This is a genomic window from Nitratidesulfovibrio sp. SRB-5 (genome assembly GCF_019931275.1).
Classification (GTDB): Bacteria; Desulfobacterota; Desulfovibrionia; order Desulfovibrionales; family Desulfovibrionaceae; genus Cupidesulfovibrio.
On sequence record NZ_JAIOTY010000001.1, the window covers coordinates 1,622,655 to 1,680,325 of the forward strand.

Sequence of the window (57,671 nt, forward strand, 5' to 3'; positions counted from 1 at the left end):
CACAACCTGGCCACCTACCTGCCGCAGTTCAAGAACCGCAAGGTGGGCGTGGTGGTGAAGGGGTGCGACAGCCGCTCGGTCATCGAGCTGTTGCAGGAAAAGCTGGTGGAGCCCGACAACGTGCGGGTGTTCGGCATGGCCTGCGAGGGCGTGGTGGACATGGCCCGCGTGCAGAAAACGCTGGACGCGGGTAACGCGGATGGCGCGATGTGCGCAGACGTGGCGCCTGCGGCGGTGGCGGCGGAAGGCGACGGCCTGACCGTTGAGGGAGAAGCCCCCGCGCGTCTGAAGCTGGCCGACGTGGTGGCGGAAAAGTGCCGCACCTGCGACACGCCGGTGCCCCTGCTGGGCGACGTGGTGGAGGGCAACGCCTCCGCCCCGGCGGGCCCCGCGCCCGACGCGCCGCCCAGTCTTGAAGTGCTGGACGCCATGACCCCGGAACAGCGGCGCGGCTTCTGGCGCGCCCAGATGGACCGCTGCCTGCGCTGCTACGCCTGCCGCAACGCGTGCCCCATGTGCGTGTGCCGCGACCACTGCATTGCCGAAAGCCGCGACCCGCACTGGACCACCCAGGAAGGCAACGTGCGCGAGAAGTTGCAGTTCCAGGTCATCCATGCCCTGCACCTGGCCGGGCGCTGCACCGAATGCGGTGAATGCCAGCGGGCCTGCCCGGTGAACATCCCGGTGCTGTCCCTCAAGCAGTGGATGAACCGTTCGGTGCGCACCCTGTTCGACTACCGCGCGGGCGTTGACGTGAATGCGGTGCCGCCGCTGCTGGCCTTTGCCGTGGAAGAAAAGAACATCAAGGAGCATGGGCTGTGATGAGCTTCGCACGATACATCGCGCGCGGCGAACTTGCCCGCGCCCTCGACGACATGGCTCGGGGCCGCGTGACCTACGCACCCCGCCGCGAAGGCGACGCCGTGGTCTTCCGCCCCCGCGCGGAAGGCGAGGAACCGCTGCTGGCCCGCGCCACGGTGCCGCCCAAGGGCGTCATCTTTCCGCAGAGCGAGCGGCTGTTCGCCTTCATCCGCGAAAAGGACCCCAACGACCCCGGCCACACCACCGTGCGGCTGGATTCCACCGTGGACATCGAACCGGCGCTGATCTTCGGCGGTCGCCCGTGCGACGCGCGCGGCTTCCACATCTTCGACCGGGTCTACCTGAACGGCCCCCACCGCGACCCGTACTACGCGGCCCGGCGCGAGGCCACCGTGGTGGTCACCCTGGCCTGCAACAAGGCCGGGTCCACCTGCTTCTGCCACTGGACCGGCTGCGGCCCGGCGGACACCACCGGCTCGGACATCCTGCTGACCCCCGTGGGCGAGGGCGCTGACGCCGGTTTCGTGGCCGTGGCCGTCACCGAGCGCGGCGGCGCCGTGCTGGAAGCCGCCAACCTGCCCGAGGCCGACGCCGCCCGTTCGGACGCCGCCCAGGCCGTGCATGCGGCCACCCAGGCGGCGCTGGACGCGCAAAGCCCGGCCCGGGACCTGTCCGCCACGCCGGCGCGGCTGCTGGAACGCTTCAGCGACAGCGACTTCTGGCGCGACATGTCGGACAAGTGCCTGTCCTGCGGGGCGTGCACCTACCTGTGCCCCACCTGCTACTGCTTCAACATCACCGACGAGAACGACGGCGGCGACGGCATGCGCGGCAGGCGGCTGCGCAGTTGGGACAACTGCATGTCCTCGTTGTTCACCCGCGAGGCCAGCGGCCACAACCCGCGCATGGGCAAGGCCCTGCGCCTGCGCAACCGCGTGGGCCACAAGTTCTCGTACTATCCGCAACTGCACGAGGGCGTGGTGTCGTGCAACGGCTGCGGCCGCTGCATCACCGGCTGCCCGGTATCCGTGGACATCCGCGAGATGGTGGTGCGCGCCACCGAAGCCAATGAGGAGACCCCCAATGCCTGACGCCATCACCCCGCAAGCGGGCGCGCACGCCACCACCCTGGGCACGGGGTTCACCGACAACCCCTACCTGCCCGACGTGGCCACCGTGCTGGAAACCGTGCAGGAAACCCCGACCATCAAGACCCTGCGCGTGCGCATCGACGACCCGGCGCGCATGGAGTCCTTCCGCTTCAACCCCGGCCAGGTGGGCCAGCTTTCGCTGTTCGGCGTGGGCGAATCCACCTTCGTCATCAACTCGCCGCCCACCCGCATGGACTACCTGCAATTCAGCATCATGCGCGCGGGTGAGGTGACCGCCGCCCTGCACGGGCTGAAGCCCGGCGACAAGGTGGGCGTGCGCGCCCCGCTGGGCAACTGGTTTCCGTTCGAGGACATGCGCGGCAAGGACATAGTGTTCGTGGGCGGGGGCATCGGCATGGCCCCGCTGCGCACGCTGCTGCTGTACATGCTGGACAACCGGGCCGACTACGGCAACATCACGCTGCTGTACGGCGCGCGTACGCCGAGCGACATGGCCTTCCGCGACGACGTGCAGGAATGGCTGGGCCGCTCCGACATGCAGACCACGCTGACCGTGGACCAGGCCCCGGAAGACTGGCCGCACCGTGCGGGGCTGATTCCCCACGTGCTGCTGGACCTGGCCCCGTCCAATGCCAACAGTGTTGCCGTGCTGTGCGGCCCGCCCATCATGATCAAGTTCACGGTGGAAGCGCTGAAGAAACTGCACTTCGCCGACGAGCAGATCATCACCACGCTGGAACGGCGCATGAAGTGCGGCATCGGCATCTGCGGGCGCTGCAACATCGGCACGAAATACGTGTGCATGGACGGGCCGGTGTTTACGTATGCGGAGTTGCGCGACTTGCCCAACGAACTCTAACCGCAAGTTGGCTTTTGCCCGCTGGCTGCGTCAACCGGCGCCCGCCATGCGGTCGAATACGAGAAGAGTATGCTCCCGCCTGGCGGGCTTGGTTTCCTTGCCAGCGAACAAAATCCTGCCTTGCGGGCGGGAGCGCGGGCAGACGGGATAACTGCTCCCCGCCAGCACTGAGAGTACTTTCGGAAAGTCCACAAGCCCCTGGCGCGGAAGTGCCGCGCGGGGACCTACGGAGAGCATATGGCCGAGTTCTTCAACGCCGCAGACGTCACCGCCGCCGCCATCCGCATCGAGCAGCGCGGCCAGGACGTGTACAATCAGGCCGTGGCCATGGCCACCAAGCCGGAAGTCAGGGCGCTGTTCCAGCATCTTGCCGCCGAAGAGGCCAGGCACGAGGCAACCTTCCGCGCCATGGCCGACCGCGTCGGCCCCGTGGAACTGCCCGCGTGGAGCATTGCCGCCGAGTACGTGGAATATCTGCACGCGCTGCTTGATTCGCACGCGCTGTTCACCCAGGCCGGTACCCTGACCGCGCTCAAGGGGGCCGCCGACGACCACGCCGCCGCCTTGCGCATGGCCATCCAGTTCGAGAAGGACACCCTGCTGTTCTTCACCGAAATGCGCGAACTGGTGCCCGCCGGGGAAAAGGCGGCGGTGGATGCCTGCATTGCGGAAGAACGCGCCCATCTGCGCGCCCTTACCGCCATGCTGGCGCAAGTGAACGCATAGCCCTTTGCGCACTGGCGGCCGCCAGTGCATGCATGTTCCGCGCGCAACGACTGACGCAACGGCGCGCGCGGGGCCGGTCCGCACCGGGTGTGGCCCGGCGCAATGGAGGGGCGGACGGCCGGAAAGAGGCACCCGGCCGTCCGTCATCTCCATGGTCAGCGTCGCATGTCCGCCCCGCGCAGCCTCCCGCGGGCGGTGGTTACAGTCTGGCAGTGTGCACGGCGCGTTGTCGCCCGTGCCGCCCAGCCAGCACGGGAGGCCTTGGTGCTGCAATCGTCCCCCTTCGATTCGTCCTCCCTGGGCGATCCGGACATGGCCCCGGCGGCCTCCGGCTTTCGTCCGGCAACGTCCGGCGGTGTTCCCGCGTGGAGCATTGCCGACGAGCGCGTCTTTCTGGACCATATCCCCTCGCTGTTCCTGGCATCCGACCTGTTCGCCGCCGCCTACCTGCGCGCCGGGCGCCATTGCCTGCGTCCCGTGACGCCGCTGGCGCTTTCCGCCGCCGTCACCTGCGAGGGGCCGTGGCTGGACCAGGGCGATCTGGACGTCTATCTGGCCTGCCTGCTGCTGGCCCTGCGCCAGGGCGGGCGTGCCCCCCGGCTGCGTTGCCCGGCGGACGAAGCCGCCCGGCAGGCCGGGCTGGGGGGCAGGGCAGGGGCGGCACGCTTTGCCGCGCGGCTGCACCGCCTGCACGAGGCCCGCATGGCCTGCGGCGATGGCCGGTTTGCGGCGCGGATGCAGCTTGTGTCCGCCGTGGTGCGCGACGAGGCCTCCGGTACCCTGCGCATCGAGTTCGGCCCCGAGCCGTTCGAGGCCCTGCGCGAAGCGCCGGGTGCTGTACGCTTCATCGCGGACCGGGCCGCGCTGGGCCGCGACGGTCTGGGCAAGTGGCTGCTGGGCGTGGCCTGGACCCTGCGCGAAACCTGCCTGATCGATCCGCAACGCCTGCGGGCCATGGTGCCGGGCGGAAAGAACCGGGATATCCTGCCGCTGTTGCAGGAATTCGCCCGGCGTGGTTATATCCGCGATATGGTCACCCGTTCCGACGGGCTCGTGATCGTCCAGCCGGGCCATCGCCCCGGCGGGCCGCATGCTGCGGCGCATGGGAGCGGCAACGGGAACATGCCGCAACTGTGCAGGTTGCTGACATAGCGGGATGAATGGGTGGCATCGCCGTCAGGCCGTCGTGGGGCGGATGGGCGGCAACCCCGCGCGCGACGTTGTGGGACGTTGCGTGCGGCGATGCGGATCGGCGCGGGCTTGCCCGTGCATGGTCCGCTACCGGAGCACCGGTGCAGGCCCTTCTGGTGCCCCGTCGGGCGAACCCGGCGGGCATGCCAGCCCGGTGAACCGGTACGGCAAGACACGACATGCAGGGCAGGCGACGCCCCGCCGCACGGCGCGGGCCTCGGGAGCAGGGAGCACATGCGGATTACCAAATTCGCCATTCCGGAGATCATCTTCGGACATGGCAGCCTTGACCATCTTGCGCCGTGCGCCCGCAGGCTGGGCGCCTCGCGCGTGCTGCTGGTCAGCGACAAGGGCCTGGAGTCCAGCGGCTGGGTGGAACGGGTCATGGACATCCTGAGCGGCAACGGCCTTGAATGGGTGTACTTTGCCGATTGCAGTTCCAACCCGCGCGACCATCAGGTGCACGAGGGCGCGCAGATCTACCGCGAGGAACGCGCCGACGTGGTCATCGCCCTTGGCGGCGGAAGCCCCATGGACACGGCCAAGGGCATCGGCACCATCGTGGGCAACGGCGGGCGCATCAGCGACTACGAGGGCGCCAACAAGATCATGCGGCCCCTGCCGCCCATGATCTTTCTGCCCACCACGGCGGGCAGCGGGTCGGACATCTCGCAGTTCTGCATCATCACCGACGTGGAGCGCCGCCTGAAGATGTCCATCATCAGCCGCTCGCTGGTGCCCAACGTGTCCATCATCGACCCGCAGGTGCTGCTGACCAAGAGCGAGGAACTGATCATCGCCTCGGCCATCGACGCCTTTGCCCACGCCGTGGAATCGTACCTGTCCCTGCTGGCCTCTCCGTTCACCGACCATCAGGCCCTGCGCGCCATGGAACTGATCATGGCCAACCTGATGCCGGCAGTGGAACGGCGCGACCCGCATGCGCTGGAGCAGCTCAGCATCGCCAGCACGGCGGCGGGCATGTCGTTCAGCAACGCGGGGCTCGGCATTGGCCATTCGCTGGCCCATTCGCTGGGGGGCATGTTCGACGTGCTGCACGGGCTGGTGCACCCGGTGCTGCTGCCGCACGTGATGCGCTACAACCTGCCGGTGAGCGTGGACCGGCTGGCGGCCATCGGGCGCATCGTGGTGGGGCCGCGAGTGGCCAGCGCGGAAAGCATTGCCCGCGCGGGCATAGAGCGGCTGGGCGAGTTCTTTGCCGGGCTGGGCGTGCCGGTGCGGCTGGGGCAACTGCTGCCCGACAGGTCCGCGCTGGAAACCATCGCCCGCACGGCGGTGCACGACGCCTGCACCCTGACCAACCCGCGCGCGGTCACCTGGCAGGACTTGCTGACCATCTGCGAAGAGGCGTGGTGACATGACCCAGGGAACCAGCCTTGACGACCTTATCGGCATAGAACACAGCAAGCTGGGCTTCTTTCAGGAACTGCGTCAGACCATCGAGCAGTTGAAGGCGGCGCACCGCGATTCGGAGCGCAACCGCCTGGAGATAGAAGCCATCCTGGATGGCATCACCGACCTGATGATGGTGCTTTCCAAGGACTTGCGCATCATCGCCGTGAATCATGTGTTCTACGACATCCTGGGCGTGCGCGACCCGGAAGGGCGCTACTGCTACGAAATCTTTCGCCATCAGGACCACCCCTGCCCGGAATGCCCGGCGCACCGTTCGTTCGTCACCGACGAGGTGTGCCGCGAAACGTCCATCTTCCGTATCAATGGCCGCAAGTTGCAGTTCGAGATGGTGGCCTCGCCCATCAAGGATCCGGCCACGCAGGACCGCCAGATCCTCATCTTCAAGCGCGACGTGACCCTGGAAAAGGAATTCCAGGCCAAGTTCCATCAGGCCGAGAAAATGGCCACCGTGGGCATGCTGGCCGCCGGGGTGGCGCACGAGGTGAACAACCCGCTCACGGCCATCCACGGCTTTGCGGAGGGCATCCTGCGCCGGGTGGAGCGGCTGCGCGGCATCGTGGACCCGGAGATGCACGCCGACCTCGCGGACTACGCCGGAACCATCCTTGGCGAATGCGGTCGCTGCCAGGAGATCGTGCATTCGCTGCTGACCTTCAGCAGGCCGCATTCCTCGGAATTTTCGCCCGTCAACCTGAACGTGGTGGTGGGCGATACCCTGAAGCTGCTGCACAACCACCTGAAGCAACCCAAGTACCGACGTGTGCGCATCGACGCCCGGCTGTGCCCCACGGCACCGGTGGTGCTGGCGTGCGAGGCGCAGTTGAAGCAGGTGATGCTGAACCTGCTGGTGAACGCGCTGGATGCCTTTGACGGCTCTGCCGGACCCGAGGGCAAGGGACAGGCTGGTCCCCCCAAAGGAGACACTGGCAGCGTTGACGGCGACGCGCCAGACGGTGTCGAATATCTCCCCACCGTGAACGGGGGGAGGGGGCGCAACGGGGTCGAGGCGGTCATCACCGTCACCCCGTTCCGGGACGGACGCCACGCCGGGTTCGTGGTGCGCGACACGGGCAGCGGCATTCCGCCGGAACACCTCGATTCGCTGTTCGAGCCGTTCTTCACCACCAAGCCGGTGGGGCGGGGCATCGGCATCGGGCTGTCCACCTGCTATACCATCGTCACGGAACATGGCGGCGACATCCGCGTGGAAAGCCGGGTCGGCGAAGGGTCCACGTTCACCGTCACGCTGCCGCTTCCGCCGGAGTAACCGACGTGCGCACCACCTACACCGTGCTGGCCGTGGACGACGAACCTTCCATCGGCAAGCTGCTGGAAAAGGAGCTTTCCACCCCCACCCGCACCGTGCACGTGGCCACCAGCGCCCGGCAGGCGCGCGAACGGCTGCGCCGCGCCACTTACGAGGTGGTGGTGCTGGACATCCGCCTGCCGGATGCCGACGGCATCGAATTCATGGTGGAACTGCGGCAGCGCTACCCGGATACCGAGGTCATCCTGATCACCGGGCACGGCAACATCGACAATGCCGTGGAGGCCATGAAGCTGGGCGCCTACGACTACATCACCAAGCCGTTCAACCTGACGGAACTGGAAGTGGTGGTGGAACGCGCCTACCAGCGGGCCTTTCTGCGCAACGAAAACCGCGCCCTGCGCCACGCGCGCGACGGTGCGCGCCCGGCGGTGACCCTGATAGGCAATTCGCAAGGCATCAAGGGGGTGCGCTACCTGATCGAAAAGGTGGCCCCCACCGACGTGCCGGTGCTGATCACGGGTGACAGCGGGGCAGGCAAGGAAGTGGCCGCCCACGCCATCCAGTCGCTGGGTACCCGGGCGGACAAGCCGTTCATCATCAAGAACTGCGCGACGTTGCAGAAGGAGCTGGCCCGCAGCGAGCTGTTCGGCCATGTGCGCGGATCGTTTACCGGCGCGCTGGAAAACCGCGACGGGCTGATGGCCTTTGCCAACAAGGGCACGCTGTTTCTGGACGAGATAGGCGAACTGCCTGTGGAAGTGCAGGCCTCGCTGCTGCGCGTGCTGGAAAACAAGACCTACCGCCGCGTGGGCGAGAAGGACCACCGCAGCTGCGACATCCGGCTCATCTTTGCCACCAACCGCTCACTGGCAGGCGAGGTGGAGGCCGGGCGCTTTCACGAGGCGCTGTACCACCGCATCAACGTGTTCAACATCGAAATGCCCCCCCTGCGCGACCGCAAGGAGGACATTCCCCTGCTGGCCGAATTCTTTCTGGCCCGCCTGGGCAACGGGCGCGACGACCTGCGCATCTCGGACCGGGCCATGGCCTGCCTGATGCAGTATGGCTGGCCAGGCAACGTGCGTGAACTGCGCAACGTGCTGGAACGCAGCATCATCCTGGCCGAAAACAACCTGATTACCGAACACGCCCTGCCGCGTGAACTGGCCGGGCTTGCGGGGGGAGTTGGCGGCGCGGGCGGCGGAATGGGAGGAGGGGCGGCGGGCAGCGCAGCGGGGCAGCATGGCGCAGGCGGCGAATCGCAGGGGCCGCTGACGCTGGAGGCCATGGAGCGCGAACACATCGCCCGCATTCTGGAATTCTACGACAACAACCGTTCGCTGGCCGCCACGGCGCTGGGCATCAGCCGCAAGACGCTGTACCGGAAGATGCGGGAATATGACATCGGATAGGGGGAGCGGCGGGGGGAGAGGCGGTCTGGCAGGCTGGTGAGCGGGGGGCATTACGCCCCCCGCTTTTTTTCGTCCCCTGTGTATCCTGAGCGTCATCAGTGCCCTCAGCGTCCAGCTTCGATGAAGTATCCTGCTCGTCTGGCTATTCTGGCTCTACGGGATCGTCCGGCTCCACTGGTCCATCCATTCCATGTGGAGAGTTCTCAATGCGTCCCAGTGTCGTCTGGCATCGGGCCTCGATGAACCGGACAATGCGGCGCACAAGCGGGGACGCTCCGTACTGTTCACAGAATACGTCCGCCACGTCGGTTGCATTGTTTCTCAGAAACAACGCCATGTGCCGGACCGTTGCAATGACCTCGTCGGGGGCGATGCCTGCCGGTTCGGCAAGGCGTTCCCAGTGCCGCCGCATGACGAAATTGGGGTCGTATTGACCACCGATGCGCATGGAAATCCGGGGTGCCAGTCCGGGATACACGGCAGTGCACAGAATGTCGTAGAACGGAGCAAGGCGCGGCGTTGACGGTTCGTCGTACAGCAGAGAAATGTTCTTGGCGTGGGCATCGGCATTTCCGATCAGGAACATGAAGACGACCCAGCGCAGCAGTTGCATTCTGTCCGCTGCTGGTGCCTTGCACTGGCCGAGCACCGTGAAGCAGGCACCAAGGCCCGGTCCGCCTTCATTCTCGTACTTCAGTTCGGGCGGAACACCGAGGGCCTGACAGAAATCTTCCTGGTGCAGCCGGACGATTCTTCCTTCGCGCACCGTGCGGTCATATCGTGCGACCAGATAGGCGCGCGGCAGTCTGCCCACAAGCTCCACGGCAGGAACGGGCAGCCCGGCGGCACGGGCCAGGATCATGCAGAAAGCTTCATTTTCCACGGTTTCCGGCAGGCCGGGAATGGGGGGCTTCAGGATATGCGTGCTGGGCGCGCCTTCAAGCGGCAGGTACACGTTTTTTCCTTGCAGCAGCAGGGGCAGCTTGGCCTGGGCGCCCGCCAGCGACAGGCGAATGCCGTCCACCCCGGCAAGCAGGGGGCGTTCAGGCAGGGCCGTGATGAGTTGGTCCAGTTCATTGGCCGGGACGTGCTGGTATCGTGGCTGGTGGTTTGTGGCTTGCGGTGCCGTACCTTCCGGCAGAATGGCAAGCGCACCCGCGCATTCCGCCCCCTGTGCGCGCAACAGGCCGTATACGTTGCGGGAAGAGACATGTAGCGCCTTCTCCGTAAGTTCGCGAGCGTGCTGTTCCGGCAACAGGTTGTCAAAAAACGCCCTGGTGGCGTCATGCGGGTATGGTTCTTTGCGCAACGGCAAGCTGCATGAAATGGTAAACGCACCGGGGCGTGACAACCACTCCGGTGCGTAGCAGAACGTCAGACGGGCGTTGCCCTTGCGGGAAATGACGCCGACAAGATTGTCTTCAAGCCACACGCACAGTTTGCCCTGCATGGCTATGACCGCAGAGAGACGGAAAGTTGCAGGTTCAGCGCATCCAGGACCTGGAGAATCTTGGCGACTTCAGCGGTGGCCTTGCCGTTTTCGACTTCCGTGATGAAGCGGGCACCGACACCGCTTTTCGTGGCAAGCTGTTCCTGCGTAAGGCGCATATCCTGCCTGCGCTGGCGGATGGTGGCGCCCAGGGCGGTAGTGTTCTCCAGCTTTTGCGAAGAAAACCGCTGCTTGTCGTCAGTTGTCTTGCCCAGCAGATGCGCAAGCAGCATCACGCCGCCCACGCCAAGGGCTACGTTCAACAGCGTTTCACCATGAGATTTTTCAGATGCGCCTTGCTTGACCATGTCCCGCAGGGCGTCCTTGCTCACGGTGGTGGGCAGGGTATCCGGTTTGATGATGGGCATGACAATCCTCCCGTACGGTAAGATTACGTGTTGGGTGAGGAAAGTCAACACGTCTTCCCGTACGGGATGAATCGGTGGCGTTGTCTGAGCGGGAAGGGGGCGCCATATCGTCTTGCATCCTGTTACCTTGTGCGTGCCGTTGGACTTCGCTGAAAATATGCCGTTTCCTGCTGTGTTTTCGCCCTGTTTGTGCCATATTTGGATTTGCACCGTTCCGTTTGCGGTCTGAGCTGATGGATACTGCGCGTGCCAGATAATACGGAACCAGCATCTGGAGGATTATTCCATGGCAGAAAACCGCATGCATGACCGCGCCGCCGGGGCGCTGATGGGCGCGTGGATTGGTGACGGGTTGGGCCTTGGCCCGCACTGGTACTACGACCTTGCCGAACTGCGGCGGGACTACGGCCCGTGGATAAGCGGGTACACCGACCCGAAGCCGGGCCGCTACCACGACGGCATGAAGGCCGGTCAGCTGTCGCAGGCGGGGTTCATCCTGAAGCTGACGGTGCGCTCGCTGGTGGAGCGCGGCGACTACGACCAGGCGGATTTCTGTCGCCGCATGGACGAGGAACTGTTTCCGCTGCTCAACGGGCAGCCTGTGAGCGGGCCGGGCAACTACACCAGCCAGTCCATCCGCGAGGCATGGCGGCGTAGGGTGGAGCAGGGGCTGCCGTGGGGGCAGACCGCAGGCCATGCGGACACCACCGAGGCCATCGAGCGAACTCTGGCAATCGCGGTGCGCCATGCCACCCGGCCAGACCGGCTGGCCACCGCCGTCAGCGCCAACGCGGCGCTGACCCAGTGCGACGACGTGGTGCTGTCACTCACGGTGGCATACGGCGCGGTGCTGGCCCTGCTGGTGCAAGGGCACCGGCTGACCCCGGAAATTTCCGAAACGTTAATGCATCAGGTTAAGGATGGAGTGTTGCCGTTTCATGCGGTAACCCGTGACGGCTTGCAGGCCCCGCGCCCCGGCGACCCCGATCCGCCACGCGCCGGGCGGTTTGCCTCGCCCGATGCGCTGCTGTCGCCCGGCTACATGGCGGCGGCAGCGGCGGACCCGGACATCCGCATCGAACCGGCGTGGAAGGTTTCGCTGGTCTACGGCATGCCGTGCGCCATCTACCACATGCTTCCGGCGGCCTACTACCTTGCGGCGCGCTTTCATGACGACTTCGAGTCCGCCGTGCTGCACGCGGTGAACGGCGGCGGGCAAAACCAGGTGCGCGCCATTCTTGCCGGGGCGCTGGTGGGGGCGCAGGTGGGGTTGTCCGGCATTCCGCAGCGGTTCATCGACGGACTGGAAGAGGGCGAAGAACTGCGCGCGCTGGCCGTGCAACTGGCCGGGCAGGTTGATGGCGGGAATGCCGGACGCAGTGGCGAGCCGGTTGAATCGGAATGAGCGACAGCCTTCCAGGCTGCAGGCCGCAGGTTGGGTTTTTGTCGCGGAATTCCGGAGTGACAGGCGGGTGCGCGGCGTCTGCTGTTGTTTCTTGAGGGTGAATGCCGTGCGGAGGGATTTTGGTTGCCCATGGGGAGCCCAGCGCCCTTCCGGCCATGATCCAAGGATGCGTTCCAGCTTGCACGAAGCCGCGTACCGCCGATGTTGACCTTGACAATGCGCTGCGGCATCGTCTAGACACCTTCGATTCCTGCGCCCGTAGCTCAGTCGGATAGAGCGATAGCCTCCTAAGCTGTAGGCCACAGGTTCGATTCCTGTCGGGCGCACCAGAGAGCAAGAGGATACGAGATGACCGTCTCGTATCCTCTTTGTCGTTTCGGGGCAGTGGGTGTTGGACGTTTGTTTGTTGTTTGATTGTTGTTTTTGATATTGTGCTAATACAGCAGGGCTTTTCTTTGAATTTCTTTGGTGTTTGTCCTGCTGGCGGACATCCCGTTGCCCCATCCTTGACATTCCCGGCGGAAGGTGATGCCGGTACGGGCATGTCGTTTCAGGATTCCTTCACCATGCCGCTCGGCTGCCGCCCTCCATCCGCAGCGTCCGCAAGCAGTTCCCGTGGGCAGTTCGTCGCAACGCCGGACCGGTCCCGACCCGTGCGCGGACGCCTGGCCCCCAGCCCCACGGGGCATATCCATCTTGGCAATGCCGCGTCCTTCCTGATGGCGTGGCTGTGTGCCCGCGCCGCCGGTGGGCAGATGGTGCTGCGCATGGAAGACATCGACCCGGACCGGTCACGCCCGGAATTCGCGGCGGACATGGTCCGCGACCTGCTGTGGCTGGGGCTGGACTGGGACGAGGGGCCCGAGTTTCCCGCTATGCTGCCTGATCCGCAGCCTGATCCGCGACCAGATGGGGCGTCCGCCCCTGTGTCCACGCCACCACTTGGCCTGTGTGCCGTGCCGGATCACGCCCGCATGCCGGGGCGCGGCGGCCCCCACGGACCGTATTCCCAGAGCGAGCGCCTTGCCCTGTATGCCGATGCGCTGGCGCGGCTGGAACGGGAAGGACACGTCTATCCCTGCTTCTGCACCCGCAAGGAACTGCGCTCACTGGCGTCGGCCCCCCATGCGGGAGAATGCGGCCCCGCCTATCCCGGCACTTGCCGCAACCTTGGCCCCGAAGACCGGGCCCGGCGTCTGGCCGAAGGGCGCCGCCCGGCCATGCGGGTGCGTTGTGACGACACGGCGATTGCCTTTACCGATCATATCGCCGGGCCGCAGCGCATGTCGCTGGCCGAGTGCGGGGGCGACTTCGCGGTGCGCCGTTCCGACGGGGTGTTCGCGTACCAGTTGGCGGTGGTGGTGGACGACATTGCCATGGGCATCACCCAGGTGGTGCGCGGTGACGACATCCTGGCCAGCACGCCGCGCCAGATCTGGCTGTACCGTCTGCTGGGCGCGCCGGTGCCGGAATACGTGCATGTGCCGCTGCTGCTGGACCATGAAGGCGAACGGCTGGCCAAGCGGCACGGTTCGCTGGCCGTGGCCGCCCTGAGGTCGGCGGGGGTGTCGCCGTGGGCCATCGTGGGATATCTGGCCTGGCGTTTGGGGCTGCGCGATGCGCCGGGGTTGGTCACCCCGCGCGAACTGGCCGGGACATTGGACCTTGCCCGGGTGGTCCGCCAGCCTGTGATGTTGCCAGAGGATGTCGCCGATGTGCTGCGACGGATGGGGCAGGGCGCGACAGCGCGGTGACTGGCGGTGACTGGCGGTGACAGGATGTGACAGGGGGAAACAGGGGGTGACGGAGAGAGGCAGGGGAGCACAATGGGAAGAGCCTGCGGAAGTGCCGGGGAGCAGGGCAGGGGCTTGTGACCGTGGAGGGGCTGTTTCGTTTCTCACCGCCTTGGCCCCGTTGCTTCCCCTGTAAGGGGGTTGCCTCTCCGCCCCGCGCGTGCTAGCCAGTTGTCCGCGAACTCCGGTAATGGCAAGGGATTCCGCCCTCCAGGCCCTGCTGCCGGGAGCGTTTTCGACTTCTTGAGCGACGTGCTTCCATCCACTCCGGAAGGCACGTCCGCTCCAACGGAATACAGGTTCAGCACCGCCAGCCACTGCCGCGAAAAGGGAGAACAGCGATGCCCACCACCAGCAGCGAACGCATCTTCACCCCCCAACGGCTTGCCGCCATGTTTCCGCCAGAGCGGGCGGACGCCTTTTTCGACGCCCTGTATGGCGATGCGGAAGACGGCGCCTACGACATCACCCTGGCCTTCGAAGGTGAACACGCCAACGGGGTGGAATTCTCGTTCCGGCTTACCCAGCGGCCCGGGCACTGTCTGGCCTGCAACCTTACCTACGGCCTGCCGCAGGTTTTCGAGCGGCACCCCGTCATAGACCTGCCCGGCGTGGTGTCCAAGATTGCCGATGCCCTGGACAAGGCCGAAGAAAAGCTGCAATGGCGCCTACTGCCCACCCGGGAGATGTCGCGCACGCTGCACGCCATTCCGTTGATGGTCACCTTCGGCTGATCTCTCTCCGTGCTTTCCCGGCAGGCGGGGTTCGTGTTGCCTGAGCCTCCCCTGTTGCCATTGATGTCCAAGGGCCGAACCCCTGCGGGTTTCGGCCCTTTTTTCGTCCCCCATGAAAAAACCGCCCCTTGCGGAGCGGTTCTGTTTCGAGCATGTCGGTGACGTCGCCTACGGGGCGATGCTGCGCGAAATGAAACGAATGGCTTCTTCGTACAGGTTCGGCGGAGCATAGGGGGTCAGCAGGCGGGTACGGTTGGCGCCAACCATCATGGAAATGATCACCTGCGCCGTTTCGTGCACCGGCAGCTGGCGGATGGAGCCATCTTCGATGCCGCGGCGCAGCTGGTTTTCCAGCTCGCGGGGAACCTGGTTGAACTTTTCGTACATCAGGTCGCGGTCGGTCTTGGTCTTCATGTCGCTGTAGGGCGAGCACCGCACAAGCACCAGCCAGTTGGATGTCTTGTCGATGGAGAAGTCGAGGTAGGCGGTGCAGAAATTCAAGACCGACTCGTACCCGTTCTTGCCCTTGGCCGACGCATCGCGCAGCACGCCAAGGAACTGTTCAAGCACATCAATGCCCGCGGCCAGGAACAGTTTTTCCTTGTTGCCGTAATGGTGCGTCAGCAGCCCAAGGGCCACGCCTGCGCGTTCGGAAATTTTCTTGAAGGTGGTGTCGGCATAACCGTATTCACCGAAAAGCTCTTTTGCCGCATGAAGCAACGCTTCTTTCTTCGAGATGCTCATATCAACGGCCCGTGGTAGTGCTTGAGGTGTGTATACAGGGGCTCCGCATCCGAATGTGCGGATGCTCGTCGTGGAGCCGCATAAGAACCGTCGGACCCGCACCCGACGGAACACCGGGAACACTTGTGCCTTCGCTGTCGACCCGGCGAGGGGCCGCGAAGGGCTGCACCTGTGTAGCTTACATGCATGGGGCAGTCAACGCCGCCTGTGCGCACAGTGAAAATGTTGGCGCGGGTTTTGTCAACTAGATTCCTCGGAAAAGTTGCATTGTCTTGCGCTGTAGTAACACGAACATTTGAATGGTCGATCAATCCAATTTCGATTGTCGTGCTCTAGCGGCAGGGTGGGCATAAAACGAAGACGGCCCCACAATGGGGCCGTCTCGTGAGGAGTGTTCCGTTGCTCACCTTGCGCACCGAGTAAGCCGACGAACCTGTCCGGGAAAGCGTGAAGGAGGCAGGTGGAGTGCGTCGGGCCGGTTTGTTTGGCCAAGCAAACAACGACTAGCACCGCAGGGGCAGCGCGTCAAGGGTGCTGGGTAGGCCGTTTGAGGCCGGTGGCGACGCCTCGTTTGAAGATAGCGGCGCTGAAACCTGAGCGTGGCGACCACGAAATCGGTAGGTGTATCTGATCTTGACTGATTAAACAAACAAGGCGGCTCCCGTTAAAGGGAGCCGCCTCGGAGAGGAGTGTACTGATGCCAGGAACGCTTGGCCGACAGGTGCATGCCGGAGGGTGGATGGTGCAGATCGCGCCCTAAGCTGGCTGGTCAATCAATCAGTGCAAGAAAACTATAGTACCCACTCGGATGAGTGTCAACACCTCAACCCCTGTCAAGATGAAATGGCACGAATTTCATTGCGCCACTCGGCAAGGCAGCCTTCGATGAAGGCGTACACGGCGGCCTGCTCTTCTTTGCCGTTGCCGGAAACGGCAAGGGGCGCGGCAAAGCGGAAGTGCACCGTGCGCTGGGGGCGGATGGGGCCAAAGTCCTTGATGGGCCAGCCGGTGCCCCAGGCATCGGTCTTCAGGGCCAGCGGCACCACGGGCACCCCGGCCCGGCGCGCCAGCTTGACCCCGATGGAATTGAAGGTCTTGGGGTCCAGGGTCTCGCTGCGGGTGGCCTGGGGAAAGATGACCACGGAGATGCCGCGCTTCAGCCGTTCCACGCCGCCTTCCAGCACGGCGGCAAGGTCGTCACGGGGGTTCACGCGGCCCACGGTGATGGGGTCGCGCGCGTGCAGCACGTGCTTGAACACGGGGTAGTCGGCCAGGCTCTGCTTGACCACGAAGGTCATGTTTTTGTGCGGCTGAATGATGGAAGGCAGCACGAAGGTTTCCAGCGTGCTCATGTGGTTGCCCACAAACACGCACGGACCTTCCAGGCGCGTGAAGTGTTCCATGCCTTCCACGAACAGCCGTACCCCGGTGCGTTCCAGCGCGCGAACCACCTCGACGCTGCTGTCCACCCACGCTGACGAGGAGTATTCCCCCCGTTGCGCGGCAGCTGCGGCCCGAAACACGATGCCTGCCATTACCGGATAGTAAGCCAGTGTGGGGAGCAGCCGGGCAATGGGGCCAGCCGCATCGGCAGGGGTGGTGTATGTATCGCCGGTGAACGGCACGGGCATGTCGGGGGCGGGCATGTTGGGAGTGGGGATGTCGGCGTCGGTCATGTGGGGTATCCCTTTGCGGTCTTGCCGGGCGCCGGGCATACGGCAGCGGCATGAACTGAAGCGGAAGGTGTGCGTTGCACCGCCGTATATCCCGGCGACGGCGAAAGGAAAATACCTTTGTGGAGAGGATGCGACGAGGGAATAGGGCTGCCGGAAGCGAGCGGGCGCATCGGCCTGCGTCAGGACGCGGCGTTCTCCTGTTCCTTCTTCACCTGCCGGAAGTTCAGGCCGCCCTCGACTGGCCGCAAGGACGAGGCCGTCCTGTTACTGGGCTGTCGGGCCTGCGTCAGGACGCGGCGTTCTCCTGTTCCTTCTTCACCTGCCGGAAGTTCAGGCCGCCCTCGACTAGCCGCAAGGACGAGGCCGTCCTGTTTCTGGGCTGTCGGGTCTGCGTCAGGACGCGGCGTTCTCCTGTTCCTTCTTCACCTGCCGGAAGTTCAGGCCGCCCTCGTCCAGTCCCCGCCCGGAATCGTAGATGCCCACGGTGCGTTCGGTGAACTGCACGCTGCGGGCGCGGCGATAGTAGCGCAGCATGTTGCGGTAGTCCGCCTCGTAGCTGCGGCCCTGCCAGCCTTCGCAGCGCACCACGGCAAGCTCGCGGGTCATGCACAGGCACAACGGGTCGATGTTGCTCTGCCACACCGGGTCGCGCCCTTCCTCTATCACCGGCAGGTAGGCGGCCTTGTGCGCCAGGCTCACGTCGATGCGCGCGATGAGCAGGTCGACGTCCGGGTATGCTTCATAGATGAGGAAGGCTTCCGGCGTCAGCGAGTTGTCGTCGTCCAGGAACAGGATGCGCCTGCCGCGCGCTGCCCGCAGCAGCCCGTTGCGGATGGCGTTGCCGTAGTCCTTGTCGGGCCGGAAGTCGAACCAGCGCACGAAGCCGTCGGGCCGCACCCGTTCGCCCTTCACCCCGTCGAAGCCGATCAGCATTTCCACGTCGCCGGGGGCCAGCCCGGCTCGTTCCATGGCCGTGCGCGCGCTGTCGATGGCAAGGCCCAGGGCCACGGGGCGGTCACCCCGGCTGGGGGTGATGATGGAGTATCGCGGCGCGGCGTCGGGCATCGTGGCTCCGGTGGGTTTGGCGCGTCGTGCGGTTGCGGGGGGCGGTGCGTCCGGTGCGGCCATGCGGGGCGGCAACGCGTGACGCGATGCATCCCGTTTGGCGGTGCGTGGCGTCTCCTGCTACTCGGGGCGCGGCTTGCGCTGGCGGACCAGCCTGCGCCACCAGTTGGTCAGGCGCTGCTCGTCACCGTGTTCCTTGGGCTGGTAGAAGCGGCGTTCCGTCAGACCGTCGGGCAGGTAGTCCTGCTCTATCCAGCCGTCCGGGTAGTTGTGGGGGTACTTGTAGCCCTTGCCGTAGCCCCAGTCCTTCTGCAACTTGGTGGCGGCATTGCGCAGGTGCATGGGCACGGGCTGCGGGCCGTTCAGCTTTATTTCCCGCGCGGCATTGAGGTAGGCGGCGTAGCTTGAATTGCTCTTGCGGGCCAGGGCCAGGTGCACCACGGTCTGGGCCATGGGGATGAACCCTTCCGGCATGCCCACGAATTCCACGGCCTGCTGGCAGGCCACGGCCAGCGGCAGTGCCTGCGGGTCGGCCAGTCCCACGTCCTCGGACGCGGAAAGAATCAGCCTGCGGCACACGAAGCGCGGATCCTCGCCGCCTTCCAGCAGGCAGGCCAGGTAGTACAGGGCCGCGTCCGGGTCGCTGCCGCGTATGGACTTGATGAGCGCGGAAGCCAACTCGTAATGGCTGTCGCCGTCCTTGTCGTGGCGGCTGACGATTTCCGGCATGGCGGCGCGCACCCCGTCCAGCCCGCGATTCTCGGCGGGCAGCCCGGCCACGTATTCCACCAGGTTCAGCATGGCGCGGGCGTCGCCGTGGGACATGCCGGACAAAAAATCCAGCACGTCGTCGGTCAGGGGGGCTTCCTGCGCCGTGCCGCCGCGCCTGCCCAGTTCCATCAGTTCCTCGCGGCCCAGCGGGCGCAGGCGCATGACGTGCAGCCGTGACAGCAGCTGGCGGGTCACGCTGAAGGACGGATTCTCGGTGGTGGTGGCGATCATGGTGATTTCGCCGCTTTCCAGGATGGGCAGAAAGAAGTCCTGCTGGGCCTTGGAGAAGCGGTGCAATTCGTCCAGCACCAGCACGTCCACCCCGGACAGCGAACGTCGCAACTGCTGCAACCCCGCCTCGGGCGCGCTGAGGCGCAGCACCTTGGTGCCGTGGGCATTGGCCAGCAGCAGGGCCAGCGTGGACTTGCCGCACCCCGGCGGGCCGAACAGCAACAGGCTGGGCAGCCGTTCGGCGCGCAGCAATGCGGCAATGCGCGGCGTAAGGTGGGTCTGGCCCACGAAGCCGTCGAGGGTGCTGGGCCGGATGCGTTCCGGCAGGGGCTGCTTCAGCGTCACGTCATGGTCTCCGGAAATGTCTGGCGGGCTGGGCGGGTGCCGGGCGGAACTGCGATTGGTCGGGATGCATGGCCGCGCCCGCGTATGCCTGAAGCGGCACCCGGCAGGGCCTGCGAACTGCTGGTGCCGTGCGGCCTGGCCAGCGGCTTCGGTCTTGTGTATCAGGCCCGCCGCGCAAGGAAAAGATGGGTGCGCGGCTCGGGACCGTGGAGGCCGTTACGCAAGGCCGCGCGATGAACATGGCGAACGTGCCCCGGTGCGGTTGTTTGGTGCGTCGGGCCGATGACGTCGGGCCAATGGGCGATGCCTTCGGGAAGGAAGCACCGGTGCGGCATGCGGGCTGGCGAACCGCCCGCAACAGGTTGCGACCGGCGGCTATCGTCCCTGCCGGGCCCACCAGTGCAGCCCCAGGCAGAGCATGGCCGCCGTTTCCCAGCGCAGCACCCGGTTGCCAAGGCTTACGGCCTGCATGCCGGAATCCAGCAAAGCCGCCACCTCGCGGTCGGAAAAACCGCCCTCCGGACCCACCACGAACAGGGTGCGGCCCGGCTGGCCGATGTCTCCGGCGCCCAGCAGCACGCCGCCGGTGTCGCCTTCCCACAGGATGAACCGCTTGGCGAAATCGCGGCTGGCCTCGGCCAGTTCGGCCACGCCGCCGGGCAGGGTGCGGAGTTCCGGCAGCCACGGGTTGCGGCTCTGCTTGGCTCCGGCCTCCATCTGGGCGTGCCATGATTCGCGGGTTTCCTCGGGCACGCGCGACTGGCTGCGCTCCGCCTGCCACAGCCAGATGCCGCCCGCCTCCAGTTCCACCGCCTTTTCCATCAGCCAGCCCCGGCGCACTTCCTTGCCCCAGCCGATGGCCAGCACCGCCTGCGATGCCGGGGCCGGATGCTCGGTGATCGACACCGGCTCCAGGCGCACCAGAGCCTTTTCCGTGTCCGTGACCCGGAATTCGCCCTCGCGCCCCCGGCCATCCAGCAGGCGCACCGAGTCGCCCGCGCGCACCCGCACCACCTTGACCAGGTGGCGGGCTTCCTGCCCTTCGAGCAGGTACGGTTCGGCCCAGCGTTCGGGCGGCAGGAAAAAGGTGCGCATGGTGATGCTCCGGGGAGTGGGGGATTGGCGCGGGGGGAGGTGCGATAGGTGAAATATGCACAACATGGCGCGCGGCAGGATTTTTTCTGCTGGCAAGGAAAACGCGCCTGCCAGAAGGGAGCGTACTCTTGGGTACGTGACCGAACTGGCAGGCAGCGTTTGACGCAGCCAGCAGGAAAAAGACGCCGCGCGCTAGATCAGTTTGGTCCGCGCTGTCCCTTGCGTATAGAACGGCAACGCCACGCGGGTGGCTTCCAGTTCCACCTTGGCGGCCTTGACCACGAAAGTGGGGGCCTCGGCATGGGCGGCGGCAACGCGGGCCAGCGCCACGGCGTAGCCCAGCGTGGGGCAGAACGATCCGCTGGTCACCACGCCGGCAACGGTGCCGTCGGGCAGGGCCACCACGTCGCCGTGGCGGGCGCTGCGGCGACCGGGAATGGACAGCGCCACCAGCGGCTCGCGCACTTCGCGGTCCGCGCCCTTGCCCACGTAGTCGGCAGGGTTGGTCAGCATGGAGCCGTAGCCCGCTTCCGCCGGGGTGTGGGTGTCGTCCAGGTCGTGGCCGTACAGGGGCAGGCCCACTTCCAGACGCAGGGTGTCACGCGCGCCAAGGCCCGCGGGCTTCACGCGCTCGTCGGCCAGCAGGGCGGTCCACAGGGCCTCGGCCTTGTCCCAGGGCAGGTACAGTTCCACGCCCAGTTCGCCGGTGTAACCAGTCCGACTGACCAGCAGCGGCGCGCCGCCGAAGACCACGGAACGGAAGCCGAAATAGGGCAGGTCGCGGAAGCTTTCGCCCAGCACCGCTTCCAGCACGTCGAACGACTTGGGGCCTTGCAGGTCCAGCTTGGCGGTGCGGGCCGAGATGTCCTCGAAGGGCAGGGCGGCGGGCAGGCGCGAACGCAGGGCGGCGAAGTCGCTTTCTGTGCAGGCGCCGTTGACCACCAGCATGTAGTCGTCCTCGGCGATGCAGTACACGATGAGGTCGTCCAGGATGCCGCCCGCCTCGTTCAGCAGAAAGCCGTAACGGCAACGGCCGGGCTTCAGCGTTTCCAGGTTGTGGCTGACGGCGCGGGACAGCGCACCGCGCGCTCCGGGGCCGCGCAGGGTGAATTCGCCCATGTGGCAGATGTCGAACAGGGCGGCGGATTCACGCGTCTGCACGTGCTCGGCGATGATGCCGGTGGGGTACTGGATGGGCATGTCCCACCCGGCAAAGGGGGCCATCTTGGCCCCGGCGGCCCGGTGCCACGCGGAAAGCGGGGTTTGCAGCAGGTCCGACAAGGGGTGCTCCTTCGTGTCTCCGTTGGGGGTTGGCGCGGTCATGTGGTATGGGGGCGCGCTGCGCCGGGGCAAGGCGGTCTTGCGTCCGGTGCGGAAATTCGGTGCGCCGTGCGGCGCGCGCCAGAAATAGCGCGAGAAGGGATTTGCGGCAACCGGCTGGCGACCTGTCGGGGGCGGCAGGGGCTGGCTGGTAACGGGCGCACAGGTGGCGTGCCGGGCTGGGTGTCAGGCTGGGGGAATACCCGTGCGATACACGCGGATGGTGGCGGCGATAACCGGCAGCGGTACCGCGCACAAGCAGGGGCCTGCTACGCGGCGACTTTGCGGGTGCGCTGGATGGCCCGGAACTCGTCCACCAATGACACCAGCTTGCCGTAGTTACGCTTGATTTCGAGACCGCCGGGGGTCAACTCATCGTCGCGCTTTTCGATGTAGGTGCGCAGCAGGTAGCGGTCGTTGAGCATGTTTTCGCCAATGGCGATGACACTGGACACCAGCGTGTCGAAATAGCTGACGATTTCGAATTTCAGCCCGTGCAGCAGCTGCACCGCCTCGGCCAGCATGCGCCGGTAGCCGATGCGCTCGCCCCGGTACTCGCGGTCCTGAATGTCTTCAAGATAGCGCACCTTGCGGGCCTGCTGGATGTAGCTGTATTTGGCCCAGACCTCTTGATACAACTCGTGCAGGTGGCCGAAGGCCTCGTAGTTGTCCGGCGAGAGCAGGTAGTTGTCCAGCACCTTGATGACGTTGGCGAAGAATTCGTCGCTGTAGCCGATGATGCGCCGCTGGTGCTTGGACAGCCATGCATACAGGAACTTCAGGCGCTTTTCGTCCGTATCGGTGTTTTCGACGATCTCGTTGCGCTTGAAGATGATCCTGCCCGTGTATTCGCCACGGGTTATGTCGTTCAGGCGCAGGAACATGTTGCTGGCGTCCTTGATGATGTTCAGGTCGCCCAGCACCTGCCCCGTAACGGGATGGATGACTTCCTGCGACTCCACGGACAGGGCGCGGTCCTGCCGCACGTTGTCCGGGTTGAACTTGTGCTGCCGGTAGGACACCCGCAGGATGACCACCCGCCGTTCGCGATCCAGGAAGTAGCCAGCCTCGTCGATGGCGCGCAGGGCCTCTTCCTGGTCGGCGTCCACGCGCACCAGGGCCAGCTTTTCCACGCGGGGGTAGGGGCGCGAATCGCCCTCGCCGATCATGGTGGTGATGGTGCGGTCCGACTGCCCCAGCACGCGGATCATGAAGCGTTCGCCCATCTTGTGCAGCCGCCGCGCGAACAGCGCGCTGGAGGTGCGCCGCTCGGACACGATGGGAAAGCCGTACAACTCCATCAGGTACTGATACACGAACAGCCGATTGCGCTCGTACATCTCGTTGTCGCCCACGTCGAACTTGCCGATGCGCATGCCGAAGCGCTTGATCTCGCTGTCGAGGTCGGACGGGAACGAGGCATACACCCCGCCCAGATGGAAATGGCCGAAGCTGTCCAGCGCGAAGACCTGGGCGCGGTCCATGGCCAGCAGAAAGGGCATCAGCGCGGGGTAGTAGTCGAGCACGGAGGTGTCGAACCGCCCGAAGCGCTGGCGGAAGGATTCCTGGAAGGCCTTGGGCAGGCGGGTCTGCATGGCCTGCACGTTGCGGGCGATGACCTGCGATTCCAGCGGGCACGAGGCGCCTTCCGCCACGCTGGCCGTATCCAGCACCGGGTGCAGGATGTCGAACTGGAAGACTTCCTGGAAGTAGTTGAGGGGCCGCTCGAAGGCCGCCATGCTGAAGCCGGGCAGGTGCTTGTATTCCCACAGGTCGGCTTCGAACGAGGGCAGCAGCTCGCGCGACTCCACCAGCGGGTAGTCGGCGTGTTCGAAAAAGGGGCGCAACAGGCATTGCTTGACGTGTACCACGTCAAGAAAGCGCTTCAGCGCGGCAAGCGACGTAAGCTCCACCGGTTCGGACAGCAGGCCGTCCTCGCGGTAGACAAACTCTCCCTTGCTGAAGGCGTTTTTCAGGGTGATCTTCATGCGCCGTCCTGGTGCCCGTGGCGCTTCGCCATTCCCCTCCGGCATGGCGAGGCGGATTGCAGTTGCCCCTCTGCGATATCCAAGCCTATTTTTTTTTCTAAAAAAATTCTACCATAATGTGACGGGCAATGGTTCAGGCACAAGGGTTTCGCGGTGTCTGCGCATTGCGGGTGCCGCACCACGCGGGGCCATGGCGGGCGCACGGCTGTTGCGGGAACATGCCCGGCTTTGTTAAAGCACCGGTTGAAACGGAGCGGTAACTGACAACGGCATTGCCACGGTGCGGCAGCGCACGCAGCGCCCCGCCCCTGTCTGGATACTGACTTGCCTGCTCTCGGTCCTGCCTGGCCCGGGTTTGGCGTCGGTTCGTTCGCGACCGGTCTGATTGCGGCGTTTTTTGCTGCACGCTGGTCATGCGCCGTCCGCCCCTTGCGGGCGGCATCGCGCGGGGATAGGCTGTCGTCCGCCTTCGTTTCGTCCGCCTTCGTTTTGTCCACCGCGCGCGTTACCGCCGGGCTTCGGTCGGGGCGCACGCCATACGCCATGAACTCCGGCCACCGCACGGGGCCGGAGAGGAATTCGGATATGAACAGCCAACGTTGCCACGAACGCATTCTTGCCATCATTTGCAGCGTGTTCGACGCGTATTCCGCCGTGCTCTTCCTGCCGGACGGGACAGCCATCGAAAGTACCGACCTTTCGGCCGGTGCCGCCACGGCGGCAGCCACCGCCGCGCTGGACCGCGACAGCCAGTTGCATCGCCTTGCCGCCAGCTTCAGCCTGGGCGACATGGTGGACACCGGCACGGCCATCGCCCCGGGGCGCGGGCTGGTGGGCTGGATCATCCGCAACCGCGAGCCGCTGCTGGTCAACAACTTCGACCAGCGCCAGAGCCACCTTGGCTACTACCGCAGCAACGAGGAGGCCACCATCAAGGCCTTCATGGGCTGCCCCGTGCCCGGCGGCGGCGCGCTGTGCATCGACAGCAAGCGGCAGTATTCCTTTTCCGACAAGGACCAGAAGATCCTGCAACTGTTCGCGGACCTCATTTCCGGGGTCGAGGGCGTGGTCTGCCAGGGGGCCGGACAGGCCAGCCTGACCCGCTACTACGCGGCCTTGCAGGTGATCAGCGAACTGCGCGGGCGCATCAGCCGCTGGCCGCAATTCCTGGCCGAATTCCTGCGCCTGATGGCCGAGGCCACCGGCTTCGACCATGCGCTGTTCGCCGCCCGCGACGGCGACGGGCAGAACTACATCCTGGAAGGCGAAAGCCACCAGCTGCTGCTGGGCAAGGGCGACGCGCCCATGTATCCCATCGGCAACGGCATCGTGGGCTGGGTGTTCCGCAACGATGCCCCGGTGTACACCGAAGGCACCGACGGCGCGCCCATGGCGCCGCTGTTCGGCAAGGGGGCGCACATGCCCGCCTTCCGCTCCGTCATGTGCCTGCCGCTGATGATCAACAAGGTCACGCGCGGGGTGCTGTGCCTGGGGCACGGCGAGCCGCGCGTCATCCCCGACGATCTGCGCGCCTTCACCCGCATGTCGGTGGACCATCTGGCGCTGTTTCTGGAGAACCTGTACCTGAAGAGCAGGCTGCGCGAACTGCTGCCCAAGGCCCGGCTGGAACGCCGCGTACCCGCGCCCGCCCCGCACGAACGATCCGACCGCGACACCGACGACTGACACCGCAACCGCGAGAGCCACTAGATGCTGCGCAGACTGTTCGGCTTCCTGGGCAAGGACCTTGCCATGGATCTGGGTACGGCCAACACGCTGCTGTACACCCGTGCCGAGGGCATCGTGCTGAACGAGCCTTCGGTGGTCGCCCTGGAAACCGACCGCAACACGGTGCTCGCGGTGGGGCGCGAGGCCAAGGAATTCCTTGGCCGCACCCCCAAGCGCATCCGGGCCATCCGCCCCATGAAGGACGGCGTCATCGCCGACTTCGAGGTGACGCGGCAGATGATCGCCTTCTTCATCCGCAAGGTCATCAGCGGTTTTTCGCTGGTCAAGCCGGGCATCGTCATCTGCGTGCCCACGGGCATCACCCAGGTGGAAAAGCGCGCGGTCATCGAATCGGCCCACCAGGCCGGCGCGCGCGACGTGCGCCTGGTGGAGGAGCCCATGGCCGCGGCCATCGGGGCCAACCTGCCCATCCACGAGCCGCTGGGCAACATGGTGGTGGACATCGGCGGCGGCACCACCGAGGTGGCGGTGATAACCCTGTCCGCCATCGCCTACGCCGAATCGGTGCGGGTGGCGGGCGATGCCATGAACCAGGCGGTGCAGCGCTACTTCAAGGAAGAATTCCAGCTGCTCATCGGCGAGAACACCGCCGAGCGCATCAAGATGGCCATCGGCTCGGCCTTTCCCCTGCCGGAACAGCTGATGGTCGAGGTGTCCGGCAAGGACATGGTGAGCGGCACCCCCAAGGTGGTGCGCGTTACCGACGGCCACGTGCGCGAGGCCCTGCAGGAGCCGGTGCGCATCATCGTCATGGCCATCCGCAAGGCGCTGGAAAAGACCCCGCCGGAACTGTCCGCCGACATCGCCAGCAACGGCGTGTTGCTGGCGGGCGGCGGCGCGCTGCTGAAGGGCCTGGGCGCGCTGGTCTCGCGCGAGACGCGCCTGAAGGTCATCATCGACGACGACCCGCTGACCACCGTGGTGCGCGGCACGGGCCGCACCTTGGACGACGGCAAGTTCTACCGCCGCGTGTACATCAACTAGCGCCGCCCTGTGCGGGCCGCGGGCCGATTCACTTCCGGCAATACCGCGCGCCCGCAGACGCATCCGCAGATGCGCGGGCAGGCCGCAAGCACGGGCGCGGTCACGTCGCCCGCAACGAGCCATCATGCCCGCAGAATCTTTGTCAGTTCCTTCCGTCGAATCTTCGCCAGTTCCTTCCGGCCAGTCTTCGTCAGATTCTTCCGGCCTTGCCGCTTCCCCTTTTGCCCCGCTGTTGCCCCGCATTCTGGAGATCATCCACGAAAGTGGCGCCCTGGTCATGGACCACTGGCGCAAGCCGCGCAACATCCGGCTCAAGGGGCGCATCGACCTGGTGACCGAAACCGACCTTGCGGTGGAGGCCTTTCTCAAGGACCGCTTGAAGGACGTGGTGCCGGGCGCCACCTTCATGGCCGAGGAAAGCGCCACATCGCGCACGCCGCAGGGCACCTGCTGGATCATCGACCCCATCGACGGCACCACCAACTTCGCGCATTCGCTGCCCTTTGTGGCCACCTCCGTGGGGTTGTGGCACGACGGGCAGGTAGTGCTGGGCATCGTCAATGCGCCCGTGCTGGGTGAGTGCTTCTGGGCGGTGCGGGGCGGCGGGGCTTTTCGCAACGGCGAAACGCTGCATGTCTCCGACCGCGAGCCGCTGGAGCAGGCAGTGGTGGCCACCGGCTTTCCCTACACCATCAGTGAGGACGTGGACACGGTGCTGGCGCGGCTGCGCAAGGCTCTGGTGACCACGCGCGGGGTGCGCCGCTGTGGTGCGGCTGCCATCGACCTGGCCTTCGTGGCCGCTGGTCGGTTCGACGCCTTCTACGAGGCGGACCTGAAGCCGTGGGACACAGCGGCGGGCTGGCTGCTGGTGGAAGAGGCGGGGGGGCGCGTGACCGGATTCGACGGCGCCCCGTACGATTTCACCAACGAGGGCATCCTGGCCAGCAATGGCCTGCTGCACGAGGCCATGCACGCCGTGCTGGCGCTGTAGGCCAATTCGGGCCAGCTCTGTCCTGTCAGGGCCGGTTCAGGCCTGTCAGGGCGGGTTCAGGCCCGGCAAGACCGGTTCAGGCCAGTTCGGCCAGTTCGGGAAGCTCCGGCTCTTCGGCTGGGACGGGGCAGGGCATGTCGCGGAACACGTCGCCCCGTTCCGTGGCCCAGACCAGCGCGGGCGTCAGCATGTCCCGGAAGTGTTCAAGCAGCGCATCAAGTTCGTCGGCATCCACGAACATGCCGTCGGCCACTTCGTCCGGGTTGGGTTGCGGCGCTTCGCCCACGGGGCCGGCCGCAAACAGGGTGATGTGCGCGAATTCCGTGGCCTCTGTGGCGGGAATTTCCGCCCGGCGTATCAGGCGCCCCGCGGCGATGCCCAGTTCCTCGCGCAGTTCGCGCAGGGCGGCGTCTTCTCGCGATTCTCCGGCCAGCACGTGACCGGTGGCCGAAAGATCCCAGCGGCCAGGGTACAGGTGCTTGGTCGCGGCACGCTTTTGCAGGTAGATGCGGCCCTCGGCGTCGTACAGCATGACCAGCACCACCCGGTGGCGCAACGGCTGGCGGCGGGCCTGGGCAATGGGCATGATCATCAGGGGCCTGTCGCGCTCGTCGGTGATTTCCAGGTATTCCACGCCATCAACCGGGGCCGCGTCGTCCTGATGCCCCGGTCTGGGCCTGGCGTTTCGGCGCGGGGCCACCCGGCCACGCGATCTGGCGCGCCCGCCCTTGGCGGCGGGCAAGGGACGGCGGGTGTCGGTCGATTCGTCCGCAGCATGTGAAGGAGGGCGTTTGCCCATGCAGTCTCCTGTCTGTTCCGGGTCCGGCGGGGGCCAGCGCGGCCCCCGGGCGGAATTCTTTCGCCTGGGCTCCGACGACATCGTTGAAGTGGCCGCCCTGGAACGCCAGTGCTTTTCCACCCCGTGGAGCGAAGAACAGTTTCACCTGGCCTTCGAGCGCAAGGTCTTTTCGGTGTTCGGCCTGCGCGATGCGGGACAGCTGGTGGCGTACGTGGCCGTGTACCACCTGGCGGGTGAACTGGAAATACTCAACGTGGCCGTGCACCCCGACCAGCGACGACGGGGGCTGGGCCGCCGCCTGCTGGCCATCCTGTTGCAAGTGGGTGCCAAAATGGGCATACATAGGGCCGTGCTTGAGGTCCGCACCGGCAACGCCCCGGCCATCGGCCTGTACGAGGGGCTGGGGTTCACCCGCGCGGGCGTGCGACCGCACTACTACGGCGATACCGGCGAAGACGCCATCATCTACGAATGCGACCTTGCGGAGTGGGCCTGCCGCGAGCCGGATTGCGCCGCCCCGACAGGCGGGCTTGGCGCCGAGCCGGATGGGGCGGGCGCAGGTTCCGGCGAGGTCTGAGCCTGCGGGGGGCCTGCGTTCTGGGGCAGGCATCGGGCGCGACACCTGCGCTGCGCCCGACAGGCATGATGTTTCGGACGGGTATCCCCATCCGGACATGACGTTTTGGACGGGTATCCCCGTCTGGACCATGACGTTTTGGACGGGTATCCCCGTCCGGGCATGACATTTCGGACGTGTATATCCGTCCGGGCATCGCTCACCTTTCACGCAACACCGTCCGGAGACCCGCATGAAGAAGCTCATGGCCGCCAACTGGAAGATGTACAAGACCGCCGGGGAAGCGCGGACCACCGCCGCCTCGCTGGCGGCGTTGACGGCGGACACGCTGCCGGACGACCGCGAGGTGGTGATCTTTCCGCAGTTCACCGCGCTGTCGCCCGTGGCCGACGCGCTGCGCCACGCCACCGGATATTCGGTCGGCGGGCAGGACGTGTACCCGGCGGCGGAAGGCGCCTACACCGGAGAAATTTCGCCGGGCATGCTCATGGACTGCGGGTGCGCCTGGGTGCTTACCGGCCATTCCGAGCGCCGCCACGTCATCGGTGAAAGCGATGAGCTGGTGGGCGCCAAGACAGCGTTCAGCATCGATGCCGGCCTCAAGGTGGTGCTGTGCATCGGCGAGACCATCGAAGAGCGCGAGGCAGGCCGCCTGGGCGAAGTGCTTGAACGCCAGTTGGAGGCCGGTCTGGCCGGGGTGAAGGGAGATGCCGTGCCCGCCGCCATCGCCGTGGCCTACGAACCGGTGTGGGCCATCGGTACCGGCAAGGTGGCCGGGCCGCCTGAAATCGTCGAGGCGCATGGCCTGGTGCGTCAACTGCTGGTGGCCCGCTTCGGCGAAGGGGGAGTGGCGGTGCGCATCCTGTATGGTGGCAGCGTCAAGCCCGAGAACGCCCGTGAAATCATTGCCCTTGACAATGTGGACGGTGTCTTGGTAGGAGGCGCTTCTTTGCAGGCTGACTCGTTCAGCCGCATCATTCTGGCGTAAGCCGTGCCCCGGCGCGGAGTTTTCACAAGGAGAGTACGGTGCAGACCCTGATCCTGACCCTGCATGTGGTCGCGTGTCTTGCCCTGATCGTGCTGGTGCTGCTGCAATCCGGCAAGGAAGGCATGGGCGTGATCTTCGGCGGTGGCAACACCTCGCTGTTCGGCAGCACTGGCGCCGGCGGCATGCTTGCCAAGCTGACCGCGTTTCTGGCGGTCCTGTTCATCATCACGTCGCTGTCGTACAACGTGCTCACCAGCAGCCGCAAGTCGGACGATTCGACCATCCTCGACGTGAAGCTGGAAGACGTGCAGCCCGCCCCCGGTGCGCCTGCCGCGCCTGCCGCGCCTGCTCCCGCCGCACCGGCCGAGCAGAAGTCCAACTAGCATCGCAAGTTTCGGCGCGCCTGGCGCCAACCCCCGTGCCGAGGTGGTGGAATTGGTAGACACGCTATCTTGAGGGGGTAGTGGGAGAAATCCTGTAAGGGTTCGAGTCCCTTCCTCGGCACCACGAAAGTATCGCGCAGGCGAGCGGAAAAGGCCCCTAACGGGGCCTTTTCGCGTTTCCGATGTTCGGCCAGGGGCTGTGTCGGATGCGGGAACGCGCAATGGCGCGCCGGTGCCAGGAGCGGAACCACCCGTGGCTGGAGATGGCGTGCGCGGGAGATGCAGCCGGAAGCGAGAGGGTACGGATTGGGGGGCTGACTGGAGAGTCAGCGAACATTCGTTCCGGTACGCGGGCAATTGCGCTCTTCCGGGATCGAATCGGGCGGGAAATACGGGGAATAGGGCTGCACCATGCGGACAAGATCACTGGTGCCCGGGGTGCCGCCATTGCAGCGCATGGCATCCAGGGTAGCTTGCAGGCGGTGCAGCAGGGTGTCGTCAACATCGGTGTTGAACGCCATGTACAGGTCCAGCTTCTGAAGCACCATGGACACGGCGTATTCCGCGCTGTCGATGTTGCCCTGTTCCATCGTGTACAGGGTGGAGTGGATGTTGAAGGCCAGCACGTCTATCCTCCCTGCGGCCAGCATGCGCACCGCGTCGCTCGGAGTGGTGGCCGAGTGCAACATGGCGGAGGGCACTCCCTGCTCGATCAGCAGTTGCTCGCCCACGGTATTGCGCACCGTGCCCACGCGTAGCCCTTGCAGGTCGCGCCATTGACGGGGGGCCAGGCGGCTGTTCTTGCGTACCACGGTACCTACGGTCACCCGCATGACCGGCCCCACCCATTTGAACAGCTTTTCGCGTTCCGGCGTGCGTGCGGTGCAGAACAGCAGGGCATCGGGGGTATTCAGGGCCAGATGGAAGGCCCTGGGCCAGGGCAGCACCCTGATTGCTTCTGAAGACGGGGCAAGTCCGTTGCGGCGCAGGACTTCAAGGACGATATCCATGCCAGGGCCGCGTGGTGCGTTGTCCTGAACGAAATTGAAGGGGGGAAGGTCTTCGGTGAGCAGCGTAAGGGCACTGGCGGGGCTCGTGCATGCAAGGCCGACGCTCAACACGGCGCAGATGCTCGACACGGCCAGACTGGCGCGCAGCACGCGGGCACGGGTGGCGGCAAGAAAGGCTGTCGATATGGCCTTGCGAGCCCGCGTGGCGCAGGGCCACGGTGCGGTGCATGCAGGCGGTGCGCCTGCCGTGCTGGATGCGAAGGAGAAGGTGTTGCAAGGCATACGACGAACGACCATGGGGGACGGATGCCCGTGAGGTTGGCCGCGTGGAGATCGCGTGCGATTGTGGGCGGCGTTCACGGCTTGTCCATAGTATCACCCCGGGCCGAGGCAGGGTCAATGCAGGCTGGCCCTGCACATGAACGGGGAAAAGGTGGGGATGGCTGGGGGAGGCTACGCACAAGGGCAGGGTGCAGGTGTCCCGGCGGCCCGCCGCGTGGTGTGGCGACGGGCCGCGTCCGGTGGAGCCGGGATGTCGGGATGGACAGGTGGACGGCAGGGTTGCAGGAAGAGACGCAACGTCCCGTCCTAGTTCAGGCGGTTGATGTCGAGGGGGGCGCCGCAGCAGGGGCAGATGTCCACGCGCTTGCCGCTGAAGCAGGTACCGGCAAAGAACAAGGTGCGGAACTTGCGTTCGATGGAGCTGTACAGAACCCAGAGCTGATGGCCGCAGGTGCAGAAACGCTGTTGCATGACGGTCTCCTTGTGAATGTGGCGGGGCATGTCGCCAACCACCATGTTTATAAAAGTGAACACGCTGGGCAAAAAAATATACAGGGGGCGCCAGCGCGGGGTTTTGTCCGCGGGCAAGGTGGAGAGCCCCCTATCCGATTTCTCGGCACAGCCAGACCACCCGGCCAATGACGCGGAACTGTTCCAGTTCGTCGCCGCGCACGCGGATGGGCGAATACGCGGGGTTGTCGCTGACAAGGGCCAGGCCGTCCGGGGTGCGCATGACGCGCTTGACCAGCACGGCATCTTCCAGTCCCACGGCATAGACCTGGCCGAAACGCAGGTCTTCGGTGGCGCGGTCCACCAGCACGGTGTCGCCGTCGCGGATTTCCGGTTCCATGCTGTCGCCCACCACGTCCATGAGCACCATGGCCGAAGGGGTGCCCTTGCGGGCCAGCCAGGCATGCGCAAAGGGCTGGCCGCCCACGGGCATGGCCTGCACTTCGAACGAGCCGCCGCCAGCGCTCAGGCGGGCGCGGACCTTGGGCACCATGTGAACGGCGGGGGGCAAGGCTGCGTGGTGCGGGGCAGGCATGGACGGGCGCAGCGTTGCCGCACGTGCGGCAACGGAACCCGCGGGGTTGAAATGGCTGCTGGCCGACTGCGGGGGGATATTTCCTGCTCCGTGTACCGCTGCCGCCAAGGGCTGCGCCAACGGAGCGGGGCGGGGTGTGCCGCGACCGTATTCCAGCCAGTCGGGTGCCAGCCCGTATACCCGCGAGAGCCGCAGAATCCACTTTTGCGGGATGGCATCGCGGTTCTTGGCCTGGGTGATGGCGCTGCGGTTCACCCCCAGCACGCGGGCAAGGGCCTGCTGCGTGGTGATGTCCGTGCCCTGCATGACCCGGGCGAAGAAGGTGTCGAAGGCATCCGGCATGGTGGTGTCCTGTGCGGCGGTTTCTGCCGTCCGTGTGGAATGTCCGTGTCAGGCTGCTTCAGTCGTCGTGTTCACTTTTATAAACAAGATTCCGCGCCGGGTGCAAGCGAAAAATGGATGTGCGCCGACGTTTGTCGTTTGTTCTTTCTGATTGGCTGGATACCGGGAGCAGACGGGTGAATGCCATCCGCCTCGCTCACGCGAAAGGGGTCCCGAAGGACCCCCTTTGATGGCGTTTGCAGCCCGGTCGGGCGCACATGCGCAGGGCTGTTCGCCCTCCCGTTCAACCCTCTGCGTTCAGCTCTGGTGCCACCAGATCCGCCAGGGTTTCGCGCTTGCGGATGCACCGCGCCGTTGCGCCGTCCACCAGCACCTCTGCCGCGCGTGGGCGCGAGTTGTAGTTGGAGCTCATGGAGAAGCCGTACGCCCCGGCTGAGAAGACAGCCAGAAGTTCGCCCTGCCGCATGTCCGGCAGGATGCGGTCGCGCGCCAGAAAGTCGCCCGATTCGCAGATGGGGCCCACCACGTCGGCGGTTATCTCGTCGCGCCCGGCGGGCTGCACCTCCGCGATGCGGTGGTACGACTGGTACAGCGAAGGGCGGACAAGGTCGTTCATGGCCGCGTCCGCGATGATGAAGTTCTTGCTGGGCGTGGATTTGGTGTAGATAACCCGGCCAACCAGAATGCCCGCGTTGCCCGCGATGACCCGGCCCGGCTCCAGAATCAGCGACAGCCCGCGCCCGCGCAGCCGTTCGGACACGGCTTCGCCGAACTCCCTGGGGTGGGGCGGGGTTTCTTCACCGTAGGTGATGCCGAGCCCGCCGCCAAGGTCCAGATGGGTGATGGCAAGCCCGAGGTCGCGCAGCCGTTCGTGGAAGTCCAGCACCCGGTCCAGCGCCTCCAGGAACGGTGCCAGTGTGGTGAGCTGCGAACCGATGTGGCAGTCGATGCCCACGGGCTGGACGTTGGGCAGGTCGCGGGCCAGCAGGTAGGCCGCCTGGGCCTGTTCCATGTCCAGCCCGAACTTGTTGTTGCGCATGCCCGTGGAGATGTACGGGTGGGTCTTCGGGTCCACGTCGGGGTTGATGCGCACGCCGATGCGCGCGGTGCGGCCCATCTGCCCGGCCACGGCGTTGATGCGCTCCAGTTCCTGCACCGATTCGACGTTGAACAGCAGGATGTCCGCCTCGAGGGCGGCGCGGATTTCGTCGTCCTGCTTGCCCACGCCGCTGTACACGATGCGTTGGCCGGGCACCCCGGCGGCAAGCGCGCGGTGCAGTTCGCCCCCGGACACGATGTCCATTCCCGCGCCCATATCCGCCAGCAGACGCAGCAGATGCACGTTGGAGTTCGCCTTGACCGAATAGCAGGTCAGGTGGCCGACCCCTGTGAACGCGCTGTCGAAGGCCTGGAAATGGCGGCGCAGGGTGGCCGCCGAATAGACGTACAACGGCGTGCCGTAGCGGCTGGCCAGTTCGCGTACCGGCACGCCTTCGGCGTACAGTTGGCCTTCGCGGTACTGGAAGTGGTGCATGCGTGTCCTCCCAGATGTGGGCTGTCGGGCAGGAGGGCCGGACAGTGCCAGGCCGTGCCAAGCGGGGCCGGGCATTGTCTGACAGTGCCGGACGGGCGCCGGATGGGGCCGGATGCCGCGCTGCCGGGCCCTGGCGGTGCTACGGAATCACTATTTCGGTCTGCTGCTGGGGCCGGGTGTCATCCACCGGCAGTTCGAAGCCGGGGGCGTTGGGATCCACCACCAGGGTCTGCACCTTGCCGAGGGCATGCGCGAAGCGGGTCAGCACGTTCAGGCCCACCAGGCGCCAGCGATAGGCAGGGGCCTTGCGGTCGGGGCACATGGTCACCTCCACGATGGCGGTGCCCTGCGGGGTGATCTGCTTTTCTGGCCAGAATTCCTGGCGCGCCGTGGCCTGGAAGGGGCATCCGGCGCAACTGTCCGCGCTGCCGTCCCCCAAACCATCCGACGATACGCCGAGGGGCTGGATTTCCAGGATAACCGAGGCCATGTTGTCCACGTTGCCCTGCGCCTCGCCCCGTGCGGTGAGGCAGCCGTTGGCCGTGGCCGTGGCCGTGACGCCGCGCCAGCTGAACAGTTCGCGGTTGTCCTGCGGCTGGGGCATGATCTTCTTGCCGCAGGCGGCGCCAAGGGCCAGCACCGCGCACAGGGTGACCACGGCGGCCAGGCGGCGGCCACGGACCATGCGGGGGGCGGATGCGTCTGTCTGGACAGATGCGTCAGTCACGGTCGTCTCCCGGCGCTGCCGGGGGCTGGTCGGGAACGGTATCTTCGGCATGGGCTGGGCCTCCCCAGAGCAGTTTCCATTCGTTGAGCAGTTGCAGCGCCCCCATGGGCGTCAGGTGGTCGGTATCCAGGTCGCGCAGGGTGGTCAGCAGCGGATGGGCCACCGGTTCCGCCCGCGCGGCAAGCAGGGCGCGCGGCTTGGCGGCCTGCTTCGGTTCGGGCATGTCCAGCCCCGGCAGCACGGCGCGCGCGGTGCGGGGGGCTTCACCCCTGCCGTCACGGGCTTTTTCCAGTTCGTGCAGCAGTTCCCGTGCGCGCTGTACCACCGGCTGCGGCACCCCGGCAAGCCGGGCCACCTCGATGCCGTAGCTGCGGTCGGACGGGCCGGGCACCAGGCGGCGCAGGAACACGATTTCGCCGCCCCATTCGCGGATGGCGATATTCATGTTGTGCACGCCGGGAATGCGCCCTTCCAGCGCGGTCAGCTCGTGGTAGTGGGTGGCGAACAGGGTGCGGATGGTGCCGCCCGCGCGGCGGGCCAGCTCTTCCACCACGGCCCAGGCCAGGGCCAGGCCGTCGAAGGTGCTGGTGCCGCGCCCTATCTCGTCCAGGATGACCAGGCTGCGCTTGCCCGCCTGGCGCAGGATGCGCGCGGTTTCCATCATTTCCACCATGAAGGTGGACTGGCCCTGCGCCAGGTTGTCCGATGCTCCCACCCGCGAGAATACCCGGTCTGCGATGCCCAGGCGCGCCTCGCGCGCGGGCACGAACGAGCCCATCTGGGCCAGCAGGCAGATGATGGCCGTCTGGCGCAGCACGGTGGATTTGCCCGCCATGTTGGGGCCGGTAATCAGCAGCAGCCGCCGGGCCTCGTCCATGCGCAGGTCGTTGGGGATGAAGTTGGCGCTGCCCTGCATGGCCTCCACCACGGGGTGGCGGCCTTCGCGGATCAGGATGTCGGCATCCTGCGCCAGCACGGGGCGGGTCCAGTTCCAGCGGCGGGCCGTTTCCGCAAGGCTCTGCCAATAGTCGAACCCTGCCAACAGGTCGGCCATGAACAGCACGCGGGGGCGCGCCTCGGACACGGTTTCGCGCAGCTTCTGGAACAACTTGTATTCCAGAGATTTGCGGCGGTCGCTGGCCGAGACAAGTTTTTCTTCCAGTTCCTTCAGGCGCGGGGTGGTGAAGCGTTCCGCGTTGGCCAGGGTCTGGCGTCGCACGAAGTGCTCGGGCACGGCGTCGGACGCGGTGCGCGACAACTCGAAGTAGTAGCCGAACACCCGGTTGAAGCCCAGCTTGAGCCTGGGCAGCCCGCTGGCGGCCTGTTCCTCCGCCAGCAGTTGCTGCAACATGTTCTCGCCGTGTTCGGTCAGGTCGAGCAGTTCGTCCAGTTCGGCGTGGAAGCCGGGACGGAACAGCCCGCCTTCGGTGACCAGGTGGGGCGGGCTGTCCACCAGCGCGCGTTCCAGCAGGTCGAAATAGTCGGACAGGTCGTCCCAGCCCTTCAGCGCCGCGCGCAGGAAGGGGGGGCGGCCATCGCCGCGCGCCTCGCCGTCGGTGGGGTAGCCGCCGTGGGGCGTTTCCGTCCGTTCCAGCACGCCGCGCACCTTGGGCAGGGCGGCCAGGCTCTGGCGCAGGGCCACATAGTCCTTGGGGGCCGCGCGGTTCAGGAAGATGCGCGTGGTCAGCCGTTCGAGGTCGTACACCTCGTCCAGCCCGGCCCGCAGGTCGCGGCGGGTGTCGTCGCGCTCGAACAGCCAGCTTACCGCCGCCTGGGTTTCCTCTATGGGGCCCATCTCGCGCCAGGGGTGGCGCAGGCGTTCTTCCAGCAGGCGGCCGCCCATGGGGGTCTGGGTGTGGTCCAGTACGTGCCACAGCGTGCCCGGCCCCTTGCGGCCATCCAGGCGGCGGAAGATTTCCAGATTGCGCTCCGTCACTTCATCGACGATGAGGTGGCGGCCCAGGTTCAGGGGGCGGAACGGCGCAAGGTGAATGATGTCCTGCTTCTGGGTTTGCACGACGTAGGCCAGCAGCGCCCCGCAGGAACGGACGAGTTCATCCTTTCCTTCAAGGCCCAGCGCGCCGGTGTCGCGCACGCCCTGGGCGTGCAGTAGCCGTTCGGTGGCGGCCTTGAGGTCGAAGGGCGCCCGTCCCGGCACCCGCACCACCTGTGTGGAGGTGAGCGACATGGATGAGGGCACCTGCGCGCTTTCGGTCACCAGCAGTTCGCGGGGCTGCATCTTGCGCACCCACTGCCACAGGTCGGCGGCCTTTTTCGCGTGCAGGCCCGACCATTCTCCGGTGGAAAAATCGAGCCAGGCAAAGCCGCCCGCCTCCTTTTCCTCGTCCCAGAACAGCGCGCCCAGATAATTGTGGCCCTTGGCGTCGAGGTTGGCGTCCTCCACCACCGTGCCGGGGGTCAGCACGCGGGTCACGGCGCGCTTGACCAGCCCCTTGGCCTCACGCGGGTCTTCTATCTGGTCGCACAGGGCCACCTTGAAGCCCTTTTCCAGCAGTTGGGTGATGTACCCTTCCACCGAATGGTGGGGCACGCCGCACATGGGCACGCGCAGGTCGGCGTTGGGGTTGCGGCAGGTGAGGGCGATTTGCAGTTCGCGCGCTGCCGTTTCCGCATCGTCGAAGAACATTTCGTAGAAGTCGCCCATGCGGTAGAGCAGCAGCGCATCCGGATAGTCGTCCTTGATGCGCAGGTACTGTTCGAACATGGGGGTGAGCCTGGACGGATTGGCACGGGCCGCCGCCGCCGTGGTGGCCCCGGCCAGGCGCGATGCGTTGCGCGCCAGGCTGGCAGTGCCGGAACTGTTTCCGGAATTGGGGCCTGACGTGGCGGTCGTGCTGGCGGCAGTGCCTGGCATGTCGCAGTCGCAGACGCCGTCGGCGGCAGTCGGCGTGGCATCGGATACGTCAACGGCTGCGTCCGCTGATGCAGCGGCGGATGCGGCAAGGGGCTGGGCGTGCGGGAAGCGGGAGGTGTCTGTCATGCCTCGTGTGTACACCGCGAAGGGGTGGGGATGGAAGTACCGGGCGCGGGGCCGGACGTGAATGCGGCGCTGGCCGCGACAACCGCTGGGTTGCGGTGCGCGGCCAGCGAACGGAAGGCCGATGTGGCGCCCCGGCGGGCGAAAAGAGGATTCGGGAACAGCCCCCAGTCCTGTCTAATCCTGCAAGGACATCCGGAACGTGGCCGAATGCCAGCTGCGGCAGCGCGGGCACACGCTGAAGGTGTGTTCGCGGCGCAGGCCGCAGGATCCGCACACGAAGCGCTTCACCTTGCGGGCGTGTTCGATGAAGTATTCCAGCTGGCTGCGGAACACCGGCGACAGGTGCTGCTGTTCCATGGACAGCGACAGCAGTTCCAGCCGGGCCGCCCAGAAGTCGGGGCGCAGCACCATGGCCTTGGCCAGCCAGTTGCCCGCCTCTTCGCGGTTGCCGCAGCGCAGCAGGAACAGCGCGCCGTAGTATTGCAGCAGCAGGTCCGGCTCCTGCGCCTCTATGGCGGCAAGCACGGTGGCGCAGCGCTTTTCCTCGAAGTCCGCGCTGCCCGCGCCGTTTATGCCGTGCGCCCCGTTCACCCCGTTCGCGCCGCTGCCGTCGGGCGTGGCGGCACCGTTGCCATGGCGCGGGGCGGGGGCTTCAAGTTCAAGCAGTCCTTCAAGCAGCAGGAAGCGGATGGAGGCGGGCACCCGTTCCAGTCCCTCGCGCAGCAGCTTGCCCGCACGGCGCCATTCGCCCGCGCGGGCCGCCATGACCAGTCGCGCCCGCCAGGCTTCCACCGCGCCGGGGTACACCTTGACGGCCCTGGCCAGCAGCGCCCTGGCCTCGTCGGGCCGACCGCAACGGTCCAGGTCCTCGGCATGGCGGACCATGTAGTGGGCCTGCGCCGGACGGAAACCCAGCCGCGCATACTGCGCCGCCGCTTCCTGAAAGGCGCCGCTGTCCGCATGCAGCAGGGCCAGTTCGAAGGTGATCTGTTCCGGGTCGGCCCCGAGCGCCCGCGCCTCGTCAAAGGCCGCGAGTGCCCGGTCCATGACCCCACCGCGCCGGTAGTCGCGGCCCAGTTCGAACAGGGAGCGCGCCTTGAACTGCGGGTCCAGCCCCGGGCGCACGATGAGGCTGCTGCGGATCTGCACGGCGCGTTCGATGTCGCCGCGCAGGCGGTACAGGTTGCCGAGGGCGAGGTATATCTCCACCGCGTCCGGGTCGTTGCGCACCACCCGGCTCAGTTCCTGGATGGCCGACAGCGCATCGCGCGCGCCGGGAGATTCGGCATCCGGCCCCATGGGCGAAAGGATGTCGGCGCGCCGGTTGCCCAGCAGGCTACGCGCGCCCGCCTTCAGTCTGTCCAGCAGCGTCACGGGGTATCCCGCCTAGCCGGCCTTGGCCGGGGTGGGGTCCGTGGCGGCAACGGGCGCGGGGGCGGCCACCGGTTCCGGGGCCTTGCGCGCGGTTTCCAGCGGCAGGTTGCGCAGCGAGTTCAGTTCCTTTTCCAGCACGCGGATGCGCTTGTTGGCGCGGCGCAGGGCGGCACCGGCGCGCATGCGGCTGACCATGAGCAGCAGCATGGTCAGCAGGGCGCCCATCAGGAAGGCACACAGCACCATGAAATAGAACGGCAGGGCGATGGAGCTCCACGCGGTGTCGAAGAACAGGTCCAGCTTCAGGGTGACCGTCTGCGAGAGCACCGCGTTGTTCTGCACGAAGAACATCATGGAGATGAAGAACACCAGCACCAGAACGAGAACCTTGACGAAGCGCATGTCGGCCTCCTTACCGTCCCGCGCGGGGCAGGCGGTCGAACAGGGGTTTCAGGGCATGATACGTGGAATGCAGATGCTCGGGAATGACCCGGGTTTCGCTCATCACCGCCATGAACGACGAATCGCCGTTCCAGCGCGGCACCAGATGGAAATGCAGGTGTTCACGGATGCCCGCCCCGGCGGCCTCGCCCAGGTTCAGCCCCACGTTGATGCCCTGCGGGTTGAAGCGCTGGCGCAGCATGGTGGTGCAGGTCTGGAGCAGGTCCATCATTTCGTGGGCTTCGTCCGGTTCCAGCGCGGCAAGGTCCATGACGTGCCGGAACGGCGTGACCATGAGGTGCCCGTTGTTGTAGGGGAACTTGTTCATGATGACGAAATTGTGCCGCCCCCGGTACAGGACCAGGCGCGCCTCGTCCTCTTCGGTGTGTTCGGGCAGGCAGAACACGCAGCTGTCGGGCTTGGGGCCCAGGATGTAGTCGAGGCGCCACGGCGCCCAGAGGGTTTCCATGATCCGTTCCGTCTCCTGGGGGGCACGGTGCGCGCCACTGTTTGTGTGCATGCGCAACGTGCCGTATTTCCGATTGAAATTCAGCCGGTCAGATGTGCTTACACCCTCGGGCCTTGCGGGGCAAGGGGGGCGGGCCGCCGGGGCCGATGTTTGTGGCGCTGGCGGACCCTGCAATGCCGTTCCGACTGCGGCAGTTTGCGATCTGCTTGCCCGGTTGCGGTCAGGCGTCACCTGTCCGGCATTGGCCAGGGACAGCCCCGGCGAGCGTCAGCTCCCCGACGTATCGGCGGTGCCGCCTGTATCGTTGCCGGTACCGGGCGCTTGCTGCCCATTGTCCGCTTTCTGCCAGTTCTGCCCGTCCGGTTCGCCCTGTCCGTCCGGTTCACCCTGTCCGTCGGGCCCGTTCTGTCCATTGGGAAGGCCGCGCCGACCGGGCTGCCTGTGGCGCCGGTTGCCGGTCGCCATGCCCTGTCCCTGGGCCACGCAGGCGGCCTCCGCGTCCTGTCCGTCATCAGCCATTGCGGCGCGGGCCAACGGGGTTGTCCCGTCGCCTTCTCCGGGGCCAGTGGCCGCGGCAAGGGCCTCGCGGGTCGTTTCCTCGCGCAGCAGTTCGTGGGCCAGGTCCAGTTGTGCCGCGCGGGTGCGGGCCAGGCCGTCCAGCTTGGCCGCCAGCACCCGGCGCAGCACGCGCCCGTAGGCAGGCCCCGCCGGAATGCCCATGGCCAGCAGATCGTTGCCGGTGATGTCGGGCGTTTCGCCGCGCAGGCGGGTGAGGTAGTACGAGATGTGCTTGCGCGCGTCTTCGGTCTTGGAGCGGGCCATCAGGTACAGGATGCCTTCCGGCGCGATGGGCGAAAGCAGGCTGTTCAGGCCGCTCATGGAACCGTCGCGCTGCATCCACAGGTTGAGCAGGTTGTGCACTTCGCGCACGTTCTCGCGCAGGGTCAAAAAATCCTGCCGGACCTTGCGCGAGAAGGCCAGCCGGTCGGTGACGGCGGCCACGTCCAGGTACTTGCCGTTGCCGCACAGCCCCAGCAGGTAGAGCACCCACGGTTCCGGCGCGGGCGAAAGGTACAGCAGCCGGTACCAGTGCAGTACCCGTTCAAGCTCGGTCAGCACATCCATCTTGGTCGGGTTCAGCTTCAGCAGCGGGTGGATCAGGCGCAGGATGTCGTAGTCCTCCATGCGCCGGATGCACGGCAGGGGGGCCTTTTCGTCGAAGATCAGCTTCAGCTCGTGGAACAGCCGCGCTCCGGACAGGCGGTCCATCATGCCCAGTTGCAGGGCGTTCTTGATGAGCCGCTCGCACTGTGCGCCGATGCGGAAATCGTAGCGTTTCTCGAAGCGGATGGCGCGCAGGATGCGGGTGGGGTCTTCCACGAAGGACAGCGAGTGCAGCACGCGGATGACCTTGTCCTTCATGTCGCGCTGCGCGCCGAAGAAGTCCACCAGCCGCCCGAAGTGCGCGCCGTTCAGCTGCACGGCCTGGGCGTTGATGGTGAAGTCGCGTCGGTACAGGTCCATCTTGATGGACGACAGCTCGACGGTGGGAAGCGCCGCTGGATACTCGTAGTATTCCAGCCGGGCCGTGGCCACGTCGATGCGCTGTTCCGGTCGTGCCGCGGCGCGGTGGGCCGCTTCCGCCGTGGCCTCGTTGGAGGCGTCGCCCGCAACGGGAAGGGGGGGCGGGGTGGCCGTGGTGCCGGAAATGCCGATGCCGGGGAGGACGTTCAGGGTGACGTCCTGCATGGCATCGGGTGCGGCGTCTTGTGCCGCATCGGGCGCGACGTCGGGACGACCGTTGCCGCCGCGCGCCTTTTCCGATTCCCACGCGGGAAAGATGACCACGGCGGTCTTGAACTTGTAGTGCGCGCGCATGCGCCCGCCCAGTTCATCGGCAAGGGCGCGGGCAAAGGCGATGCCGTCTCCTTCAACCACCACATCAAGGTCCAGGTTGGGCCGCCCCAGCAATATGTCGCGCACGAAGCCGCCCACGGCGTACACCGGCACGTCCAGACGGTCGCCCAGCCGCCCCGCGAGCTCCAGCAGGCGAAAGTGGGTGTCGGGCAGGCGTTCCTGCAGCAGGGAGCGGATGTTCTTTTCGCGCCGGGATTCGGGCAGCAGGGTTTCCGGAATGCGGGCGGGTTCCTCCACCAGGGTGTTGATGAGGTCGGTGCGGGTGATGACACCCACCACGTCTCCCGCCTCTTCGTCGCCGTCGGCCGGGGGCGGGGGCGTGCGGTCCACGCCGTAGCTGCCCGCCAGATGCGGCGCGGGCACCCTGTCCACCACGGGCACCAGGCGCTGGCGCTGGCCCACGATGATTTCCATGACCTTGTACAGGTCTTCGTTGGGCGTCACGATCTGCACCCGGCGGTGCATGTATTCCGTCACGCCCATGTGCCCCAGCCCGTGCGCGATGGCCCGGGCGGCGGTCTGCTGCTCCAGGTAGCCCACGCACCGCCGGGTGCCCGAGGCGAACACGGGCACGGCCTTCAGGCCGTAACGGGTCATGGTTTCCTCGGCGTCGGCGATGGAGCGGTCGTCGTCCACGCCCACCACGGGCGAGGACATCAGGTCGCGCACCCGCATTTGCGGGTTGATGGCGGAAAAGAGCAGGGCGAACAGTTCGTCGCGCACCTGTTGCAGGGTCTTGTCCTTGACCGATGCCGATGCCGCGTACGGGTGCCCCCCACCCCCGAGCGAGGTGCACACCTGGGCCACGTCCACTTCGGCCAGGCGGCTGCGGGCCACCACCTGCACCCTGTCGCCCATGCGGCACAGGGCGAACAGCACCTTGATGTTCTCCATGTCCATCATCTTGTGCGCCAGCAGTGCGAAGTCGCCCATGTAGGTTTCCATGGACGCCTCGGCGATGGTCACCAGGGTGCCGTTGATGTCGTGGGTGGTGGCCGATTCCAGCAGGGCGTTGAGGATGCCCACCTGCTCGCTGGTCAGGTCGCGGGCGATGAGTTCGGCGATGGCGTTCAGGTCCATGCCTTGCGTCTTCAGCCAGCCCGCAGCGGAAAAGTCGTGTTCGGTGGTGGAGGCAAAGGTGAACGAGCCGGTATCCTCGAAGATGCCGAGGCCGAGCATGGTGGCCTCGTCGCCGGAAAGGGTCAGCCCCCGCTCGCGGATTTCGGCCACGATGATGGCCGTGGTGGACCCCCATGGCAGCACGCGGCTGAACGCGGCGGGAAGGTCCTCGCCGGTATCCGGGTGGTGGTCCCAGAGGTGCACGGTGACGCCGTCGCGGGCCAGCACGTTGTGCACGTGGGGCACCCGCGAGTGCTGGCGGGTATCCACGATGACCAGCGTTTCCACGCTTTCCGGATCAATGTCGCGCGCCTGCCGGAAGTTGAACATGTAGGTGGCGCTTTCGATGAAGAAATTGCGCAGGGTGCGCTCCTGGCTGCCGGGAAACACCAGCACGGCGCCGGGGTACAGCTTGCCCGCCGCAACCATGGCGGCCAGCGCGTCGAAGTCTGCATTGGCGTGGGCGGTGATCAGCACCGGCGCGGCTATCTTGGGGGACTGCTGCATGCGTGGGTGTCCGTGTGGTCCTCGGGATGGGGCGCGGCGCCGGGTCAGGAGCGCGAGCGGGGGTGATGGGCGCGATGCACCTGGCGCAGCCGGTCGGCCTGCACGTGGGTGTAGATTTCCGTGGCGGCAATGTCGGCATGGCCCAGCAGCATCTGCACGGTGCGCAGATCGGCCCCGCCGTCCAGCAGGTGGGTGGCGAAGGAATGGCGAAAGGTGTGCGGCGAGATGTCCTTGCGGATGCCCGCCTCGGCCACGTGGCGCTTGACCACCTTCCACACCGCCTGACGGGTCAGCCCCTTGCCGGACCGGTTCAGGAACAGGGCGTCCTCCACCGGGCGGAAGGCGGGCCGCCAGTCGCGGATGTAGGCCGACAGCAGTTTGGCCGCCGTGTCGTGCACCGGCACGATGCGTTCCTTGGATCCCTTGCCGAATACCCGCACAAGGCCGGTCATGGGATCGAAATCCAGCGGGCGCAAGCCGCACAGTTCCGAGACGCGCAGGCCGGAAGCGTACAGCAGCTCCAGCATGGTGCGGTCGCGAAAGCCCAGCCGGTCGGACAGGTTGGGCCGGGCCAGCACGGCGGCCATTTCATCGCGGGTCAGCACGTCGGGCAGGGTGCGCGGCAGCTTGGGGTTTTCCAGATAGCGCAGCGGGTCTGCCGCAAGCTGCCCCTGGGCCACGCCATGGGCGAACAGCCCGCGCAGGGCCGAAAGATGGCGGGACAGGGTGCGGCTGGTCAGGCCGCGCCGCCGCAGGTCCACGATGTACAGGAACAGGGTCTGTTCCGTGGCGGCTTCAAGGTCGATGCCGCCCTGCGCGAGAAAGCCCGCAAAGTCGGCCAGGTCCGCCGCGTAGGCGGCCAGGGTGTTTTCCGCAAGGCCGCGTTCGATGAGCAGGTATTCCAGATAGCCATCCACGAGCGGGTGCGATGCCTTGGGCGCGGCATCCTGCCCGGCGCGCGGGGCCGGAGTGCGCCTTGTCCGCGCGGCGGCCTTGGCGGACGTTACCGGTTTTGCCGGTTTGGTGCCGCGACGGGCGAGCGCTGCCCCGGCGGATTCTCCGGGGGCGGTGGCGGCTGGTGCGGCTGTTTCAGCTGGACCAATTGGACCAGTTGGAACGGGCGGGCGGCGTGGGGGCATGGAACTCGATGCGCGCGGCGCGGTCGTGCCCGGCCCCGGCAAGCCCGGAAGGGCGCGCGGGCAGGGCGGTATTCGAGTTGGCATGGTACACGGGCGTCCCGTATGCGGCAAGGGCATGCAGCAGGCGCGGGGAACGGCAGGGAGGCGGTGGGCGTAGGTGCGGCCCCCATGGTGCGCCGGAAGGTATTGTCTGCCATTGGCGGCGATGGGGCGGGCAGGACGGGAAGCGGAAAGGAAATCGGGGCGCGCCGTTTGGCACGCCCCGACCGGGGTGCATCATCCATATATAGTGGTGACGGCACGGGCCGCGCCGTCACCCGACTGCGCCCGCAGGCGTCAGGCCCACATCACATCAGGCCGACATCACATCAGGCCAGCTTCACGTCAGCCGCCAGCAGCGCAACGGGGTTGCCCGCCGCGTCCTCCATGGGCAGGGACACGGTGATGCACGGCGCGCCCGAGGCCTGCGAGACGTAGCTTTCCGAGATGTACAGGTCGCCGATGGCCATGGCCCCGGTAAACCACGGGCGCGACGACCAGTCCTTGCCGCAGGCCTGCGCGTCCGCCGGGGCGGCCAGCGCCGCCGGGGCGATGTTGGCGATGATCTGCCGCCCCTTGCCGTCGGTCATGTACAGCAGTTCCAGGTGCGGCGCGGCGGCAATGACCCGGCGCAGGTGCGCCTCGATGCGTTCCCGCTGCAGGGAACGGATGTCCGGCGCGTCGGCCAGCCCGCGCATGAGCGTTTGCACCGTACCCTGCCCGATGACGTGGAACACCCGGTTCAGGGTAGCCAGCCGGGCCATCTGGGCGGAAAGGGCGGTGATGTCGTCGTTGGCGCGGTGCATGCCGTCGGCGGTCTGGCGCGAGATGGCGTCCACCTGGGCGGTGATGCGGTTGATTTCCTCGCAGGTGGCGGCCTGCTGTTCGGCGGCGGTTGCAATGGTGCGCACCCCGTCGGAGGTGCTTTCCACGATGTCCACGATTTCGGCCAGGGCCTCGCCGGAATCTTCTGCCAGACGGGTGGCCTGGTCCACCACGCGGGCGGCCTCGTCCATGTCGGACAGGGTCTTGCGGGTGCCGGTCTGGATGGCCACGATGACCTCGCCCACCTCGCGGGTGGCCTGCATGGTCTTTTCCGCCAGCTTGCGCACCTCGTCCGCCACCACGGCGAATCCGCGCCCGGCATCGCCCGCGCGGGCGGCCTCGATGGCGGCGTTGAGCGCGAGCAGGTTGGTCTGGTCGGCGATGTCGGTGATGACGCCCATGACCTGGCCGATGGATTCGGCGCGTGTGCCCAGGTCGCCCATGACTTCGCGCAGGCCGGTGGTGTGGCCATGCACGGCGGCGATGGAGGACACCGCCCGGTTCACCACGTCTCGCCCGGCCAGGGCCTTCTGGCGCGCGGTGTCGGCCTGGGCGGCGGCATCGCCCGCGTTGCGGGCCACGGCGTTGACCGTTGAGGTCATCTGTTCCATGGCCACGGCGGTGTCGCCCGCCAGCCTGCGCTGGTTGTCGGCCCCGTTGGATGCGCGGCCCGCCTCGGCGGCCAGGCGTGTTGCCGCCTCCTGCAACGAGCCCACGGCACGGTCCAGGGTTTTTGCGGAATTGTGCATGGCCTGCCGGTTGGAGGCTTCCGCCCGCTCGCGCACAAGGCCCGCCCTGCGCCCGGCAGTTTCGGCGGCCTGGGTGCTGGCGTCGGCTCGCGCGGCTTCCGACGCCATGCGCTGGCGCGTTCCGTCCAGCAGGGCCACCACGCGCGGCACGTGCCGGACCAGCAAGGCCGCCGCGTCGCCGTCAAAATCGTTGGGCGTGACGGCTGACTGCCCGGTCTTGCGGGCGCCGAAAGACAAGCCGCCGTCCGCATTCCGCGCCGCCGTGCCGGATGGAGCGACATCGTCGCCCACATCGGCGGCCAGCCGGGCGGCTGCTGCCAAAGCCCCATGCACGCGCCATGCGTCATACAGGCAGCCCAGCGCCGTCAGCAGGCCCATCAGCAGCAACCCGTTCACCATCCATGCCGCCGCACCCAGCGCGCCGACCATGGTCGTACCGGCGAAAAGCATCGCCAGCAGGCCCAAACCACCCAAAGCCCGTGTTGCCGATGTCATGCGTCCCCCCGCGTTGTCATGAACCAGAGTGTGTAATCCGTTGTGATGGGTCGCCGATTTTGTCGTTTTCGTTATGCCAAGTGACATTTTTGACAACAAAAAGTCATGAAGCCGGGTGGGGTAGGACGCCCGACGCATCCGTACCTGGCCCGTGCAGCCGTCCCGTTTGGTGTGCCTGCATGGTGTGCCCGACCCCGCGCCGGAGCACGGTGGACGGGCATTTGTCCGTGCGGGGCGCGTGCCTGGTTTCCGCTGCGGGCGCGCGGCATCTGCCCGCAAGTGGGCAGAACGCGGGCAGAAAGCGGTCAGGGGGAGCAGGTGCGGCACGTTCGCTTGCAGGATGCATACCCTTGCAAACGCACGGGCGAAGACGGTGGGCAGGGCAACGGACTGGCGGGTGGAGAGAGGCGGACGGTTCACGGGCGGCGGATGGTTGGGCGTTTGCCGCATGCGCCGGTGCCCGTCCTGCCGGCACGGGCGGCGTGCCGATTCGCGGGAGCCATTATCATTTGACAGGCCGGGCAGGGGGCCTGTAGATTTCGCGCAACAGGACGAAACCGGGTACGCGGTTACCCGCAAGGCATTGCAAGGAACGGGCTTCTGGCAGAGCCCTCTTTTTTTACCGGCGCACGGGCGTGCCCCGCCACAGGCGAAAGGGCGCGCCCTGGGATCGAAACCCGCAAGGAGAGGATTCGGAATGGCTGATTTCAAACTCGCGGACCGGCTGGCGACCCTGCCCCCGTACCTGTTTGCAGGCATCGACAAGGTCAAGGCCGAAGTGGCCGCCCGGGGCGTGGACATCATCAGCCTCGGCATCGGCGATCCCGACATGCCGACGCCCGACTTCATCATCGAGGCCATGAAGAAGGCCGTGGAGCGCCCCGCCAACCACCAGTACCCCTCGTACGTGGGCATGCTGGAATTCCGGCAGGAAGTGGCCAACTGGTATGGCCGCCGCTTCGGCGTCAGCCTTGACCCCAAGACCGAGGTCATCGGCCTCATCGGGTCCAAGGAAGGCATCGCCCATTTCCCGCTGGCCTTCGTGAACCCCGGCGACCTGGTGCTGGTGTGCACCCCCAACTACCCGGTGTATCACATCGCCACCGGTTTCGTGGGCGGCGAGGTGCAGTTCATTCCCCTGGTGGAGGAAAACGACTACCTGCCCGACCTCGACGCCATTCCCGCCGCCACCTGGGACCGGGCGAAGATGATCTTCGTCAACTATCCCAACAACCCCACGGCGGCCACGGCCCCGCGCGCGTTCTACGAAAAGCTCATCGGCATCTGCCGGAAGCACAACGTGATCATCGCGCACGACACGGCCTACACCGAGGTCTACTACGACGAGAATGACAAGCCCATGAGCATTCTTGAAGTGGAAGGCGCGAAGGACGTGACCATCGAGTTCCACTCGCTGTCCAAGACCTACAACATGACCGGCTGGCGCGTGGGCATGGCCGTGGGCAACGCCTCTTTGGTGGCGGGCCTTGGCAAGGTGAAGGAAAACGTGGACTCCGGCATCTTCCAGGCCGTGCAGGAAGCGTCCATCGTGGCCCTGCGCGACGGCGACGACTTCTGCCGCGAACTGCGGGGCATCTACCGCAAGCGCCGTGACGTGGTGGTGGCTGCCCTGAACAAGGTGGGCATTGCCTGCCGCGTACCCACCGCCGCGTTCTACATCTGGGCCAAGGTGCCCGCCGGGTACGGCTCGTCCGCCGAATTCGTCACCGCCGTGCTGGAAAAGACCGGCGTGGTGCTGACCCCCGGCAACGGCTTCGGCACGCCGGGCGAAGGTTACTTCCGCATTTCGCTCACCGTGGATACCGATCGCCTCGAGGAGGCCGTGTCACGCATCGCGAACCTGTAATCGCCTATGTATGTCTGGGGTCCAACCTGCCTCCAGCTAATGGACCGGGGGGCGACCCCGCCGACAATCTCGTCCGGGCCGTGGCGGCACTTGCCGCCCTGCCCGGCGTTGTCGTTGGCGCGGTGTCGTCGGTGTACCGCACCGAGCCGCAAGGCTACCGCGACCAGCCGTGGTTCGCCAACCAGGTGGCCCGGCTGGAGTGCGACCCGGACATGACGCCCGAAGGGCTGCTGGACCACCTGCTGGGCGTGGAGCAGGAACTGGGCCGCAACCGGGGGTATGCCCCGGAAGGCGGACAGGGGGGCGATGGGCATGCGGTGGTGCGGGAAGGGGCCGACGGCGCCGCGCCGGACCTTGCCGCGCGCTTTGCCCCGCGCACCATCGACATCGACCTGCTGCTGTTCGGCAATGCCGTGCGCGACACCCCCCGCCTGACGCTGCCGCACCCGCGCATGCGCGAGCGGGCGTTCGTCCTGGTGCCGCTGCACGAAATCGCCACTGAACTCGCTTTCCCCGACGGGCAAAGTCTGATACACGCCCTGAAATCGCTGACGTTCACCCTGCACGACGGGCGCATCGCCCAGTGAACGGCCAAACGGAGCGCGCCCGCGCGCCCGGCCTTCATCAACGCCTCTAGGACCCAAAGGGAGTCTGGCATGCTCAAGTGGCTCTTGCTGATCGCGGCAGGCTATTTCCTCTACCGCCTTGTGACCAACGAAGCGCGCAAGAAGAGCAAGGATGACAAGAAGCAGAAGGAAGAGATGGTGGCCACCGGCGAAATGGTGCGCGACCCCATCTGCGGCGCTTACATCGACGCCAATGGCGGCGTTACCGTACGCGACGGCGACAAGACCTATCGCTTCTGCAGCTATGAATGCCGCGACACGTTCCTGAAGCAGTTGGAAAGCGGCGGCCGTGAAATCCCCGCACGCGAGGAAAAGGACGCCGAGTAGGCAGCCGAGTAGGCAGCCGAGTAGGTCGCCGAGTAGGTCGCCGGTCCCCGCAGGTTCCGCCGGATGCACGGGGGCAGGCTTGTGCCGCCACCCGGCGTTGCCCGCCAGCAAGTGGCGCCGCAGTTACCGTAACAGCTCGTTCTTTCGTGATGCCGCAGCGCGCCGGAGGCATGTGCCCCGCAGGCGCAAGGCGGCCTGACGCAGGAGGCACCGGTTCATGCAGTTCTTCCTGGATACGGCGAACCTTGCCGAGATGCGCGCCGCCAAGGCCTGGGGCCTGCTGGACGGCGTGACCACCAATCCCACGCTGATGGCCCGCGAAGGCGGTGACTGGCGCATGGTGATGCAGGCCATCTGCCGCGAGGTGGAAGGCCCGGTGAGCCTGGAGGCCGTTGGCGACACCGCCGACGAGCTCATTGCCATGGGGCTGGACCTTGTGCGCAACGGTCCCAACGTGGTGGTCAAGATTCCCATGACCCCCGAAGGGCTGAAGGCCGTGCGCGTGCTGAAGACCAAGGGCGTGGACACCAACGTGACCCTGGTCTTTTCGCCCATGCAGGCGCTGCTGGCCGCCAAGGCCGGGGCCTCGTTCATCTCGCCCTTCGTGGGGCGGCTGGACGGCCTGTCGCAGGACGGCATGCAGCTTGTGGCGGACATCATGACCATCCTGCGCAACTACTCCGGCATGGGGATGGACGCCCGGGTCATCGTGGCCAGCGTGCGCCATCCGCGACACGTGGCCGAGGCGGCCCTGATGGGTGCCCACGTGGCCACCGTGCCGTTTGCCGTGCTGCGGCAGATGTTCGACCACCCGCTGACCACGTCCGGGCTCGAGACGTTCAACAAGGACTGGGCGGCGCTGAACGGCTAGCGATTTTTTGCCGTCCGGCCTCCGGTGGCAGGCCTGTGTGACGGTTTTTGCGTGGATATCCCGAGAAACGGGCCCCATTCCCAACGGATGGTGCCCGTTTCTGCGTTCAAAAAGGAAAAACGCGTGAAATGGCCGTTTGCGGCGAAAAGGCGTTCCGGATGGACCAGGGGCTGGATTTTGAAATTTAAGGCCTGAAATCCGGAAGGTGGAAGGGGGGAATTTTTGAAGATCGGCAGGCTATGCTGCTTGCCTATATAAGGATGTGTCGACAGCATCCAGCCGCGAAAGAGCGAAGGGGCACCGGCGTGGCGGGTGGCGATGCTGGTGAAGGTGGAATGGAATCCGCGCGGTATGTGTTTGCCACTCAGGGCACGAGGGGCGCGGTGCTTGTGACCATTTGGATGGATGCGCAAGCAATCGGATTAGGCGATTGAACGGCGGCGCGAGCTTTGGTCCACAGCCAATGCGGTACACGACAGCGGGACAGGCGTGCTCCTGGCGGGCTGCCCAGTTCACGGATCGGGGCCGCAAGACCGTGCCGACCCGTGGTCGAAACGTGGGGGACGCAGCCCTTCGCGTGCTTTCTTGCATGTCTCATAATGTAAATTATGTTAACTTTGGTGCGGCGGGAAGTCTTTCATTTCAATTTGATATGAATTTCCGATTTTTCGTGAAACAACCGGTGGCTTTCCGATGCTGCCCCGCCGTGAACACCGATCTGACCGCACTTGATATGCGCCCCGATTCCCGTCCGGCATGACTGTTGACCCGGATGGTCGGTGTTTCGAGTCGCTCGTGCGGGATGTCGATGCATGCTTTTTTTGTGCGCCCATATCGTCACAAGCGATCATTCTGCGGTGTCAGCAGAATGTTCGACCGGTATCTGTTCACGATGCAACCTCGCCCCCTTTTGCGGGTGTCGTTGTGTGCGGCGCATGGAAGTAACTTCGGCTCTGTCCGCTCTGGGCGTCCTATCGGCGTGGGCGTTTTCAGATGACCGTCTTATCTGTTCTGGCGATGCATGGAGGGACAAAAAAGACCGTCGGCAAACGCGTGCGCGCTGCCGACGGAAACGGATCAATCGATATGACTGATTGCTGAAGATGGGGGGACGAGAGGCCGCAGACGGAATCAGTCGTCTTGCTTTGGACGGGTCTTCCAGCGCTTGTGCATCCAGAACCACTGTTCGGGATGGGCGCGCACTGCCCTTTCCACGGCCTCTGTATAATACCGGGCAACGGCTTCGATCTTGTCGTTCCTGTCTCCGTCCAGTGTGGCGGTGTCCAGCGGTTCGTCAATGTACAACCGGTAGCGGTTGCCCTCGCGGATTATGAAGGCGGGCCACACTTCCGCCTCGGCGCGGACGGCCAGCAGGGCCGGCCCCATGTTCACGGCGGCTGTTTCACCAAGGAACGGCAGGAAGATGGCCTCGTTTCGCCGGCAGTTGTGGTCCACAAGAAATCCGACGCACCCCTTGCGCTTCAGTCCCTTGAGCACGGTGAACACGGCGTTGCGGTGGTCCACCACCTGCAACCCGCGCGCGCCGCGCATGGCGAAGATGAAGTCGTTGAGGGTGCGGTTGCTGTTGCGGCGCACCACCACCATGCGCGGGCGGTCCGGCTGCCAGCGGCCGAGCAGCGACCCCATGAATTCCCACGCCCCCAGATGGCCCGTGGCCGCCACCAGCGGGCGCATGCTTGCGGTGATCCTGCGCAGACGGTCGGGATTGTCGATGATGAGGCGATCGCCCATCAGTTCGAAACCGAACTGCCCCACCAGCACCAGTTCCAGGAACGAGCGGGCATTGTGGGAAAAGCTTTCCCGCGCGATGCGTCTGGCCTCTTGCTGCGAGACGCCAAGGTGATCGGCGATGGCGCGGACAGCCAGACGCCGCCTGCCGGGCAGGCAGTGCCACAGCAATGCGCCCAGTGCGTTGCCGTAGCGGGCTATGCCGTCAAACCCCTGCCTGGCCAGGGCGCGGGCCAGCATGTGCAGCAGACGCGACATCCGGCCTTTGGGGGGCGTGGTTGAGCCTGGGCCGGTATCCGTGCCGGTGTCGTCGGGGGTAATGTCGCGGCGGGTGGGGGGCGTCATCGCAATCCTTCAAGCCGGGCTTCAAGTTCAGCGCAGGCGGCGGTCAGCATTGCATCGTCCCCCTGCCCGTTCTCGCGCCCCTTTTGTTGGTCTGATGCATCGTGTGCATCCGGCAGCCGATATGGCGCACCAAACACCACGCGCACGTGGGAAAACGGCAGAGGCAGCTGAAAACGGTCCCAGGCGCGTTCGAACACCTTGGCGCTCTCCATGAAAATGCGCACGGGCACGATGGGGGCCTTGGCCCGCTGCGCCAGAAAGATTGCCCCCGGCTTGACCTTGTGGCGCGGGCCACGCGGGCCGTCCACAGTCACGCAGCCGCACAATCCTTCCTTGCGCATCTGGCGTGCCGCGCCGATCAGCGCCTTGACTCCGCCGCGCGAACTGGAACCCCGCGCCGTGCGCAGGCCCAGCCGTTGCAGCACCTGGGCCAGGTATTCGCCGTCCCGGCTCTGGCTGACCACGGTGACGATCTCCAGGTCGCCGCGCACGTGCATGAGCGGAAAGAGTTCGTCGTGCCACAGCGCAAAGACCATGGGGGTGTGGGCATGCCACAGGTCGTCCACGGCCTGGCGCCCGGCAATGTCATAGCGCAGGGTGGCGCACCAGGCCTTGTACAGTCCGTACAGCGGGGGCGCGATGAGGGCCGGGGGCAACTTCACGCGGTGGCTCCGGTGGCGGGCACGGCAGCGCCCTGCTCCGTGTCTACAGGATCGCCCACGTTGGCCGGGGCGGCACTGGCTGTGTCGGTTGCGAACTGCATGGCGTACAGCCGGGCGTACATGGGGCAGCGAGCCAGCAGTTCCTCGTGCCGTCCGGCGTCCACGATGCGCCCCTGCTCCATGACCAGAATGCGGTCGGCGGAAAGGATGGTGGACAGCCGGTGGGCAATGACGATGCTGGTGCGGTTTTCCATCAGGTTGTCCAGGGCCTTCTGCACGATGCGCTCGGCCTCGGAATCCAGCGCGCTGGTGGCCTCGTCCAGGATGAGCAGCGGCGCATCCTTCATGATGGCCCGGGCAATGGTCAGGCGCTGCTTCTGCCCGCCGGACAGCTTCACCCCGCGCTCGCCCAGCAGGGTGTCGTACCCTTCCGGCAGTTCGCGGATGAATTCATCGGCATAGGCGGACATGGCGGCGGCGCGCACGGTGTCTTCGTCAATGGCCCCGGAAAGACCGTAGGTGATGTTGTCGCGCACCGGAAGGTTGAACAGGAAGGTGTCCTGCGACACCATGGACACGTTGCGGCGCAAGGTTTCCAGGGTGTAGTCCGCCACCGGGCGGCCATTGAGGATGATGGCCCCCTGCTGCGGTTCGTAGAACCGGGGAATCAGGTTGACGAAGGTGCTCTTGCCCGCGCCGCTGGGCCCCACGATGGCCACGCGTTCACCCGCGCGTACGGTAAGGCTGACGTTGTCCAGCGCGGGCGCGGTCTTGCTGCCGTAGGTGAAGGTCACGCCCTCGAAGCGCAGTTCGCGGAAGGGTTCGTCGAAGGGGGTGTCGCCCCCCTGCTCCACCGTCAGTTCGGGCGCGTCGAGTATCTCGAACACCCGCTCGGCACCGGCCAGGGCGCGCTGCACTTCCATGTTGTAGGAATTCAGCGACTTGACCGGGTCGTACATCATGGCCAGCGCGGCCACGAACGAGAAAAAGGTGCCCGCCGTGGTTTCACCGGCGATGACCTCGTGCCCGCCGAACCAGATAACAAGGCCGATGCCCACGGCCCCGATCAGTTCCATGATCGGCGAGGAAAGCTCGGACACGCTGGCCTGCTTCAGGTACAGCCGGGCCAGGCGTTCGTTTTCGTCGTCGAAGCGGCGCGCCTCGTGCCGTTCGGTGGCAAAGGCCTTGACCACCCGGATGCCGCTGAACACTTCCTGCAACACCACGGAAATGTCCGCCAGTTTCGACTGGTTGCGGCGGCCATACTTGCGCAGCTTGCGACCGAACCATACCAGCGGATACAGCGCCGCGGGCAGCACCAGCACCGCCCACACCGCCAGGCGCGGGTTCTGGTAGAACACCACGCCCACCAGGCCCAGCATGGTCAGCAGTTGCCGCACCATCATCACGATGGACGGCAGACTGTTGCGGATCATGGTCACGTCGTTGATGATGCGCGACATGAGCATGCCCACCTGCGATTCCTCGTAGAATTGCAGCGGCAGGTATATGATCTTGTCGTACAGTTCCGAGCGCAGCTTTTCCAGCACGCGCAGGCCGCTGTACTGCATGAAGTAGTTCTGCACGTAACGCCCGGCGCCCTTCACCAGCGTAAGCACGAAGAACAGCAGCGGCACGTACAGCAGCGCCTGCTCGTCCTTGTTGATGAAGATTTCGTCCAGGGCGGGCTTGACCAGCCAGGCGGACCCGGCGGTGCTCAGCGACACCACGCCCATGGCCAGCATGGAAAGGAATATCTGCCCCTTGTAGGGGCGGAAATACTTCAAGCAACGCTTGATCAGGTGAATGCTCTGGCCCTGGGTGGGCTGGTCGGTCTTGGTGGCGTTGGCCATGTGCTGCGTGGTCTTCTATTTGTTTGGTGAATGTGTTGCTGGAAAATGCGCGGCTGTTTTCGATTTGACCAGGCCGCTCCGTGTGGTGTTCCTTCAGAAAAGGAGGCTCACCATGCCAGAAATCGAACTGAACTGCCAGAATCTTCCCTGCCCCCAGCCCGTGCTGCGCTGCAAGCGCTGCCTTGACGAGCAATCGCCCGCATCGCTGGTGGTGGTTGTCGATAATCAGGCCGCGCGGGAAAACGTGACGCGCTTTCTGTCCACGCAAGGATATGCCGTGCAGGTCGAAGCCGTATCACCGGACGCGGGCGACGGCCTGTGGCGACTGCGCGGGGTGAAGGGCGATGCGCCCGCCACCAACCCCGCCGACGATTGCGAGGTCTGCGAAGTGATGACCGAGGAACAGCTGCGCCGCATGGGCGAGAAGGTCGTGGTCTTCCTGACGTCCGACGTCATCGGCTCGGGCGACGACGCGCTGGGTGCCAAACTGATGCAGAACTTTCTGGCCACCCTGCCGGAGCTGGGCGCCGAACTGTGGCGCGTGGTCATGCTGAACGGCGCGGTGCGCCTGTCCGCTGCGGACAGCCCCGCCCTGCCCCATCTGAAGCGGCTGGAGGCCGCCGGGGCCACCGTGCTGGTCTGCGGCACCTGCCTTGACCATTTTGGGCTTCTGGAGCAAAAGGCCGTGGGCCAGACCACCAACATGCTCGACGTGGTCACCAGCCTGCAACTCGCCACCAAGATCATCCGGCCGTAACCGGTCGGGGGGCGCGCCCGGCCTGGACCACGAATGTGTCCTGCCGTCGGCTGCGCCGCCATGCAACGTGTCCGGGATGCCGTCCGGCGCACCGCCGAAAGGTTGCGCCGGGCGGTTTTCTTTGCCGGGCGACCGGGATAGACTGCACCTGTTCGTCTGCGTACGGTTGCCGGGCATACCGCCCGAAAGGTCGTCGACGTCTCCGTCCGGAACCGTGCCGGACGCTTCGTCCGAAAATGTGCCGGGCGCTTCGTCCAAGATTATGCCAGACGCTTCGTCCGAAAATGTGCTAGACGCTTCGTCTGAAACTGTGCCAGACGCTTCGTCTGAAACTGTGCCAGACGCCCCATGCCGCACATGGCCAGGCCCGGGCCTGCCGCCACCAAACTTCAGCCCGCCGGACCCTGTCCGGCCCGGAACCCCATGACCCAGCGCCGTCCGTCGTCTCCGTCCCGCCCCGCCAAGTCTTCGACTGGCCGTCCCAAGCGCCCCGCCATCGACGCCGCCGACTCAGCGCGCTCCGATGCGCCCAAAGGCACCCGTTCCGATCGCCGGAGCGATGGTCCCGGGCGTCCCGGCCAGCCGTCGCCGCGTGGCAAGGCTGGCGAGGCGCCCCGCAAGAGCGGGAACGCTGGCAGAGATGACCGACAGGAACGGCGTCCCGGGGCAGGCCTTGTGCCCGGTCGCGGACCCGGCAGGAATCGTCGCGAGGGGGAACCGGCGGCGCGTCAGCTCGAAGTCGCGGCGGTGGACGCCCAGCCCGCGCAGTCAGCCCAGCCCGCGCAGCCAGGGCAATCCGGCGAACCGCACTTCCAGCCCGGCGAATCGGCCATGCAACCCGGCGAAGTGCGCCTGAACAAGGCCATTGCCGGGGCGGGGGTGTGTTCGCGGCGTCAGGCGGACGACCTCATACAGCAGGGGGTGGTGCGGGTCAACGGCGAGGTGGTGGACACCCCCGGGGCGCGCGTGGTGCCGGGGCGCGACCGCATCGAGGTGCGCGGCCAACTGCTGGAACTGGATGCCGCGCCCGCCGCGTTCACCTACGTGATGCTGCACAAGCCGGTGCAGGTTGTCTCCACCGTGCGCGACCCGCAGGGGCGGCCCACGGTGCTGGGCATCCTGCCGCCCGACCTGCGCGGCGGACGGCTGTATCCCGTGGGCAGGCTGGACTATTTTTCCGAAGGGCTGCTGATCCTCACCGATGACGGCGACCTGACCAACCGGCTCACCCACCCCCGCTACCACCTGCCCAAGGTCTACATGGTCAAGGTGCGC

At 66.3% G+C, this 57,671-nt stretch carries 48 protein-coding genes, 2 tRNA genes and 1 pseudogene (2 of these 51 cut by a window edge); 25 read left to right on the forward strand and 26 right to left on the reverse strand.

The annotated features are described in order from the left end of the window. The 8 genes from K6142_RS06610 to K6142_RS06645 all read left to right on the forward strand — a co-directional run. Positions 1 to 822, forward strand: the 3' portion of a protein-coding gene (locus K6142_RS06610) for a hydrogenase iron-sulfur subunit (protein WP_190245779.1). The gene continues 669 nt to the left of window position 1, outside the view; only the last 822 of its 1,491 coding nucleotides appear in the window; the start codon falls outside the window, past its left edge; its stop codon occupies positions 820 to 822. Further along, on the forward strand, positions 822 to 1,913 hold the full coding sequence (locus K6142_RS06615) for a 4Fe-4S dicluster domain-containing protein (protein WP_223380778.1): 1,092 nt from the start codon (positions 822 to 824) through the stop codon (positions 1,911 to 1,913). The genes K6142_RS06610 and K6142_RS06615 overlap by 1 nt, the downstream gene beginning before the upstream one ends. Continuing rightward, the gene (locus K6142_RS06620) at positions 1,906 to 2,793 is read left to right on the forward strand and encodes an FAD/NAD(P)-binding protein (RefSeq protein ID WP_190246094.1); all 888 of its coding nucleotides are present in this window, start codon (positions 1,906 to 1,908) and stop codon (positions 2,791 to 2,793) included. Before K6142_RS06615 ends, K6142_RS06620 begins: the two co-directional genes overlap by 8 nt. Before the next feature lie 237 nt (positions 2,794 to 3,030). Further along, positions 3,031 to 3,519, forward strand: coding sequence for a ferritin-like domain-containing protein (locus K6142_RS06625; RefSeq protein WP_190246095.1), 489 nt, complete (start codon positions 3,031 to 3,033; stop codon positions 3,517 to 3,519). A gap of 264 nt (positions 3,520 to 3,783) precedes the next feature. Beyond that, a complete protein-coding gene (locus K6142_RS06630; RefSeq protein WP_223380779.1) occupies positions 3,784 to 4,671 on the forward strand; it encodes a hypothetical protein in 888 nt (295 codons plus the stop codon). 273 nt (positions 4,672 to 4,944) lie between these two features. Beyond that, complete coding sequence (locus tag K6142_RS06635) at positions 4,945 to 6,087, forward strand: iron-containing alcohol dehydrogenase (RefSeq protein WP_190243436.1); 1,143 nt, start codon at positions 4,945 to 4,947, stop codon at positions 6,085 to 6,087. Position 6,088: 1 nt separating this feature from the next. Then, positions 6,089 to 7,414: an ATP-binding protein gene (locus K6142_RS06640; RefSeq protein ID WP_190243435.1), complete on the forward strand. Its 1,326-nt coding sequence runs from the start codon at positions 6,089 to 6,091 to the stop codon at positions 7,412 to 7,414. Between the two features lie 5 nt (positions 7,415 to 7,419). Next, complete coding sequence (locus K6142_RS06645; protein ID WP_190243434.1) at positions 7,420 to 8,829, forward strand: sigma-54-dependent transcriptional regulator; 1,410 nt, start codon at positions 7,420 to 7,422, stop codon at positions 8,827 to 8,829. Positions 8,830 to 8,971: 142 nt separating this feature from the next. On the opposite strand, the gene K6142_RS06650 is transcribed toward K6142_RS06645, so the two are convergent. After that, complete coding sequence (locus tag K6142_RS06650) at positions 8,972 to 10,279, reverse strand: type II toxin-antitoxin system HipA family toxin (protein ID WP_190243433.1); 1,308 nt, start codon at positions 10,277 to 10,279, stop codon at positions 8,972 to 8,974. 2 nt (positions 10,280 to 10,281) lie between these two features. Beyond that, positions 10,282 to 10,686: a helix-turn-helix transcriptional regulator gene (locus K6142_RS06655; RefSeq protein ID WP_223290194.1), complete on the reverse strand. Its 405-nt coding sequence runs from the start codon at positions 10,684 to 10,686 to the stop codon at positions 10,282 to 10,284. A gap of 301 nt (positions 10,687 to 10,987) precedes the next feature. Here K6142_RS06655 and K6142_RS06660 point away from each other — a divergent pair, with 301 nt between their 5' ends. From K6142_RS06660 to K6142_RS06675, 4 genes are all read left to right on the forward strand, one after another. Next, positions 10,988 to 12,091, forward strand: a complete 1,104-nt coding sequence (locus K6142_RS06660; RefSeq protein WP_223290196.1) for an ADP-ribosylglycohydrolase family protein — start codon at positions 10,988 to 10,990, stop codon at positions 12,089 to 12,091. Positions 12,092 to 12,343: 252 nt separating this feature from the next. Beyond that, a tRNA-Arg gene (locus K6142_RS06665) sits at positions 12,344 to 12,420 on the forward strand. A gap of 324 nt (positions 12,421 to 12,744) precedes the next feature. After that, positions 12,745 to 13,845, forward strand: coding sequence for a tRNA glutamyl-Q(34) synthetase GluQRS (gene gluQRS / locus K6142_RS06670; RefSeq protein WP_223290193.1), 1,101 nt, complete (start codon positions 12,745 to 12,747; stop codon positions 13,843 to 13,845). A 380-nt stretch (positions 13,846 to 14,225) separates the two neighbouring features. After that, on the forward strand, positions 14,226 to 14,618 hold the full coding sequence (locus K6142_RS06675) for a pancreas/duodenum homeobox protein 1 (RefSeq protein WP_190243431.1): 393 nt from the start codon (positions 14,226 to 14,228) through the stop codon (positions 14,616 to 14,618). Between the two features lie 168 nt (positions 14,619 to 14,786). Here the strand turns inward: K6142_RS06675 and K6142_RS06680 are convergent, their stop codons facing one another. From K6142_RS06680 to K6142_RS06710, 7 genes are all read right to left on the reverse strand, one after another. Then, positions 14,787 to 15,362 (reverse strand): TetR/AcrR family transcriptional regulator, encoded by a 576-nt coding sequence (locus tag K6142_RS06680; protein WP_012611487.1) that lies wholly within the window; start codon positions 15,360 to 15,362, stop codon positions 14,787 to 14,789. 833 nt (positions 15,363 to 16,195) lie between these two features. After that, positions 16,196 to 17,038 carry a lysophospholipid acyltransferase family protein gene (locus K6142_RS06685; protein WP_190243430.1) on the reverse strand — a complete coding sequence of 281 codons (843 nt, stop codon included), beginning with the start codon at positions 17,036 to 17,038 and terminating at the stop codon, positions 16,196 to 16,198. A gap of 393 nt (positions 17,039 to 17,431) precedes the next feature. Further along, a complete protein-coding gene (locus K6142_RS06690) occupies positions 17,432 to 18,103 on the reverse strand; it encodes a glycosyl transferase family 2 (RefSeq protein ID WP_190243429.1) in 672 nt (223 codons plus the stop codon). A gap of 120 nt (positions 18,104 to 18,223) precedes the next feature. Further along, complete coding sequence (locus K6142_RS06695; protein ID WP_012611490.1) at positions 18,224 to 19,450, reverse strand: replication-associated recombination protein A; 1,227 nt, start codon at positions 19,448 to 19,450, stop codon at positions 18,224 to 18,226. A 375-nt stretch (positions 19,451 to 19,825) separates the two neighbouring features. Further along, the gene (locus tag K6142_RS06700; RefSeq protein ID WP_190243428.1) at positions 19,826 to 20,545 is read right to left on the reverse strand and encodes a 16S rRNA (uracil(1498)-N(3))-methyltransferase; all 720 of its coding nucleotides are present in this window, start codon (positions 20,543 to 20,545) and stop codon (positions 19,826 to 19,828) included. Positions 20,546 to 20,737: 192 nt separating this feature from the next. Then, complete coding sequence (gcvT, locus tag K6142_RS06705) at positions 20,738 to 21,826, reverse strand: glycine cleavage system aminomethyltransferase GcvT (RefSeq protein ID WP_190243427.1); 1,089 nt, start codon at positions 21,824 to 21,826, stop codon at positions 20,738 to 20,740. Positions 21,827 to 22,134: 308 nt separating this feature from the next. Then, positions 22,135 to 23,853 (reverse strand): hypothetical protein, encoded by a 1,719-nt coding sequence (locus K6142_RS06710; protein ID WP_190243426.1) that lies wholly within the window; start codon positions 23,851 to 23,853, stop codon positions 22,135 to 22,137. A gap of 585 nt (positions 23,854 to 24,438) precedes the next feature. Between K6142_RS06710 and K6142_RS06715 the strand changes: the two genes are divergently transcribed. From K6142_RS06715 to K6142_RS06725, 3 genes are all read left to right on the forward strand, one after another. Beyond that, positions 24,439 to 25,539 carry a GAF domain-containing protein gene (locus K6142_RS06715; RefSeq protein ID WP_190243425.1) on the forward strand — a complete coding sequence of 367 codons (1,101 nt, stop codon included), beginning with the start codon at positions 24,439 to 24,441 and terminating at the stop codon, positions 25,537 to 25,539. A gap of 24 nt (positions 25,540 to 25,563) precedes the next feature. Beyond that, positions 25,564 to 26,586, forward strand: a complete 1,023-nt coding sequence (locus tag K6142_RS06720; protein WP_012611495.1) for a rod shape-determining protein — start codon at positions 25,564 to 25,566, stop codon at positions 26,584 to 26,586. A gap of 124 nt (positions 26,587 to 26,710) precedes the next feature. Next, positions 26,711 to 27,577 carry an inositol monophosphatase family protein gene (locus K6142_RS06725; RefSeq protein WP_223290192.1) on the forward strand — a complete coding sequence of 289 codons (867 nt, stop codon included), beginning with the start codon at positions 26,711 to 26,713 and terminating at the stop codon, positions 27,575 to 27,577. Positions 27,578 to 27,653: 76 nt separating this feature from the next. Here K6142_RS06725 and K6142_RS06730 read toward each other — a convergent pair whose 3' ends face one another. Beyond that, entirely contained in the window at positions 27,654 to 28,376 is a 723-nt protein-coding gene (locus K6142_RS06730) for an NUDIX hydrolase (RefSeq protein ID WP_317846368.1), read from the reverse strand. Here K6142_RS06730 and rimI point away from each other — a divergent pair. The 4 genes from rimI (at position 28,375) to K6142_RS06750 (ending at position 30,448) form a co-directional block, all read left to right on the forward strand. Beyond that, the gene (rimI, locus tag K6142_RS06735; protein WP_190243424.1) at positions 28,375 to 28,953 is read left to right on the forward strand and encodes a ribosomal protein S18-alanine N-acetyltransferase; all 579 of its coding nucleotides are present in this window, start codon (positions 28,375 to 28,377) and stop codon (positions 28,951 to 28,953) included. The genes K6142_RS06730 and rimI overlap by 2 nt on opposite strands. Before the next feature lie 232 nt (positions 28,954 to 29,185). Then, positions 29,186 to 29,941, forward strand: a complete 756-nt coding sequence (gene tpiA, locus K6142_RS06740; protein ID WP_190243423.1) for a triose-phosphate isomerase — start codon at positions 29,186 to 29,188, stop codon at positions 29,939 to 29,941. Between the two features lie 38 nt (positions 29,942 to 29,979). Further along, positions 29,980 to 30,324: a preprotein translocase subunit SecG gene (gene secG, locus K6142_RS06745; protein WP_190243422.1), complete on the forward strand. Its 345-nt coding sequence runs from the start codon at positions 29,980 to 29,982 to the stop codon at positions 30,322 to 30,324. Positions 30,325 to 30,361: 37 nt separating this feature from the next. After that, a tRNA-Leu gene (locus K6142_RS06750) sits at positions 30,362 to 30,448 on the forward strand. A gap of 202 nt (positions 30,449 to 30,650) precedes the next feature. On the opposite strand, the gene K6142_RS06755 is transcribed toward K6142_RS06750, so the two are convergent. The 13 genes and pseudogenes from K6142_RS06755 to K6142_RS06815 form a co-directional block, all read right to left on the reverse strand. Then, positions 30,651 to 31,631: a substrate-binding periplasmic protein gene (locus K6142_RS06755; protein WP_317846369.1), complete on the reverse strand. Its 981-nt coding sequence runs from the start codon at positions 31,629 to 31,631 to the stop codon at positions 30,651 to 30,653. A 291-nt stretch (positions 31,632 to 31,922) separates the two neighbouring features. Next, entirely contained in the window at positions 31,923 to 32,087 is a 165-nt protein-coding gene (locus K6142_RS06760) for a hypothetical protein (RefSeq protein ID WP_190243420.1), read from the reverse strand. 130 nt (positions 32,088 to 32,217) lie between these two features. Then, the gene (locus K6142_RS06765) at positions 32,218 to 33,003 is read right to left on the reverse strand and encodes a S24 family peptidase (protein ID WP_190243419.1); all 786 of its coding nucleotides are present in this window, start codon (positions 33,001 to 33,003) and stop codon (positions 32,218 to 32,220) included. A gap of 283 nt (positions 33,004 to 33,286) precedes the next feature. Then, the gene (gene lysA, locus K6142_RS06770; RefSeq protein ID WP_190243418.1) at positions 33,287 to 34,537 is read right to left on the reverse strand and encodes a diaminopimelate decarboxylase; all 1,251 of its coding nucleotides are present in this window, start codon (positions 34,535 to 34,537) and stop codon (positions 33,287 to 33,289) included. Positions 34,538 to 34,676: 139 nt separating this feature from the next. Beyond that, entirely contained in the window at positions 34,677 to 35,264 is a 588-nt protein-coding gene (locus tag K6142_RS06775) for a hypothetical protein (RefSeq protein WP_223290191.1), read from the reverse strand. After that, complete coding sequence (gene mutS, locus K6142_RS06780) at positions 35,257 to 37,989, reverse strand: DNA mismatch repair protein MutS (RefSeq protein WP_012611506.1); 2,733 nt, start codon at positions 37,987 to 37,989, stop codon at positions 35,257 to 35,259. The genes K6142_RS06775 and mutS overlap by 8 nt, the downstream gene beginning before the upstream one ends. 450 nt (positions 37,990 to 38,439) lie before the next feature. Continuing rightward, positions 38,440 to 39,639: a tetratricopeptide repeat protein gene (locus K6142_RS06785; RefSeq protein ID WP_190243417.1), complete on the reverse strand. Its 1,200-nt coding sequence runs from the start codon at positions 39,637 to 39,639 to the stop codon at positions 38,440 to 38,442. 12 nt (positions 39,640 to 39,651) lie between these two features. Further along, complete coding sequence (locus K6142_RS06790) at positions 39,652 to 40,041, reverse strand: lipopolysaccharide assembly protein LapA domain-containing protein (protein WP_190243416.1); 390 nt, start codon at positions 40,039 to 40,041, stop codon at positions 39,652 to 39,654. 10 nt (positions 40,042 to 40,051) lie between these two features. Then, positions 40,052 to 40,549, reverse strand: a complete 498-nt coding sequence (locus K6142_RS06795) for an HIT family protein (protein ID WP_190243415.1) — start codon at positions 40,547 to 40,549, stop codon at positions 40,052 to 40,054. 267 nt (positions 40,550 to 40,816) lie between these two features. Continuing rightward, entirely contained in the window at positions 40,817 to 44,092 is a 3,276-nt protein-coding gene (locus K6142_RS06800) for a CBS domain-containing protein (RefSeq protein ID WP_190243414.1), read from the reverse strand. Between the two features lie 44 nt (positions 44,093 to 44,136). Next, a pseudogene (gene xerD / locus K6142_RS06805) lies at positions 44,137 to 45,027 on the reverse strand (site-specific tyrosine recombinase XerD); the annotation flags it as partial. Positions 45,028 to 45,181: 154 nt separating this feature from the next. Further along, positions 45,182 to 45,322 carry a hypothetical protein gene (locus K6142_RS06810; protein WP_190243412.1) on the reverse strand — a complete coding sequence of 47 codons (141 nt, stop codon included), beginning with the start codon at positions 45,320 to 45,322 and terminating at the stop codon, positions 45,182 to 45,184. A 277-nt stretch (positions 45,323 to 45,599) separates the two neighbouring features. Beyond that, positions 45,600 to 47,273: a methyl-accepting chemotaxis protein gene (locus tag K6142_RS06815; RefSeq protein ID WP_223290190.1), complete on the reverse strand. Its 1,674-nt coding sequence runs from the start codon at positions 47,271 to 47,273 to the stop codon at positions 45,600 to 45,602. A gap of 763 nt (positions 47,274 to 48,036) precedes the next feature. Here K6142_RS06815 and K6142_RS06820 point away from each other — a divergent pair. The 4 genes from K6142_RS06820 to fsa all read left to right on the forward strand — a co-directional run bounded on the left by K6142_RS06820 (position 48,037) and on the right by fsa (position 51,030). After that, positions 48,037 to 49,206 carry an LL-diaminopimelate aminotransferase gene (locus K6142_RS06820; RefSeq protein ID WP_012611512.1) on the forward strand — a complete coding sequence of 390 codons (1,170 nt, stop codon included), beginning with the start codon at positions 48,037 to 48,039 and terminating at the stop codon, positions 49,204 to 49,206. Then, positions 49,206 to 49,793: a 2-amino-4-hydroxy-6-hydroxymethyldihydropteridine diphosphokinase gene (folK, locus tag K6142_RS06825; protein WP_190243448.1), complete on the forward strand. Its 588-nt coding sequence runs from the start codon at positions 49,206 to 49,208 to the stop codon at positions 49,791 to 49,793. Before K6142_RS06820 ends, folK begins: the two co-directional genes overlap by 1 nt. A gap of 69 nt (positions 49,794 to 49,862) precedes the next feature. Beyond that, positions 49,863 to 50,159 (forward strand): TRASH domain-containing protein, encoded by a 297-nt coding sequence (locus K6142_RS06830; protein WP_012611514.1) that lies wholly within the window; start codon positions 49,863 to 49,865, stop codon positions 50,157 to 50,159. A 217-nt stretch (positions 50,160 to 50,376) separates the two neighbouring features. Continuing rightward, positions 50,377 to 51,030 carry a fructose-6-phosphate aldolase gene (fsa, locus tag K6142_RS06835; protein ID WP_190243410.1) on the forward strand — a complete coding sequence of 218 codons (654 nt, stop codon included), beginning with the start codon at positions 50,377 to 50,379 and terminating at the stop codon, positions 51,028 to 51,030. A 1,131-nt stretch (positions 51,031 to 52,161) separates the two neighbouring features. Here the strand turns inward: fsa and K6142_RS06840 are convergent. From K6142_RS06840 to K6142_RS06850, 3 genes are read right to left on the reverse strand one after another with little or no spacing between them, the layout of a single operon-like run. Then, positions 52,162 to 53,124 carry a lysophospholipid acyltransferase family protein gene (locus K6142_RS06840; protein WP_223290189.1) on the reverse strand — a complete coding sequence of 321 codons (963 nt, stop codon included), beginning with the start codon at positions 53,122 to 53,124 and terminating at the stop codon, positions 52,162 to 52,164. Continuing rightward, positions 53,121 to 53,786 (reverse strand): lysophospholipid acyltransferase family protein, encoded by a 666-nt coding sequence (locus K6142_RS06845; RefSeq protein ID WP_190243409.1) that lies wholly within the window; start codon positions 53,784 to 53,786, stop codon positions 53,121 to 53,123. The genes K6142_RS06840 and K6142_RS06845 overlap by 4 nt, the downstream gene beginning before the upstream one ends. Next, positions 53,783 to 55,639 carry an ABC transporter ATP-binding protein gene (locus K6142_RS06850; RefSeq protein ID WP_190243408.1) on the reverse strand — a complete coding sequence of 619 codons (1,857 nt, stop codon included), beginning with the start codon at positions 55,637 to 55,639 and terminating at the stop codon, positions 53,783 to 53,785. Before K6142_RS06850 ends, K6142_RS06845 begins: the two co-directional genes overlap by 4 nt. Before the next feature lie 112 nt (positions 55,640 to 55,751). Between K6142_RS06850 and yedF the strand changes: the two genes are divergently transcribed. Then, on the forward strand, positions 55,752 to 56,396 hold the full coding sequence (gene yedF / locus K6142_RS06855) for a sulfurtransferase-like selenium metabolism protein YedF (protein WP_190243407.1): 645 nt from the start codon (positions 55,752 to 55,754) through the stop codon (positions 56,394 to 56,396). A gap of 831 nt (positions 56,397 to 57,227) precedes the next feature. Further along, a protein-coding gene (locus K6142_RS06860) for a pseudouridine synthase (protein ID WP_190243446.1) crosses the window boundary here: on the forward strand, positions 57,228 to 57,671 show its 5' portion. Its footprint extends 312 nt past the window's final position; only the first 444 of its 756 coding nucleotides appear in the window; the start codon lies at positions 57,228 to 57,230; its stop codon lies off the right edge, out of view.

Bases quoted from the DNA above. Each gene is read 5' to 3' on its own strand.
- K6142_RS06685 (WP_190243430.1), bottom strand. From the start codon at position 17,038: ATGACCGACGCCGACATCCCCACTCCCAACATGCCCGCCCCCGACATG.
- K6142_RS06635 (WP_190243436.1), top strand. From the start codon at position 4,945: ATGCGGATTACCAAATTCGCCATTCCGGAGATCATCTTCGGACATGGC.
- K6142_RS06640 (WP_190243435.1), top strand. From the start codon at position 6,089: ATGACCCAGGGAACCAGCCTTGACGACCTTATCGGCATAGAACACAGC.
- K6142_RS06680 (WP_012611487.1), bottom strand. From the start codon at position 15,362: ATGAGCATCTCGAAGAAAGAAGCGTTGCTTCATGCGGCAAAAGAGCTT.
- K6142_RS06720 (WP_012611495.1), top strand. From the start codon at position 25,564: ATGCTGCGCAGACTGTTCGGCTTCCTGGGCAAGGACCTTGCCATGGAT.
- lysA (WP_190243418.1), bottom strand. From the start codon at position 34,537: ATGCACCACTTCCAGTACCGCGAAGGCCAACTGTACGCCGAAGGCGTG.
- K6142_RS06800 (WP_190243414.1), bottom strand. From the start codon at position 44,092: ATGCAGCAGTCCCCCAAGATAGCCGCGCCGGTGCTGATCACCGCCCAC.
- K6142_RS06725 (WP_223290192.1), top strand. From the start codon at position 26,711: ATGCCCGCAGAATCTTTGTCAGTTCCTTCCGTCGAATCTTCGCCAGTT.
- K6142_RS06650 (WP_190243433.1), bottom strand. From the start codon at position 10,279: ATGCAGGGCAAACTGTGCGTGTGGCTTGAAGACAATCTTGTCGGCGTC.
- K6142_RS06660 (WP_223290196.1), top strand. From the start codon at position 10,988: ATGCATGACCGCGCCGCCGGGGCGCTGATGGGCGCGTGGATTGGTGAC.
- K6142_RS06815 (WP_223290190.1), bottom strand. From the start codon at position 47,273: ATGGTCGGCGCGCTGGGTGCGGCGGCATGGATGGTGAACGGGTTGCTG.
- K6142_RS06675 (WP_190243431.1), top strand. From the start codon at position 14,226: ATGCCCACCACCAGCAGCGAACGCATCTTCACCCCCCAACGGCTTGCC.
- K6142_RS06795 (WP_190243415.1), bottom strand. From the start codon at position 40,549: ATGGAAACCCTCTGGGCGCCGTGGCGCCTCGACTACATCCTGGGCCCC.
- K6142_RS06790 (WP_190243416.1), bottom strand. From the start codon at position 40,041: ATGCGCTTCGTCAAGGTTCTCGTTCTGGTGCTGGTGTTCTTCATCTCC.
- K6142_RS06850 (WP_190243408.1), bottom strand. From the start codon at position 55,639: ATGGCCAACGCCACCAAGACCGACCAGCCCACCCAGGGCCAGAGCATT.
- yedF (WP_190243407.1), top strand. From the start codon at position 55,752: ATGCCAGAAATCGAACTGAACTGCCAGAATCTTCCCTGCCCCCAGCCC.
- K6142_RS06840 (WP_223290189.1), bottom strand. From the start codon at position 53,124: ATGACGCCCCCCACCCGCCGCGACATTACCCCCGACGACACCGGCACG.
- K6142_RS06620 (WP_190246094.1), top strand. From the start codon at position 1,906: ATGCCTGACGCCATCACCCCGCAAGCGGGCGCGCACGCCACCACCCTG.
- K6142_RS06700 (WP_190243428.1), bottom strand. From the start codon at position 20,545: ATGCGCACCTTTTTCCTGCCGCCCGAACGCTGGGCCGAACCGTACCTG.
- K6142_RS06755 (WP_317846369.1), bottom strand. From the start codon at position 31,631: ATGGTCGTTCGTCGTATGCCTTGCAACACCTTCTCCTTCGCATCCAGC.
- K6142_RS06765 (WP_190243419.1), bottom strand. From the start codon at position 33,003: ATGCCGGATGCCTTCGACACCTTCTTCGCCCGGGTCATGCAGGGCACG.
- K6142_RS06830 (WP_012611514.1), top strand. From the start codon at position 49,863: ATGCTCAAGTGGCTCTTGCTGATCGCGGCAGGCTATTTCCTCTACCGC.
- K6142_RS06730 (WP_317846368.1), bottom strand. From the start codon at position 28,376: ATGGGCAAACGCCCTCCTTCACATGCTGCGGACGAATCGACCGACACC.
- K6142_RS06710 (WP_190243426.1), bottom strand. From the start codon at position 23,853: ATGAAGATCACCCTGAAAAACGCCTTCAGCAAGGGAGAGTTTGTCTAC.
- K6142_RS06715 (WP_190243425.1), top strand. From the start codon at position 24,439: ATGAACAGCCAACGTTGCCACGAACGCATTCTTGCCATCATTTGCAGC.
- mutS (WP_012611506.1), bottom strand. From the start codon at position 37,989: ATGTTCGAACAGTACCTGCGCATCAAGGACGACTATCCGGATGCGCTG.
- fsa (WP_190243410.1), top strand. From the start codon at position 50,377: ATGCAGTTCTTCCTGGATACGGCGAACCTTGCCGAGATGCGCGCCGCC.
- K6142_RS06625 (WP_190246095.1), top strand. From the start codon at position 3,031: ATGGCCGAGTTCTTCAACGCCGCAGACGTCACCGCCGCCGCCATCCGC.
- K6142_RS06690 (WP_190243429.1), bottom strand. From the start codon at position 18,103: ATGCCCGACGCCGCGCCGCGATACTCCATCATCACCCCCAGCCGGGGT.
- tpiA (WP_190243423.1), top strand. From the start codon at position 29,186: ATGAAGAAGCTCATGGCCGCCAACTGGAAGATGTACAAGACCGCCGGG.
- rimI (WP_190243424.1), top strand. From the start codon at position 28,375: ATGCAGTCTCCTGTCTGTTCCGGGTCCGGCGGGGGCCAGCGCGGCCCC.
- K6142_RS06615 (WP_223380778.1), top strand. From the start codon at position 822: ATGAGCTTCGCACGATACATCGCGCGCGGCGAACTTGCCCGCGCCCTC.
- K6142_RS06760 (WP_190243420.1), bottom strand. From the start codon at position 32,087: ATGCAACAGCGTTTCTGCACCTGCGGCCATCAGCTCTGGGTTCTGTAC.
- K6142_RS06655 (WP_223290194.1), bottom strand. From the start codon at position 10,686: ATGCCCATCATCAAACCGGATACCCTGCCCACCACCGTGAGCAAGGAC.
- K6142_RS06820 (WP_012611512.1), top strand. From the start codon at position 48,037: ATGGCTGATTTCAAACTCGCGGACCGGCTGGCGACCCTGCCCCCGTAC.